General features: G+C 64.7%; 50 protein-coding genes (1 of these 50 running past the window's edge). 29 read left to right on the top strand and 21 right to left on the bottom strand.

The features are described 5' to 3' along the window. On the top strand, nt 1–416 hold the 3' portion of the coding sequence (gene nagZ, locus IG178_RS21050; protein WP_193214562.1) for a beta-N-acetylhexosaminidase. The gene continues 652 nt to the left of window position 1, outside the view; 416 of the gene's 1,068 nt are visible here — the last part of the coding sequence; its start codon lies beyond the left edge, outside the window; the stop codon is at nt 414–416. Here nagZ and IG178_RS21045 read toward each other — a convergent pair. The 3 genes from IG178_RS21045 to IG178_RS21035 all read right to left on the bottom strand — a co-directional run bounded on the left by IG178_RS21045 (nt 410) and on the right by IG178_RS21035 (nt 3,719). Beyond that, nucleotides 410–946, bottom strand: coding sequence for a hypothetical protein (locus tag IG178_RS21045; RefSeq protein ID WP_193214561.1), 537 nt, complete (start codon nt 944–946; stop codon nt 410–412). The genes nagZ and IG178_RS21045 overlap by 7 nt on opposite strands. A 95-nt stretch (nt 947–1,041) precedes the next feature. Beyond that, nucleotides 1,042–2,568, bottom strand: coding sequence for a bifunctional metallophosphatase/5'-nucleotidase (locus IG178_RS21040; protein WP_193214560.1), 1,527 nt, complete (start codon nt 2,566–2,568; stop codon nt 1,042–1,044). Between the two features lie 47 nt (nt 2,569–2,615). Continuing rightward, on the bottom strand, nt 2,616–3,719 hold the full coding sequence (locus IG178_RS21035; protein WP_193214559.1) for a metal-dependent hydrolase: 1,104 nt from the start codon (nt 3,717–3,719) through the stop codon (nt 2,616–2,618). A gap of 100 nt (nt 3,720–3,819) precedes the next feature. Here IG178_RS21035 and IG178_RS21030 point away from each other — a divergent pair, with 100 nt between their 5' ends. Together IG178_RS21030 and IG178_RS21025 are read left to right on the top strand one after the other, a co-directional pair. Further along, nucleotides 3,820–4,998 carry an adenosine deaminase gene (locus IG178_RS21030; protein WP_193214558.1) on the top strand — a complete coding sequence of 393 codons (1,179 nt, stop codon included), beginning with the start codon at nt 3,820–3,822 and terminating at the stop codon, nt 4,996–4,998. Continuing rightward, a complete protein-coding gene (locus tag IG178_RS21025; RefSeq protein ID WP_193214557.1) occupies nt 4,995–6,092 on the top strand; it encodes a pyridoxal-phosphate-dependent aminotransferase family protein in 1,098 nt (365 codons plus the stop codon). Before IG178_RS21030 ends, IG178_RS21025 begins: the two co-directional genes overlap by 4 nt. Nucleotides 6,093–6,155: 63 nt before the next feature. Here the strand turns inward: IG178_RS21025 and IG178_RS21020 are convergent, their stop codons facing one another. Both IG178_RS21020 and IG178_RS21015 read right to left on the bottom strand, forming a co-directional pair. Then, a complete protein-coding gene (locus tag IG178_RS21020; protein ID WP_193214556.1) occupies nt 6,156–8,975 on the bottom strand; it encodes a vWA domain-containing protein in 2,820 nt (939 codons plus the stop codon). A gap of 22 nt (nt 8,976–8,997) precedes the next feature. After that, nucleotides 8,998–9,492 carry an RNA polymerase sigma factor gene (locus IG178_RS21015; protein WP_193214555.1) on the bottom strand — a complete coding sequence of 165 codons (495 nt, stop codon included), beginning with the start codon at nt 9,490–9,492 and terminating at the stop codon, nt 8,998–9,000. 143 nt (nt 9,493–9,635) lie between these two features. Here IG178_RS21015 and IG178_RS21010 point away from each other — a divergent pair, with 143 nt between their 5' ends. After that, the gene (locus IG178_RS21010; protein WP_193214554.1) at nt 9,636–10,244 is read left to right on the top strand and encodes a polysaccharide biosynthesis/export family protein; all 609 of its coding nucleotides are present in this window, start codon (nt 9,636–9,638) and stop codon (nt 10,242–10,244) included. Between the two features lie 143 nt (nt 10,245–10,387). Further along, on the top strand, nt 10,388–11,566 hold the full coding sequence (locus tag IG178_RS21005; RefSeq protein WP_193214553.1) for a CHRD domain-containing protein: 1,179 nt from the start codon (nt 10,388–10,390) through the stop codon (nt 11,564–11,566). Nucleotides 11,567–11,665: 99 nt separating this feature from the next. Here IG178_RS21005 and IG178_RS21000 read toward each other — a convergent pair whose 3' ends face one another. Further along, nucleotides 11,666–12,352, bottom strand: a complete 687-nt coding sequence (locus IG178_RS21000; RefSeq protein ID WP_193214552.1) for a metal-dependent hydrolase — start codon at nt 12,350–12,352, stop codon at nt 11,666–11,668. 22 nt (nt 12,353–12,374) lie between these two features. Next, a complete protein-coding gene (locus IG178_RS20995) occupies nt 12,375–13,202 on the bottom strand; it encodes an FKBP-type peptidyl-prolyl cis-trans isomerase N-terminal domain-containing protein (RefSeq protein WP_193214551.1) in 828 nt (275 codons plus the stop codon). 135 nt (nt 13,203–13,337) lie between these two features. Here IG178_RS20995 and IG178_RS20990 point away from each other — a divergent pair, with 135 nt between their 5' ends. After that, nucleotides 13,338–14,198, top strand: coding sequence for a GH25 family lysozyme (locus IG178_RS20990; protein ID WP_193214550.1), 861 nt, complete (start codon nt 13,338–13,340; stop codon nt 14,196–14,198). Between the two features lie 7 nt (nt 14,199–14,205). Here IG178_RS20990 and IG178_RS20985 read toward each other — a convergent pair whose 3' ends face one another. The 7 genes from IG178_RS20985 to IG178_RS20955 all read right to left on the bottom strand — a co-directional run bounded on the left by IG178_RS20985 (nt 14,206) and on the right by IG178_RS20955 (nt 23,737). Then, the gene (locus tag IG178_RS20985) at nt 14,206–15,792 is read right to left on the bottom strand and encodes a GNAT family N-acetyltransferase (protein ID WP_193214549.1); all 1,587 of its coding nucleotides are present in this window, start codon (nt 15,790–15,792) and stop codon (nt 14,206–14,208) included. A gap of 293 nt (nt 15,793–16,085) precedes the next feature. Continuing rightward, nucleotides 16,086–17,825 carry a cation:proton antiporter gene (locus IG178_RS20980; protein ID WP_193214548.1) on the bottom strand — a complete coding sequence of 580 codons (1,740 nt, stop codon included), beginning with the start codon at nt 17,823–17,825 and terminating at the stop codon, nt 16,086–16,088. Between the two features lie 166 nt (nt 17,826–17,991). Beyond that, nucleotides 17,992–20,517, bottom strand: coding sequence for an ATP-dependent Clp protease ATP-binding subunit (locus tag IG178_RS20975; RefSeq protein WP_193214547.1), 2,526 nt, complete (start codon nt 20,515–20,517; stop codon nt 17,992–17,994). Then, on the bottom strand, nt 20,514–21,632 hold the full coding sequence (locus tag IG178_RS20970; protein WP_226895651.1) for a protein arginine kinase: 1,119 nt from the start codon (nt 21,630–21,632) through the stop codon (nt 20,514–20,516). The genes IG178_RS20975 and IG178_RS20970 overlap by 4 nt, the downstream gene beginning before the upstream one ends. 6 nt (nt 21,633–21,638) lie before the next feature. Then, the gene (locus IG178_RS26260; protein WP_193214546.1) at nt 21,639–22,115 is read right to left on the bottom strand and encodes a UvrB/UvrC motif-containing protein; all 477 of its coding nucleotides are present in this window, start codon (nt 22,113–22,115) and stop codon (nt 21,639–21,641) included. A gap of 100 nt (nt 22,116–22,215) precedes the next feature. Further along, nucleotides 22,216–23,085 carry a branched-chain-amino-acid transaminase gene (gene ilvE / locus IG178_RS20960; protein WP_193214545.1) on the bottom strand — a complete coding sequence of 290 codons (870 nt, stop codon included), beginning with the start codon at nt 23,083–23,085 and terminating at the stop codon, nt 22,216–22,218. 76 nt (nt 23,086–23,161) lie between these two features. Further along, nucleotides 23,162–23,737: a hypothetical protein gene (locus tag IG178_RS20955; protein WP_193214544.1), complete on the bottom strand. Its 576-nt coding sequence runs from the start codon at nt 23,735–23,737 to the stop codon at nt 23,162–23,164. 36 nt (nt 23,738–23,773) lie between these two features. Here IG178_RS20955 and IG178_RS20950 point away from each other — a divergent pair, with 36 nt between their 5' ends. Beyond that, nucleotides 23,774–24,334 carry a 5-formyltetrahydrofolate cyclo-ligase gene (locus tag IG178_RS20950; protein ID WP_193214543.1) on the top strand — a complete coding sequence of 187 codons (561 nt, stop codon included), beginning with the start codon at nt 23,774–23,776 and terminating at the stop codon, nt 24,332–24,334. A 100-nt stretch (nt 24,335–24,434) separates the two neighbouring features. Beyond that, nucleotides 24,435–24,734, top strand: a complete 300-nt coding sequence (locus tag IG178_RS20945; protein ID WP_193214542.1) for a hypothetical protein — start codon at nt 24,435–24,437, stop codon at nt 24,732–24,734. Nucleotides 24,735–24,744: 10 nt separating this feature from the next. Here IG178_RS20945 and IG178_RS20940 read toward each other — a convergent pair whose 3' ends face one another. Beyond that, complete coding sequence (locus IG178_RS20940; RefSeq protein WP_193214541.1) at nt 24,745–25,131, bottom strand: Co(2+)/Mg(2+) efflux protein ApaG; 387 nt, start codon at nt 25,129–25,131, stop codon at nt 24,745–24,747. 202 nt (nt 25,132–25,333) lie between these two features. Here IG178_RS20940 and IG178_RS20935 point away from each other — a divergent pair, with 202 nt between their 5' ends. From IG178_RS20935 to IG178_RS20900, 8 genes are all read left to right on the top strand, one after another. Continuing rightward, complete coding sequence (locus IG178_RS20935) at nt 25,334–25,975, top strand: MCP four helix bundle domain-containing protein (RefSeq protein ID WP_193214540.1); 642 nt, start codon at nt 25,334–25,336, stop codon at nt 25,973–25,975. Between the two features lie 51 nt (nt 25,976–26,026). Beyond that, a complete protein-coding gene (locus tag IG178_RS20930; RefSeq protein WP_226895649.1) occupies nt 26,027–27,016 on the top strand; it encodes a polysaccharide deacetylase family protein in 990 nt (329 codons plus the stop codon). Between the two features lie 60 nt (nt 27,017–27,076). Continuing rightward, entirely contained in the window at nt 27,077–28,258 is a 1,182-nt protein-coding gene (gene tyrS, locus IG178_RS20925) for a tyrosine--tRNA ligase (protein WP_193214539.1), read from the top strand. A 3-nt stretch (nt 28,259–28,261) separates the two neighbouring features. Continuing rightward, nucleotides 28,262–28,510: a glutaredoxin family protein gene (locus tag IG178_RS20920; protein WP_193214538.1), complete on the top strand. Its 249-nt coding sequence runs from the start codon at nt 28,262–28,264 to the stop codon at nt 28,508–28,510. Nucleotides 28,511–28,830: 320 nt separating this feature from the next. Further along, nucleotides 28,831–30,813, top strand: coding sequence for an FAD-dependent oxidoreductase (locus IG178_RS20915; protein ID WP_193214537.1), 1,983 nt, complete (start codon nt 28,831–28,833; stop codon nt 30,811–30,813). Nucleotides 30,814–30,823: 10 nt separating this feature from the next. Then, complete coding sequence (locus IG178_RS20910; RefSeq protein WP_193214536.1) at nt 30,824–32,239, top strand: cytochrome c3 family protein; 1,416 nt, start codon at nt 30,824–30,826, stop codon at nt 32,237–32,239. Further along, the gene (locus IG178_RS20905; RefSeq protein ID WP_193214535.1) at nt 32,236–32,850 is read left to right on the top strand and encodes a Tll0287-like domain-containing protein; all 615 of its coding nucleotides are present in this window, start codon (nt 32,236–32,238) and stop codon (nt 32,848–32,850) included. Before IG178_RS20910 ends, IG178_RS20905 begins: the two co-directional genes overlap by 4 nt. A gap of 17 nt (nt 32,851–32,867) precedes the next feature. Continuing rightward, a complete protein-coding gene (locus IG178_RS20900) occupies nt 32,868–33,287 on the top strand; it encodes a globin family protein (protein WP_193214534.1) in 420 nt (139 codons plus the stop codon). 42 nt (nt 33,288–33,329) lie between these two features. On the opposite strand, the gene IG178_RS20895 is transcribed toward IG178_RS20900, so the two are convergent. Continuing rightward, on the bottom strand, nt 33,330–33,866 hold the full coding sequence (locus IG178_RS20895; RefSeq protein ID WP_193214533.1) for a hypothetical protein: 537 nt from the start codon (nt 33,864–33,866) through the stop codon (nt 33,330–33,332). Between the two features lie 147 nt (nt 33,867–34,013). Continuing rightward, nucleotides 34,014–34,364, bottom strand: coding sequence for a hypothetical protein (locus IG178_RS20890; RefSeq protein WP_193214532.1), 351 nt, complete (start codon nt 34,362–34,364; stop codon nt 34,014–34,016). Between the two features lie 336 nt (nt 34,365–34,700). On the opposite strand from IG178_RS20890, the gene IG178_RS20885 reads away from it, so the two are divergent. The 3 genes from IG178_RS20885 to IG178_RS20875 are packed head-to-tail and all read left to right on the top strand — an operon-like array spanning nt 34,701 to nt 36,602. Further along, nucleotides 34,701–35,594 (top strand): hypothetical protein, encoded by an 894-nt coding sequence (locus IG178_RS20885; RefSeq protein ID WP_193214531.1) that lies wholly within the window; start codon nt 34,701–34,703, stop codon nt 35,592–35,594. 52 nt (nt 35,595–35,646) lie between these two features. Next, nucleotides 35,647–36,207: an RNA polymerase sigma factor gene (locus tag IG178_RS20880; protein WP_193214530.1), complete on the top strand. Its 561-nt coding sequence runs from the start codon at nt 35,647–35,649 to the stop codon at nt 36,205–36,207. Then, nucleotides 36,204–36,602 (top strand): hypothetical protein, encoded by a 399-nt coding sequence (locus IG178_RS20875; RefSeq protein WP_193214529.1) that lies wholly within the window; start codon nt 36,204–36,206, stop codon nt 36,600–36,602. The genes IG178_RS20880 and IG178_RS20875 overlap by 4 nt, the downstream gene beginning before the upstream one ends. 565 nt (nt 36,603–37,167) lie before the next feature. Here the strand turns inward: IG178_RS20875 and IG178_RS20870 are convergent. Further along, nucleotides 37,168–38,817, bottom strand: a complete 1,650-nt coding sequence (locus IG178_RS20870) for a ShlB/FhaC/HecB family hemolysin secretion/activation protein (protein WP_193214528.1) — start codon at nt 38,815–38,817, stop codon at nt 37,168–37,170. Between the two features lie 278 nt (nt 38,818–39,095). On the opposite strand from IG178_RS20870, the gene IG178_RS20865 reads away from it, so the two are divergent. Continuing rightward, a complete protein-coding gene (locus IG178_RS20865; RefSeq protein WP_193214527.1) occupies nt 39,096–40,484 on the top strand; it encodes a S8 family serine peptidase in 1,389 nt (462 codons plus the stop codon). Between the two features lie 65 nt (nt 40,485–40,549). Next, complete coding sequence (locus IG178_RS20860; RefSeq protein WP_226895648.1) at nt 40,550–43,279, top strand: CHAT domain-containing protein; 2,730 nt, start codon at nt 40,550–40,552, stop codon at nt 43,277–43,279. Here IG178_RS20860 and IG178_RS20855 read toward each other — a convergent pair. Next, nucleotides 43,276–44,493: a hypothetical protein gene (locus tag IG178_RS20855; RefSeq protein WP_193214525.1), complete on the bottom strand. Its 1,218-nt coding sequence runs from the start codon at nt 44,491–44,493 to the stop codon at nt 43,276–43,278. The two genes, IG178_RS20860 and IG178_RS20855, sit on opposite strands and share 4 nt — an antisense overlap. 3 nt (nt 44,494–44,496) lie before the next feature. Here IG178_RS20855 and IG178_RS20850 point away from each other — a divergent pair, with 3 nt between their 5' ends. From IG178_RS20850 to IG178_RS20840, 3 genes are read left to right on the top strand one after another with little or no spacing between them, the layout of a single operon-like run. Then, nucleotides 44,497–45,417, top strand: a complete 921-nt coding sequence (locus tag IG178_RS20850; protein WP_193214524.1) for an RNA polymerase sigma factor — start codon at nt 44,497–44,499, stop codon at nt 45,415–45,417. Between the two features lie 39 nt (nt 45,418–45,456). Further along, a complete protein-coding gene (locus IG178_RS20845; protein ID WP_193214523.1) occupies nt 45,457–46,050 on the top strand; it encodes a hypothetical protein in 594 nt (197 codons plus the stop codon). Nucleotides 46,051–46,099: 49 nt separating this feature from the next. Next, nucleotides 46,100–47,029 carry a DUF2167 domain-containing protein gene (locus IG178_RS20840; protein ID WP_193214522.1) on the top strand — a complete coding sequence of 310 codons (930 nt, stop codon included), beginning with the start codon at nt 46,100–46,102 and terminating at the stop codon, nt 47,027–47,029. Between the two features lie 6 nt (nt 47,030–47,035). On the opposite strand, the gene IG178_RS20835 is transcribed toward IG178_RS20840, so the two are convergent. Beyond that, entirely contained in the window at nt 47,036–47,752 is a 717-nt protein-coding gene (locus tag IG178_RS20835; RefSeq protein ID WP_193214521.1) for a protein-L-isoaspartate(D-aspartate) O-methyltransferase, read from the bottom strand. 81 nt (nt 47,753–47,833) lie between these two features. On the opposite strand from IG178_RS20835, the gene IG178_RS20830 reads away from it, so the two are divergent. Continuing rightward, nucleotides 47,834–48,691, top strand: coding sequence for a carbon-nitrogen hydrolase (locus IG178_RS20830; RefSeq protein ID WP_193214520.1), 858 nt, complete (start codon nt 47,834–47,836; stop codon nt 48,689–48,691). A 215-nt stretch (nt 48,692–48,906) separates the two neighbouring features. Here IG178_RS20830 and IG178_RS20825 read toward each other — a convergent pair whose 3' ends face one another. Beyond that, nucleotides 48,907–49,164 (bottom strand): hypothetical protein, encoded by a 258-nt coding sequence (locus IG178_RS20825; protein WP_193214519.1) that lies wholly within the window; start codon nt 49,162–49,164, stop codon nt 48,907–48,909. Nucleotides 49,165–49,250: 86 nt separating this feature from the next. Here IG178_RS20825 and IG178_RS20820 point away from each other — a divergent pair, with 86 nt between their 5' ends. From IG178_RS20820 to IG178_RS20805, 4 genes are all read left to right on the top strand, one after another. After that, on the top strand, nt 49,251–50,690 hold the full coding sequence (locus IG178_RS20820) for a sulfatase (RefSeq protein ID WP_193214518.1): 1,440 nt from the start codon (nt 49,251–49,253) through the stop codon (nt 50,688–50,690). A 195-nt stretch (nt 50,691–50,885) separates the two neighbouring features. Next, on the top strand, nt 50,886–53,285 hold the full coding sequence (locus IG178_RS26255) for an L-type lectin family protein (RefSeq protein ID WP_193214517.1): 2,400 nt from the start codon (nt 50,886–50,888) through the stop codon (nt 53,283–53,285). Nucleotides 53,286–53,455: 170 nt separating this feature from the next. Continuing rightward, entirely contained in the window at nt 53,456–55,762 is a 2,307-nt protein-coding gene (locus IG178_RS20810; RefSeq protein ID WP_193214516.1) for an exo-beta-N-acetylmuramidase NamZ domain-containing protein, read from the top strand. A 162-nt stretch (nt 55,763–55,924) separates the two neighbouring features. Beyond that, on the top strand, nt 55,925–57,671 hold a 1,747-nt coding region (locus tag IG178_RS20805; protein ID WP_193214515.1), incomplete at its 3' end, for an autotransporter outer membrane beta-barrel domain-containing protein.

Here is a 57,671-nt window from a genome sequence, read left to right as displayed (position 1 = left end):
TCGACCCCGACCGGCCGGCCTCGCTGTCGAAGCGCATGGTCACCGGCTTCCTCCGCGACCAGCTCGGCTTCGACAAGCACCTCGTGCTCACCGATGACCTCGATATGGGCGCGATCGCCGACCGCTACCCGGACAACACCGACGTCGTCGCCGCCATCGAGGCCGGCAACGACCTCGCCATGATCTGCCACCGCACCGACCGCGCCGAAGCCGCCGCGATCGAACTCGGCAAGCTACCGGCGGGCGTGACGGTCGATGCGGAAAAGCGGATCGCGCGCTTCCGCAAGAAGCTCAACGCCCCGTTGAAATGGTCGGAGAGCCATTGGGAGAAGCTGTGCGGGGAGATTGCCGACCTGGCCGGGGAAGTTCCCGAAGCCGGCCCCGTATTGCCGAACTCCCCGGTGGCGGATTATTGATGAACCAACGAGGCACCGACGTCCCCACAACCACGACTCACCGGCTTTTGCATGCCGTCGATCAGCAATGCAAGCTCCACAGCGGCTTCCATCACCGCCTCGGGACCAAAAACAAGCAACTCATTGGTTCGGACCGCTGGCACCACCTGGAGCGGCATTTCGTTGCCCGCCACAATGGGCGTTTTGTCGTCCGGTCCAGTTTCCACAAACGCCTTTGTGACGACATCCGCGATATGAATCACGTCTCCGTGCCGAAGCTTTATCCACCTTGTCGGCGGTTGGCTGTATGGCACATCGATAGCCTCCTTGAGTGCCTGTAGCCTTGCACGGAAGTCCGCGGTTCCTCCTTCCATCACGATATCCCCGTCGACTTCCTTGAAGGTCACATTGAAATCAACATGTCCGGCGATCTGACGGAACGTCTTTAGAATTTCCGCGGTCCTGAGATACTCGCAATGAAGTGTGAACTCGCGTTCACTTGCCAGCGCAAGGCTTTGGAAACCAATCGTAGCAATGAATACGAGCGGCATACATTTCCCGAGATACGATTGCACCCGACTAGAACTCCCCACCCTCACCAATTCGTCACCAGATTCTTCGCCAATTCAGCAGAGTCGCCCGGTTATCAAATCTCCCCCCGGTCCAACAGGTAGTCGATGAACGCCTCGCGCGTCGCCACGTTGGTATCGGCGCGCTTGCTGTCGGGGCGCAGGAGGATCTCGTGCAGTTTCGGCAGGCTGCGGCCGCCCGACTGGCCGTCGTAGGTGTTGAAGGCGATCTTGAAGCGCCGGCTTTCGTCCACCGGCTGCCCATCGAGCAAAAAGCGATCAACCTCACCATCCTTGGACACCCGGACCTCGAACGGCCACAACGTCCGCGAACCGCCGTCCTCGGCGAGGATGACCCGCAGGTCCTGCGCGGTGAGCTCGGCAACAAGGAGGCCGTTTTCGTACGGCAGGATCTTCCAGCAGTCGGCCACGGTGAGTTCGCCGGGAGGAATGTCGTCGCGGCCGAAGGTGCCGTGAAAAACGCCATCGACCGGGGTACCGGATTTCGCGAGGGCCGCGGCGAAGGATTCACACAGGAGCTTGGAGACCTCGCTGTATTTCCCGCCGCCCTCGATCTTCGCCTTCACGGTGCAGACCTTGCGCTTCATCTGCGCGTCGGCCTTCGCAAGCTCCGGCTCGGCGATCTCGATGACCAGAGGATCGAACTCGAACCGCGAATCCATCAACACGGTGAAGGCGCGGCGGTCGATGAGCTTGCGGCTGTCGCGGTCGAAGGTCAGGTCGATGCGCCCGCAGTGGATGCCGTAATAGCTGGCTTGGCTGCACAGGACCCGGCCGTTCATGAACGACGGCTGGTCCTGATGGCTGTGCCCGGCCAGGTAGATGTCCACACCGTCCACCGACGCCAGCATCTCGCGCAGTGGATTGGCATAGTCGTCGGAGAAGCGCCAGCCCATGTGGCCGAGCACGACGACGGCATCCGGCTTCTCGGACTGGATCTCGGCGAGGCTCTTTTTCAAGGACTCGATCGGATCCGTCGCCGCGACGCCGCCGAGGGTCGCGGGCGCCAGCCAATATGGCAGGCCGGGCGTGATGAGGCCGATCATGCCGATGCGGAAGCCGCCGACCTCGCGGATGCTCCAGGGCCGGACCTTCCCCCACACCCCGCCGGCATCTACGGTCGGTTTGCCATCCACGGTCAGGTTGCCGGTGAGGACGTCGCATTTCGAATGCCCGATCGCGGCCTCGACGGTGTCGCGACCCCAGTCGAAGTCGTGGTTGCCGAGCACCCAGTGATCGTAGCCGAGGCGGTTGAAGAGCTCGATCATGAGCTGCCCCCCGGTCTGCAGGCTGGCCGGGGTCCCCTGATAGACGTCGCCGATGTCGACGAGGATCGAGTCGGGAAACTCCTTCCGCCAGCGGCGGATCTGGGTCGCGCAGCGGGCGAGCCCGCCGAGATCGCCGACGCCGTCGTAGTTCTCCGTCGGCATGACCCGTCCGTGCAGGTCAGTGGTGTGGAAAATCGAAACCGTCTTGCCCCGCCGCAGCGCCGCGGCGTCCGCCACCAGCGAGGAACCGAGGAGCATGCCGCCGGCGGCGAGGAATCGACGGCGCGAGACCGGCACGAAACAGGTGTCCTGCATGTCCGCCGACGTAGCGGTTTCCGCGCCGGGATCAATGGTGGATTTCCCTACTTGTGCTGTGGGAGATATTCCTGGAGCGCGAGGAAGGCGCCGATCATCCGCGGGTTGTCTTCCCAGGACCCGATCTCGCCCGACATCCGCCGGCCCATGCGGCGCAACGAATCGGCCGCACCGCGGGGTTCGATGCCATGCTGATGAAGCGGGTCCTTGTCGGTCGTCGGATTGTAGGTCCAGACAAAGGTCGGCCGGAGGGCCACGCCGCGGTCGTCCCATTGACGGCCCTCGCCGAAACGAAGGTCCGCCAGCCAGAGCCCGTCCGCCGACTCGCGGGCGATCCACCAGCCCTTGGAAAACCACTGGACGCTCTTCACCTCGCCGGCGTCGGCATACCGGGCAGCGATGTCTTCCCCCTTGGAAACCACCGTCCAGCGGATCGGCAGCTCGGCCGAGTCGAAGATCGAACGGTAGCCGATCCAGATCTCGCCGGGCCGGTCGACGAGGGCCCGCCAGAACAGGATGTTGAAGGGCGTGGGCGCTTCCATCCGGCGTTGATAGGAAACGCCGCGCCGCGCGAGGTCGGCGCCGATCGCCTGGCTGACCGAGTATTTCGCCCAGAAACTGAGCCCGACGTAGAAGCAGCTGATCCCGAGGCACCAGGCGGCGGACCGCAACCCCTTGCCCTTTTTCCATTCCTTCGGCTTCACGAAGAGACCGATGACGACAGCCACCAGCAACGGGATCGTGAACAGCGGATCGATGATGAACAGGTTGTCAAAGGACACCCGGTAGCCCGGGAACGGCGACAGGACGCCGGTGCCGTAAACCGTGAACACGTCGATGAGCACGTGGGTGCCCCAGGCGAGGGAAACGAACAGGGCGGCACGCTGCGGGGTGGCCTTCTCCTTCTTCCATCGCTTGGCGAGGGGCTTGGCCAGCAACCAGGTCAGCAAGGTGATCAGGATCAGCGAGTGCGAGAACCCGCGGTGAACGTGGAGCGTCCACGAGGTCGGGACAAACCAGGTCAGGACCGCATCGAGGTCGGGAAGCGTGCCGAACAGGGCACCCCAGCCGATGGCCCGGCGGCCGAGCTGGCGACCGAGCACCAGCTCGCCGACGACCGCTCCGAGTGCTGCTTGGGTGATCGAGTCCACGGCGGGAGCAACCGTCGCGGGGACGGAAATTCCAAGCGGGAAAGTTCAGCGATGCAAATTTTCCGCGCACGGGGGGCCGGGATCTGCTAGGTCGTGGGGGATGATCGAGCACCGCTATCCGGAGTTCTTTCCCAAGGCTCCGCTGCCGGTGGGAAAGGCCCTGGTGGCGGCCCTGGACTTCCGCCGCTTGCCGAAAGTCCTGCTCCACGAGCACCTCGACGGCGGCCTGCGCCCGGCGACCATCATCGAGCTGGCCGGGGACCAGGGTTACCGCGGCCTGCCGACCACCGACCCCGCGGAACTTGCCGCCTGGTTCCATCGCGGCGCCCAGCGCGGCAACCTACCGGAATACCTGGAGGGCTTTGCCCACACCATCGCCGTCATGCAAACGCGCGATGCCCTGGCGCGGGTCGCCCGCGAGTTCCTCGAGGACATGGCGGCGGACGGAGTGGTCTACGCCGAGGTCCGCTTCGCGCCGGTCTTCCACACCGGCGGCGGCCTGACCCAGGACGAGGTGGTCGAGGCGGTGATCGAGGGTCTCGAGGCGGGAAGCAAGGCCACCGGCGTCGAGTGGGGCCTGATCATCTGCGCGATGCGCGACCGCACCGACTCCCTGGAAGCCGCGGAGCTGGCGATCCGCCACCGCGACCGCGGCGTGGTCGGCTTCGATCTCGCCGGCGGTGAATTCGGCCACCCGCCGAAGAAGCATGTCGAGGCCTTCCAGGCGATCGAGCGCGCGAACTTCTACATCACCATCCACGCCGGCGAGGCATTCGGCCCGGAGTCGATCTGGCAGGCCCTGCAATGGTGCGGTGCCCACCGTCTGGGCCACGGGACGAGGCTGCGAAATGACATCGAGATCCGGCCCGACGGCTCGCTGAAGCTGGGATCCCTGGCCCAGTATATCCTCGACCGCCGGGTGCCGCTGGAGATGTGCTTGTCGAGCAACGTCCACACCGGTGCCTGCGCGAGCTTCGAGGAGCATCCCTTCGCCCTGTTCCAGCGGGCCGGCTTCCGGGTCTTCCTCAACACCGACGACCGCCTGATGAGCGACACCGAGATGTCGAAGGAGCTGGCGATCGCGGCGAGCACCTTCAACCTGAGCCTGGTCGAAATCGAGAAGATGACCATGGACGCGATGAAGAGCGCCTTCGCCCCGCACCAGATGCGCGTGAACTTGATCCAGCGGCTGCTGCTGCCATCCTACGCCATGCTTTTCGCGGAACTGACCGCCCAGGCCTTTGCCGCCCGACTCCCCCGCAACCCGCACCACCCATGATCATTCCCGAACGCATCCTGATGGGCCCCGGCCCGAGCACCGTCCCGTCCCGCATCCTGCGCGCCATGGCCGCGCCGACCCTGGGCCACCTCGATCCGCGCTACATCGAGATCATGGACTCGACCTGCGTGAAGCTGCGCAAGGTCTTCGAAACCGAAAACGCGCTGACTTTCCCCGTCTCGGCCACCGGCATGGCCGGGATGGAATGCGTCGTCACCAACCTGATGGAGCCGGGCGACGAGGCGATCGTCTGCGTCAACGGCGTCTTCGGCGGGCGGATGGTGGACGTGATGGAGCGCGCCGGCGTCACCGTGCACAAGGTCGAGGTGCCCTGGGGCGAGATCTTCCCCCTGGAAATGCTCGCCGAGGCGATCGACCGCCACCCGGATGCCAAGGCCATGGGAATCGTCCACGCCGAGACGTCCACCGGCGCCCTGCAGCCGCTGGAGCAGCTGGGTGAAATGCTCCACGAATCCGGGATGCTGTTCATTGTCGATGCCGTCACCTCGCTGGGCGGCCATCCTCTGAAGGTCGACGAGTGGGGCATCGACGCCATCTACTCCGGCACCCAGAAGTGCCTGTCCTGCCCGCCCGGACTGTCGCCGGTCTCCTTCTCCCCGCGTGCCGTCGAAGTCACCGAGCAACGCAAGACCAAGCCCCAGAGCTGGTATTTCGACATCTCGATGCTCAAGGACTACTACCGGGGCAGTGGCAAGCGCGCCTATCACCACACCGCGCCGGTCAACATGATCTACGCCCTCCACGAGGCGCTGACCATCGTGCTGGAGGAAGGTCTCGAAGCCCGCCACGCCCGCCACGCCCGGCTCCACCGCCGCCTGCGCGCCGGTCTCGAAAGCATGGGCATCCGCTACGTTCCGGAGCACTCCCTGCACACCTTGAACTGCATCCACATCCCCGAGGGGGCCGACGATGCCGCGGTGAGGGCGAAGCTGCTCGACGACTACTCGATCGAGATCGGCGCCGGCCTCGGCCCCTTCGCCGGCAAGGCCTGGCGGATCGGCCTGATGGGCCACTCCGCGACGCAGGCAAACGTCGACCTGGTGCTCGCGGCGCTGGTGGATTGCCTGGAATGATCCGCCTGAACCGGAACCGGCGGCCAATGGAGCAACCCAGCGTCCATCGCACCGCCCCCCCGACTACCGGGCGATCTCCTCGAGGTAGCCTTTCAATTGGAATCGCCCGCCGGGACCGCGGTGGATGATTTGGATCATCCGGTCGCCACCGACTCCGTTCCAGACCGATGAATATACCAGTCTCCATTGGCCTTCATGAAGTTCGGCTGCGGTCACCCGGGTCATGTTGTTCTGGCCCACGGGTGGATTGGCAATCACCTCCCGGGATCCCGATGGGATCAGATGGAGATCCTTCTCAAGCTCGAATCTCACCGAATCGGCGGCGAGATTGACGATCATGATCGAGCCGGGAGGAAACATTTGCACCGAATCATCGATTGCCATGGTCCGGTATGGCGGCTCGTCCTCTTTCCCTCCGCTTGGCAGGAAGACAAACGTGCAAGTGCGTGCATCCTTTGGAAGTTGCCCCGTTGCAAGGATGGAAGAAGGGTCGTTGATACTACTTGCGTCGGAACTAGAGGTGAAGACCACCGGGCCTCCGGCGAAGGGAAGGGCGCGATGCTGGAGGTTGAAGGCGGAACCGACCTGGAGCCGCGTCCCGGGCTTGCCCGCCACTTCCCCTGCACCGTGCGCGTAAACCTCAGGACCCGGGGTTTCGCCTGCCATCAAAACCACTCCACGGGCCAGGATCCCCTGCCCGATGGGCGACCGTTCCTCCGGCTCGGAGGAAACAGGGTGACGACCATTTCCGCTGCCGGGACCTGCGGACCCGCGGGAAGGATCGGAAGTCAGAACCGCATCGATTTCGCGAGGCTCCGGAGCGATCTTCTTCACGAGTTCCACAAAGCCAGTCCGCTGTTCCTCCGGATCTTCCGCGAGCGCGGGCCTCGCGATTTCAACCACCTTCGGCCATGGCAGATCCGCCATCCCGGGCATTTCCCTTAGCTTCATCCCGAACAGGGCGACGGCGGCGGCGAAGCGGAAGTCATTGCCCGCATCTTCCCACGCAACGGGCTCGCCCCGCACCGGGGTCTCGACCAGGGAACTCACCTCTCCTTCCGGGTGCTTGTAGCGGAGCTTCAAGGTGAACCAGTCGTCACTCGCCACAGTTTCCCTGCCCGCAGGTCTCTGATAGCGCAAGGCATCCACGGAACCCGTGTCGGGAGCCGGCAGCCCGACCGGCACGATCTCATAAAACGCGGTCACCGTGTGCCCGGCACCGATATCGCCCGCATCGACCTTGTCGTCGGCGAAGTCCTGGTCCCGCAAGATCCGGTTGGCGTAGCCGATCAAACGGTAGGCCTGCACCTTGCCCGGATTGAACTCGACCTGGATCTTCACGTCCTTCGCGATGGTCACCAGCGTGCCGGTCAGCTTCTGCTGGAAGACCCGGTTGGCTTCCCGGTCGCCGTCGATGTAGAAGTAGTTGCCGTTGCCGTCGTTGGTAATGGCTTCCATCATCGCGTCGTTGAGGTTGCCCGTGCCGAAGCCGAGGACGCTCAGGCTCACGCCCGATGCCGCCCCCTGTTTGACGAGTTTCACCAGGTCGCCCTGACCGGTGGTGCCGACATTGAAGTCGCCGTCGGTCGCCAGGATCACCCGGTTCACGCCTCCCGGCACGATGTGGGCGGAAGCCATTTGATAGGCCCGCTTGATGCCGGCACCGCCGTTGGTCGAACCGCCGGCTTCGAGCTTTCCGAGCGCCTGGACGGCTTTCGACAATCCCCGCTCGTCGAGGGCCGTGGGATCCAGCACAACTCCTTCGGATCCGGCATAGACGACCATCCCGAGGTGATCCCGCTCGTCGAGTTGATCGAGCAGAACACGCATCGAGCGCTTGAGCAGCGGCAGCTTGTCCGGCGACTGCATGGACCCGGACACATCGATCAGGAAGACGAGGTTCGAAGCCGGTCTCGACCTGGCATCGACCTCGCGCCCCTTGATCGCGACCCGCGCCAGCAGGTGCCGGGGCTTCCATGGGCAGGTGGCGAGATTCCCGTGAACCGCGAAGGGGCCGTCCCCTTCCGGTCCAGCGTAGTAGTAGTCGAAGTAGTTGATGCACTCCTCGATCCGGACGGCATCCGCCGGTATCGGGCGCCCGTCGAGAATCATCCGCCGGACGTTGGTGTAGGAGGCGCTGTCGACATCGATGGAAAACGTGGAAAGCGCATCACTCCACGGCGACTTCCACGGTTGATCGGTCAGACGACCGTAGTTTTCACGGGAGGGTCGCGGAGCTGCCGACAGGGCGAAATCCCCGGCCGGGGGAACGAACTCTCGTCTCGGCACCATGGCATCTGTGGCAAGAATTTGCTCTTCCAGGTTCCGGTAATTCTCCCCGTCCAAACCCGCGAGGCGATCCTTGTCGACGCGCATTGACGATGTTCCCCGCGCTGATCCAGCCGGGATTGGGATCCGCTGGCGGCGGATCTGCTCTTTGGCCGCCAGGCTGGAATAGCCCTCGCTCCCCGGGACGCCGGCAGGCGATGCTACAGCGGGTGCGGCGGGACCAACTTCGAAGGAGGCCATATCCCCGGCAGGTGCCATCACCGGATTCGCCGCGACCGGAGGAGATACCGAATCGTCCGGTACCGGGAACAGGTGACTCTCCGCGGTCACGTGCAGCTTGGCCGGAGAATTGTCCGGTCGCGGAGGGCGAGGCAAAACCAAGAACGTCAGTCCGACACTCGCAACCAGCACCGCCGCAGCCGCCTGGACAAGACCACCGATGTTGCGTCGCGCGGATCGTGAACTTGGCGAGATCGGGGCCGCTTCAAGTTTCGCGTCGATCTCACGCAGCAGCTCTTCATCGGCACTGTGACGGTTTTGTTCCCGCAACAGCGAATCGACCAACCGGTCGGAGGGATCTTCCTTGGGATTCATGCGCTTGGTTTGGTGAAAAGGTTCAGGCGTTCTTCGACAGGCAGAGCCGCAAGGCGTCACGGGCACGCTCAAGCCGCTTTCGGAGCGCCGCGGGATTGAGCCCCAGCCGCGGTGCCGCTTCTTCGCAGGTATGACCTTCGTCGTAGCAGGCGCGAAGCGCGTCGCTCATCGGCCCGGGCAACTTGTCGCGGCACTCGGCGAGGCGGGCAAAGACGGCCGAGTCACCGGCCTGATAGGGAGCGAGGGTGTCCTCGAGTCGCGAAAGCGATTCTTCGTCGAAAGGGATTTCCCTGGCGTGGAGCCGGCAATGCTCGCGCCACTTGTTGCGGACGATTCCCCGCATCCACGCGGCAAAGTCTCGCGTGACCTCGAACTTCCCGACGTTCTGCCAAGCGGCGACGAAGGAATCCTGGACAAGCTCCCGTGCCACCGTTTCCACCCCGCACAGGGCGCGGGCGTAGGACAGGAGGGTCAGGTGATGTTCGCGCACCAGCTCGGAGAATCGGGTCCTGTCCATCGGTCGGGGCGGGGAAATGGCGACGGCTTGCATGGCTTTCACTCTCCATTGCCCCGGCAGCGGGGGATTGTGACAAGAATCTTCGGACGGCGGAAGATTGGCTTGAGCCCGTTTACTTTTTCCCACAAAGTTAAATCCATCTCATGAATTCAAACGCCATCCCAAGAAGTCTCTTGCTCCTCGCGGCCTCCGCTTGCCCTCTGTTTGCCGGCCTTGAACCGGGCGACGGGATCCAGCTCACCCTCCGCGGCGTGGGCGCCTCCGAACAGGAAATCATCAACGGCAATTACCGGGTCGGGGAATCCGGCAAGGTCCGCCTGCCGCTACTGGACGACCTGGTCACCGCCAGGGGCTTGACGCCGGAGGAGTTCGCGCGGGCAGCGGAAAGCGCCTACCAGGCTGCTGGAATCTACACCAAGCCCGCAATCGACGTTGAAGCGATCAGCGGCAAGGAAATCGGCGACAAGGAAGCGATCGTCAGCGTCGGCGGCCAGGTCCGGCGGGCGGGTGAGGCAGAGTTCCGCAAAGGAATGACCGTGATCCAGGCGCTGGACGCCGCGGGCGGACGGACCGATTTCGGCAGTCGGAATCTGATCCTGATCCGCGGCGAGAAGCAGTACTGCCTCGATTTCGAAAAGCTACGCCACAAGAACATCCGGTTGCTACCCGACGACTCGCTGCAGGTGGAACAGAAGGGTCTCATCGACCGTTGGCACGGCAACGATGCGGCGGTCGCGCCGCTGCTGGATTGATCCTCAACCAGCCGGGCAAGGCTCGCACTGACATTGCAGAATGCCCGTACTGCCAACCCGTGAACTCACGGCTTGAACCGGGACCCTTTCTGCAGGAGGCTGTTCGCGCTTGTTCACAAGCATTCAAACTGTCCCTTACATCCATGAACAAACTGCTATACACCGTCGCCGGTATAGGCGTTCTCACCTTTCCGCTGCAGGCGGAGATCCTGAACTTCGACCTCTCGCCCGCTGGCACCAGCGCGGCCACGGGGTTGAGCCCCGCCAACGAGGTCCCCGCAGCCACGGGAACCGGAAGTGGAGGCGAAGCCCTCACCGGCATCACCTTCGACACGGATACCAACGAGCTGTCGGTCGCGCTGGCTTATGGCAGCCTCGGTGGATTCACCAATCTCACCGGTGATGCCACCGCCGCGCACCTCCACGGCCCGGCCGGTGCGGCGGCGACCGCCCCTCCGATTCACGACTTCTTCGCGACCGGCCAACACCTGTTCGCGCCCGCTCCGGGCGACGGCGGTGTGATCGTCGGCAAGATCCTCCTGACGCCACCGCAAGCAGCGGACCTCCTCGGCGGCCTCAACTACATCAACATCCATACCTCCGCGAATCCCGACGGCGAAATCCGTGGCCAGCTCGTCCACGTGACGAATTCCGCGCCCACGGTGTCCTGCCCCGAGTCGGTCACCCTGGAGTGCACCTCACACGACGGCGCCCCCGTCGAACTGGGCGTTGACGTCGAGGACGTCGATGGCGACGAACTCTATGTCGTTTACACCATCGACGGAGTGGATCAGCCGGAAATTGTCGTCCCCTCGGGAGGCGTGACCACTTCCACCACCGTGCCCTTTGTCGGCGAGCTCAGCCTGGGCGAGCACGTGGTTTCCGTCGCGGTTTCCGATGGCGTCGAAGTGGCTGAAGGATGTGAATTCACCGTCACCATCGTCGACACCGTCCCACCGATCATCACCAGCGTGACCCCGAACCCGGCGTCCCTGTGGCCGCCGAACCACAAGATGAAGACGGTGAAGGTGAAGGTCGAAGCCGAGGACATCTGCGGCGATGTGACCACCCGGATCGTCGAGGTGAGCTCCAACGAGGACGAGAACGCCACCGGCGACGGCAACACCGCGCCGGACTGGGAAATCATCTCGGATGAAAAGGTCAAGCTCCGCGCGGAGCGCTCCGGTAACGGCGACGGCCGCATCTACACCATCGTGGTCGAGGCCACCGACGAAGCCGGCAACACCGCCACCACCACGACCGAGGTCACCGTCCCCCACTCCAAGGCGAAGAAGGAGAAGAAGCCCAAGAAGGTCAAATGACCTGATCCGGGATTTCCCCGAAGCAATCAATCAACACGACGACGGGGCGGCCGGAATGGCCGCCCCGTTTTTCGTCCTGCGGGAACGTCCCCCGCGGGCTCAGAGCTCGATGGTTTCGCCGATGGCCGGCAGGAGCAGCTCGATGCCCCGCTTCGCGAACTCGGACTTGGCCTTCTCGCGGTCGATGACGATCGGCGGGAAGGTGTCGTAGTGGACCCCGACGACGCGCTTCACGCCGGCCCATTCGGCGGCGAGGGCGGCGTCAGTCGGCCCCATGGTGAAATTATCGCCGATGCAGAGCACGGCGAAGTCCAGCGAGTGGCGGTCGCCCAGCAGCTTCATGTCGCAGTGAAGCGCGGTGTCGCCGGAGACATAAAACGAGCAATCCGGAGCCTCGACCACGAAGCCCCCGGGATTCCCGCCATAGGTGCCGTCCGGCAAGACGGAGGAATGGACGGCATTGACGTATTTGACCCGGCCGAACGGGAAATCGAATCCGCCGCCGAGGTTCATGGGATGGGCTTTCTCAATGCCCTGCTGCTGGTACCAGCAGACGATCTCGAAATTCGAGACCAGGGTGGCGCCGGTCCGGCGCAGGATCGTCCCTGCATCCGCCACGTGGTCCTCGTGACCATGGGTGAGCAGGACGTAGTCGGCGGGAATGGCGTCCACCTCGACCGCCTTCGCCAGGCCGTTGGGCGTGACGAAGGGATCGAAAAGCAGCTGGGTTCCGCCGGCGACCTCGATGCCGATGCAGGCGTGTCCGTAGTAGGTCAGGCGGGGCATGGCGTCGGGGTCGTTTACGGGATTACTCGCCCTGGGGCATCGGGAAGGGCATGCCGCCGTGGGCCGGAGCCGGCGGGGCATCCTTGATTTCGAGCAACTCGAGTTCGAAGATCAGCACGCTGTTCGGAGCGATCTCGGCGCTGCGGCGCTGTTCGCCGTAAGCCATCTCGCTCGGGATGAAGAGCTTCCACTTGGCGCCGACCGGCATCGTGGTGAGAGCTTCCTTGAAGCCGTCGATCACCTGCAGGGTCATCGGCACCGGCTGGCCTTCCGGCGAGGCGTCGAACTCGGTGCCGTCGATCAGGGTGCCGCGGTAGTTCACCATGAACTGCTTGTCCGCCTCCCCTTCCTTGGGCGCTTCGTATTTCTTGTCGCCGCCCTTCTCGAGCACTTCGTATTGAAGGCCGCTCTCGGTGGTGATGACGCCTTCGCGCTTGCCGTTCTCGGCGAGGAACGCCTTGCCGGCTTCGAGGTTCTTGGCGGCGTTTTCCTTCTCGCGGGCCTGGAGCATTTCGCCCAGCGCGGCCATGGCGGCCTTGAGGCCTTCCTCCGGAACTTCCGGCTTCTCGCCCTTGAAGGCGTTGAGGAAGCCCTTCATGAAGGCTTCGGTGTCGATGTCTTCCGCGCTGATGCCGAACTGGCTGTAGTTCTGGGCGAACTCGCCGCCGGTGCGGAAACCGAGGCCGTAGGAGGAATCGGATTTCACCTTGGCCGGATCGATCGGGGCCGCCGGGGTTTCAGCGGGAGTGTCTGCTGCGGGCTTCTCCGCGGCGCCTTCGTTCTGGGCGGCCGCCGGAATCAGGGTGGCGAGGCCGAAAGCCAGGACGCCGGAAGTAAGATGCAATTTCATGTCGGCGCGGACGCTAGGGACGGAACCGGCACTTGTCGAGAGGACCTTGAGAGCGGTCCGGGGTGGTGACACGGATCCCCCGCGCCCCTTCTCTCGACAGCGGCGGGTGCTTCGTGTTCGGTATCATCCATGAAGATGTTCCCTCTTTTGATGGTCCCTCTGCTTCTCGCGTCCTGCGGTGGCGGAGGCTTCGGCGGCACCAGCGTGTCCTCCTCCCCCGCGGTGCTGAACGTGTCGGGCTGGGATCCGAAGGAACGGCAGGTTTCGGGCGAACGCTATTCCCAGCACGATGTCTCGGCACTGAAGCGCAACGGCGCCCGGGGCCTGATCGCCCGCTCCGCCAAGGGGCCGCTGCTCGACGACAAATTCGGCGACTTCCTCATCTCAACCGACCGCCAGGGGCTGCTGATGGGAGCCTACCACTTCGTGACGATGGACCAGGACCCCGCGGCCCAGGCGGATGCCTTCGTCGACCGCGTCCGCAGCACCGCCCGCAGCCGCGGCGTTTCGCAGCGCAAGATCCTGCTGGTCGGCGACTTCGACACCAAGTCCTCGCCCGACCGGCTGGTCCGCTTCATCCAGCGCGTCGAGCAGCGCACCGGGGTGACGCCGGTCACCTATCTGGAAAACAGCGACCGGCTCCGCGCCAGCCTCAGCGCGGCCAGCCCGAACCAGAAAAGCGTCATCCGCCGCTCGCCCTACTGGATCGCTCTCTACGGTCCCGGGGGCACCGAGCGGACGATGATGACCAGCGGCCCGCTGACCCCGGACCGCTTGATGGAGCAATACGGCATCTGGGATGATTGGGCACTTTGGCAGTACGGCGGCGTGGTCTGGCAAAACGGCCGCTCGACCCCGAAACACTACGACACCGGTTCCTGGCGCAGCCCGCGCTACTTCGGGAACATGGCGCACCCCATGGAGCGCAATGTTTTCAAAGGCAGCGACGGCGACCTCCAGTCCTTCTGGAACCGCCACGGGTGGGCCTGGTGGTAAGCGCCTGCTAGAGATGGCCCTCGTCCACGCCCGGGGCGATCAGCTCGTTCGAGAGCTTGTTGTGGAACTCGAACAAATCGGTGCGGCGATCCGTCACCGGCGTGACGCTGCCGCTGAGCCGCGATCGGTAGAGGTCTGAAATGTCGAGGTCCGTCACCAGCATCGTTTCCAGGTTCGCATCGGCCTCGGCCTGGATGCCGTCGCGGGCGAACTCGAAGTCGCTGGGCGTGAACACCGCGGCCCGGCCGTAGTGGATGTCCATCGCCGGAACATCCGGCAGGTTCCCGACCACTCCGGCGGTGGCAACGTAGATCTGGTTCTCGATCGCCCGCGCGGCGGAGCACAGGCTGACCCGCAGGTAGCCCTGGCGATTGTCGGTGCAATAGGGAACAAACAGCAACTCCACCCCGCGGTCGGCCAGATAGCGGGCTGCCTCCGGGAACTCGACGTCGTAGCAGATCAGCACGCCGATCTTGGCTTTTGGTGTCTGCAAGACGATCAACGAATCTCCCCCGGTGATGCCCCACCAGGTCTTCTCGGACGGGGTGATGTGCAGCTTCGGCTGGCTGACGTGGGTACCGTCCGGCTTGAAGATCATCGCCGTGTTCTCGAGGCGCCCGTCCGGTTGTGCCACCGGGTGGGATCCGGCGATCAAATAGAGCCCCTGCTCGCGGGCCAGGCTGCTCATCAGCTCGATGAACTGCGGCGTGTACTCGGCCAGCTTGCGGATGCCCTCCCGCGAACCGAGCGGCCGCAGGGCGCTGAGGAGCTGCACGGTCAGGAACTCGGGGAACAGCACGAATTCCGCACCATAGTCCTCGCCGGCGGTCTCGACGAAGTAACGCACCTGGCTGGCGAAGTCCTCGAAGTCCGTGACCTTGCGCATCTTGTACTGCACGCAGGCGACACGCACCTTGTTGCCGCCCTCTTCGCCCGACGCCTGGTGATCCGGATTGATCCATTCGATCAGGGCGGCGTGGTCGCGCGAACGGCGGTCCTGCAGGTAATTCGGCATGATGCCGCGCACCGCGAAGCCCTGGCTGATCTGGAATCCCAGCACCGGGTCCGGGATCTTGCCATCCTGGACTTGCCAGACGTATTCCTCCGGGGTCAGCCGGGCCGCATGCTCGGCGTAGTGCCATAGCCGGGCACCGGCGATGATACGGCGCAGGTTCAGCCGCCGGCACAGGTCGCGCCGGGCCGAGTAAAGCGCGGCGCCGATGCCCAACTTGCGGGCCCCCGGATCGACATAGACGTCCGCGCCGTAGAGCGTGTCGCCCTGGGGATCGTGATTGTAGAAAAACCCTGCATCCGTGATGCCGTCGTAGGTGTGCTTGCGCAGCGGATTCCTGCCGAGTGACACGATCAAGGACGAGGCCACGCCCAGCACCTTGCCATCCTTCTCCGCAAGCAACTGCCCCTCGGGGAACACCTGGAGGTGCGACCGGAGCTGCTCCTCGTTCCAAGGCCCGCCGGCATCGTTGGGCCGCGGGAAGCAGCGCTGGTGCAGGGCCAGCATGGCAGGGATGTCGGCGATCGAGGGATTCCGGACAATGACGGGACCCAGTTTGGTTTCGTGGTCTTTCGGCGGCACGCGGCAACAGAGACCAGAAATGCGCTGACCGAAAACAGAAAATCAAACAGCCTCCGTTTCAAAATACTCACGGCCGGCACGGGGGTAAACCCAAGAAACCCCGTGCCGGCCGCGTTCTGTATCAGTCACTACAAGCAGGCGGTAAAACCCAAGAAACCAGCTGCTCGCCATGACCTATGTCGGGTCCAAATTAAGCGGCGTGCGTGCCAAGTCATCCGGGCAAATGGGGAAATTTCGTCAAAAATGACTATCCCCTCGGCTTGATATGAACGGTACGATTCCAAACCGCCCGTTTACTTGCCGTCCACGATTGCAAGGAAGTCATCGTGCGACAAATCGGCCCGCTGATAGACGCCCATGGCGCTCTCGATCATCGCGATGGCACTCTCCCGCTCGTCGTGGATGACCTGAACATCCCGGGAACGCAGCAAATTGACTTCGCTTTGGAACTTGGCCCGCGCGAAGACCAGGATGCCGGGATTCTTTTCCCGGACCTGAGGCAGCGCCGCCAGCGTGATGCCGACGGCCGGGAAGGTGAATGCGACGAACCGGGCCCGTTCGATGCCGGCAAGGTCGAGCGCCTCGGGATGACCGGCATCGGCGAACAGCACCGGCTGGCCGGCGGCCTTGAGCTCGCGCACCGTGTCGGCGTTCAGCTCGAGCACCAGCGTGGGGATGTCGCAGCGGCGGAGCGCCTCGTTGAGGGCCCTTCCCACCGGCCCGTAGCCGCAGATGATGGCATGATCGCTGATCTCGCGGATGGCCTTGAGCGGCGCGAGCTCCGACGGCGGCCGCGGCTTGGTGACCATGACCCCTTTCGATTCCAGCCACCGTCCCAGCGGCCCCGCGCCCCGCATCAACGAAGGGACCAGGCCCATGGTGACCGCGGTGCAGGCCAGCAACAGCTGCTCGACCGCCGGATCGAAGGGCTGGAAGCCCCCTGCCTTCTTCAACAGCACCAGCGAGAACTCACCGGTGCTCGAGAGGCTGGCGGCGGCGAGCAGCGCGGGTTTCAACGGCAGCTTGAGAATGCGGGTCACCCCGAAAACCACGGCGCCTTTCACCATCAGGATGGCCAGCGAGCCGACCACCACGAAAAGCCATTCATCCAGCAAGGCGCCGACATCGATCATCAGACCGACCGAGACGAAGAAAATCGTCAGGAACAGATCCTTGAAGGGCAGGATGTCGGCGAGGATCCGGTGCGAATAGATCGACTCGCTCAGGACGAGACCGGCGGCAAAGGCTCCGAGCGACAGCCCGAGATCGAGCGCCTCGCCCGCCAGCGCCACCGCGGCGCAGGTGCCGATGATGGTGAGCGTGAAAAGCTCGCGGCTGCGGGTCCGCGCCACGGCATGGAGCAAGGCGGTGTTTCCGTAGCGCCCCAACAGCACGGCCGACCCCAGGAAGAACATTCCCTTGCAGAGGGCCCAGGCGATCTGACCGAGGGTCGATCCACTATTTTCCCCGTAGATCGCGGGCAGGATCAGGATGAAAAGGATGACCAGGATGTCCTGGAACAAGGCAACCCCGAGGGCCACGCGTGCGCCGGGGTTGTTCGGCTGGCCGATCTCCTGGAACGACTTCATCGCCACCGCCGTGGAGCTGAGCGCAATGGCCACGGAAAGCACGATGGTCTCGGGCCACGGGATCCCGAACAGGCGCGAACCCACCGCCGCGATCGCCGCGGTCACCCCGACCTGGACTCCGCCGCCGATGAGCGAGGTCCGCCAGAGGTGGCGCAACTCGTCGATCGAGAACTCCAGTCCCAAGGTGAACATCAGCAGGATCACCCCGAGCTCCCCGAGGTTCCCGATCATCGGATCATCCGGACCGATGCCGACCAGCCCGAGGAACCCGCTGTTGGCGATCAGCACCCCGCACAGGAAGTAGCCGACCAGCAGGCTCTGACGGAGTTTCACCAGAGCCAGCGAAACGAAGACGGCCAGGACCAGCACCATCGCCAGCATCCCGAAAAACGGGGTGACTCCGGAATCCCCGGCGGCAATCAGGAGTGAGTTGATCCACGACATCGTTCTTCAGCGGAGCATCCCCGAAGGACCACCGGCTGGAAAGCCATTCAGGTGAAATGTCTCGGGAATCGGCAACTTCCCCCGTCCCGGCCGGAGTCCCGCCGTCGCTAGCCCACGAAAAAGGGCGGCTCCCGGTCGGGAGCCGCCCTCGAAAGATGACGGGGAATCAAACCCCCGCCTCGTCGGGCTCGGCCGGACTGGTGATCGTTTCGAACACCAGTTCCTCCTTGCCCTCGGGGCACAGGACCTTGGCGGAATCGCCCGGCTTCACGTCGCCGCGCAGCAAGGCTTCCGCCAGCGGATCCTCGAGGTAACGTTCGACCGCACGGCGCATCGGCCGCGCCCCGTAGGCGGGATCGTAGCCCTTCTTGACCAACAGGTCGCGGGCGGACGAATCGAGCTGCAGCGTGATCTCCTTCTCGCGAAGGCGGACCAGCAACTTGTCGATCTCGAGGTCGACGATCTTGTCGAGGTCCTTCTTCTCCAGGAGGTGGAACACCACCAGGTCGTCGAGGCGGTTGAGGAACTCCGGTTTGAAGAAGCGCTTCGACTCCTCGAGGATCTTGTCCTTCATGCCCTCGAAGTCGGATTCGTCGGCGGACATCGCACCGAATCCGAGCGAGGTCTGGCGCTTGATGGTCGACGCCCCGACGTTGGAGGTGAGAATGATGATCGTATTGCGGAAGTCGATCTTGCGACCCAGCGAATCGGTCACCATGCCTTCCTCGAGGATCTGCAGGAGCAGGTTCATGACGTCCGGATGGGCCTTCTCGATCTCATCGAAGAGAACCACCGAATAGGGCCGGCGGCGGACCGCCTCGGAAAGCTGGCCGCCTTCCTCGTAGCCGACGTAGCCCGGAGGCGAGCCGATGAGCCGGCTCGAGGTGAACTTCTCCATGTACTCGGACATGTCGATCTGGATCAGCGCGTCCGGGTCCCCGAACATGAACTCGGCGAGGTTGCGGGCAAGGTAGGTCTTGCCGACGCCGGTGGGCCCGAGGAACAGGAACGAACCGATCGGCCGGCGCGGATCCTTGAGGTCGGCACGTGAGCGGCGCAGCGCCTTGGAGATCGCCTTCACCGCCTCGTCCTGGCCGATCACCCGGCCTTCGAGTTCGCCTTCCATTTTGAGGAGCTTCTCGGCCTCCTTCTCCTCCATGCGGCGGAGCGGGACGCCGGTCCACTTCGAGACCACGGCCATGATGTCCTCGTCGTTGACCTCGACGACGGTTTCCTCCGACTTCGAGCGCCAATCCTTGAGCGTCTCCTCAAGCGTCTTCTTGATGTTCTTCTCGGTATCGCGGAGCGCCGCGGCCTTCTCGAAGTCCTGCTCGCCGATCGCACCGATCTTCTCGCGGTTGACCTGTTCGATGTCGGCCTCGAGCTGCTTGATCTCGGGCGGGCGCGTCATCTGGCCGATGCGGGCACGGGCGCCAGCCTCGTCGAGCACGTCGATCGCCTTGTCAGGCAGGTAACGGCCGGTGAGGTAGCGCGAAGTCAGCTTCACGGAGGCCTCGACGGCTTCCGGCGTGAACTTGGCCTTGTGGTGGATCTCGTACTTCTCCTGGAGACCCTGCATGATCTTGATCGCGTCCTCGACCGAGGGTTCCTCGACCTTGACCTGCTGGAAACGGCGCTCCAGGGCGGCATCCTTCTCGATGTACTTGCGGTACTCGTTGAGCGTGGTTGCGCCGACCACCTGCAGTTCCGAGCGGGAAAGCGCGGGCTTGATGATGTTCGAGGCATCCATCGCCCCTTCGGCCGAACCCGCACCGACGATGGTGTGGAGTTCGTCGATGAACAGGATGACGTTCTTCACCTTGCGGATCTCGTCCATCACCGCCTTGATGCGCTCCTCGAACTGACCGCGGTACTTCGTGCCGGCGACCATCAACGCGAGGTCGAGGGTGATGACCTTCTTGTCGCGGAGGATTTCCGGAACGTTGCCCGAGGCGATCTCCTGGGCGAGTCCTTCGACGATCGCGGTCTTGCCGACCCCCGCCTCGCCGATCAGCACCGGGTTGTTCTTGGTGCGGCGGCAGAGGATCTGGATGACCCGCTCGATCTCCGACTCGCGCCCGATCACCGGATCGAGTTCGTGGTCGCGGGCAAGCTTGGTCAGGTCGCGACCGAAGGCACGCAGCGCCGGTGTCTTGGTCTTGCCTTCGGACTCCGGCTCATCGCCTTCGATTCCTTCGCCTTCGTCCTCGAAGGTGTCGTCGTCATCGTCGTCGTCATCGTCGTCCTCCGGCGTGAAATTGGGATCGATCTCTGCGAGGATCTCGTTGCGGGTGCGCTGGATGTCGACATCCATGCGGCGCAGGACCCGGGCGGCCACGCCTTCCCCTTCCCGCAACAAGCCGAGCAGGATGTGCTCCGTGCCGACGTAGCTGTGGTTGAGCGCCTTGGCCTCCTTGTTGGCGAGGGCCAGCACCTTCTTCACGCGGGGCGTGTAGGGAATGCTGCCGGAAATCTTTTGTCCGGTACCGGTGCCGACTTCCTTTTCGACTTCCATCCGGACGCTCTCGAGATCGAGACCCATGCGCTCGAGCACGTTCACCGCGACTCCCTGGCCCAGCTTGATCAGGCCGAGCAGGATGTGCTCGGTCCCCACGTAGCTGTGGTTGAAGCGGTCGGCCTCTTTCCGTGCGAGGGCCAGCACCTGTTGGGCTCTGGGGGTGAAATTGTTCATAGCATGTCGGGTTCTTGATCGGGTGAATCGTTTTTCCTAATAGAACGAATATCAGGTGGTTCGAGGCTTTGCAACCGGCCGCGGACAATTTCCGCCCGAATGGAGTCGCGCTCCTCCGGCGAGAGTTTCCTGCCGCTGTGTAGCTGGAGGTGTGCCGGTTGGATGTCCATTAGCAAGGCGTCGCAAGATTTTACGGTTCCTTCCGGAAGGAATCCGAGATCTCCCCCCAGCCTGAGCAAGGATAGATGGTTCAGCGCCTCCTTCGAGTCGATGATCCACGCATGCCGTAAAACCCCGTAAGCGCGGCCGATCTTGTCGCTGACCATCGCCGGGTCGTCTTCCAGCAGCTTGTCGCGGGCATTGCGCTCGTGGGTTGCCACCTGGGAAATCACCCGCTCGAGGCGGCGGAGGATCGTCTCCTCGCTCTCGCCCAGGGTCGACTGGTTGGAAATCTGGAACAGGTTGCCGAGCGACTCCGTGCCTTCCCCGTAGAGCCCGCGGACCGCGAGGCCGATCTTGTTGACCGCCTGCAGGACCTGGCCGATCTGGTCGCTCAACACCAGGGCCGGCAGGTGCAACATCGCCGAAGCCCTCATCCCGGTCCCGAGATTCGTCGGACAGGTCGTCAGATAGCCCAGCTCGTGATCGAAGGCGAGTTCGAGCTCGCCCTCCAACTCGGTGTCGATCGCCGCCAGCGTGTCGTAGGCCGCCCGCAATGCCATGCCGGGCCGGATCGACTGCATCCGCAGGTGATCCTCCTCGTTGAGCATCAGGGCAACCGATTGCCGGCGCTCGATCACCGCCGCGCTGCCCTCGCCGCGGGCCGCGTGCTCGCGGCTGATCAGGTGGCGCTCCACCATGACCTGCTTCTGCACCGAGGTGAGGTCGTCGAGTTCCTGGGAAAACGCGTCCTTCATGCACGGCAGCGCCTCGACGGCCGGCCGCATGATCTCCAGCGCACGGCGCCGCTGCTCCTTCTTCGCCCAGCCGGGAAACGGCTGGTCCTTGAGGTTGCGGGCGAGGCGGATCCGCGAGGTCAGCACGACCGCATTGTCCGCGCCCTCGCCGATCATCCAGTCGGCGGGGTTTCGGATGAGGGTGGAAAATCGCATCATGGCAGGTCAGGAGTTGCGGTTGGCGACGGCGAGCTCGATCTGGCGGATCTCATCGCGCAGACCGGCCGCTTCCTCGTAGTTCTCGGCAATGACCGCCTGATCCAGACGGCCGCGCAGCTCCTCGAGCCGCTGCGTCCGCTGGTGCAATTCCATCAGTCCCTCCGGGACCTTGCCGCAGTGGCGGTTGCCCTTGTGCATGCCGCGGATCATCTGCAGCGCCTCGTCCCGGAAAGTGGTGTAACAATCGGCACATCCGAAGCGGCGGACCCGCCGGAGATCGTCGAGCGTGAAGCCGCAGGTCGGGCAGGCACGGGCCGGTCCCGACGACAGCGGCACCGGCACCACCGGCTTGCCCGGCGACTTGCCGAGCAGCATCTCGGCAAGCGCGAATCCGGTTGGATCGGTCACCCCCTTTTCCTTGGCGCAGTCGTTGCAAAGGGCGATCTTCTTGATCTCCCCGCCCACCAGTTGGGTGAGGTGCACCTTTGCTTTTTTGCCACAAATGTCGCAGTCCATTGCCTCCTCAAACTAAGAGTGCCCGGCCACAATGCGAAAGGAAATCTCCCGCCCGGGCCGTCTTTTCTCAATCGATCGGGGTTCCGGTTGAAGCGGCAAGCTCCTTGAACGCGGCGATGAAGCGCTTGGTCTGCGGCCCCGGGGTTCCGTCCCCGATCGTCCGGCAGTCGAGGGAAACCACCGGGATGACCTCGGCCGCCGTGCCGGTGAGGAAGAACTCGTCGGCCACGAACAAATCGTAGCGGGTGAGCGACCGCTCCTCGATCTTCACCCCGAGCTTCGCGGCGAGTTCGAAGATCACCCGGCGGGTGATGCCGTCGAGCGCGCCGTCGCTGACCAGCGGGGTGTACATCACGCCGTCGCGCAGGATGAAGATGTTGTCCCCGGTGCATTCGGCGACATAGCCCTGCTCGTTGAGCATCACGGCCTCGAGCGCGCCCGCTTGGATCGCCTCGACCTTCGCCATCACGTTGTTGAGATAGTTGAGCGACTTGACCTGCGGCATCAGCGCGGCGGGAGCCGGGCGGCGGGTGGCGCAGGTGATCACCGACAGCCCGTTCTCGTAGTGCTCCGTCGGATAGAGGCTGATGGTGGAGGCGATGATGAACATGCTCGCCTTCTTGCAGAGATAGGGGTTCAAGCCGAGGCCACCGGACCCGCGGGTCACGACCAGGCGGATGTAGCCGTCGTTGATCTCGTTTGCCGCCACCGTCTCCACCACGTAGCGGCAGACTTCTTCCTGGGTCCACGGCATCGTGAGAACGATTGCCCGGGCGGACTCGAACAGCCGCTTGATGTGCTCCTCGAGGCGGAAGACCCGCCCGTTGTAAAAGCGGATGCCTTCAAACACGCCGTCGCCGTAGAGCAAGCCGTGATCGAACACGGAGATCTTCGCCGCGGATTCCTCCACCAATTCGCCGTCGAGCCAGATTTTCATGGGAAAAGTTGCCGGAGCCTAAGGGCGGTTTGCAGGCTGGCAAGCCCCTCCTGTGACCATCGGCAAAGCCGCGCGGTCACGGCGTTTCCGCGGGGGCCGCGGTCGCCGGCACATCGGTCAGTTCCTTCCAATCCACCAGCCCCTGATCCAGCCGCAACAGCTCGCTCGCGTAGACCGCGTCGTCGTTCTTGGGATCGATTTCCGCCGCCAGCTCGGTGAAAACCCGGGCCGCCAGCTGGTTCTCGGATCCGCCCTGCTGCTTCAGCACCTGGCCGCGGGTGAACAACAGCCCGGCCAGCACCTCGGGCCGGTAATCGCCCGGGACCGCCTCCGGCAGGACCCCGCGCGACAGTTGGAAGTTCAGCACCAGCGCCTTGCGGTTGCGCGGGGAAAGGTGCAAGGCCAGGGCAACCAGACGACGGGCCTCGCCCAACGAGGCGACGCTCGCCTTGGCCGCCGCCACCCGGTTCGACGCGTAAGCCGCCAGGCCGTTGGCGTATTCCTCGCGCTCGCGCTCGAGCATGCCGAGCTTGTCGGTAAAGGCGCCTGCACCGGTGTGCGGCGGCTTCCACTCGAACTTCGCCGCCTCCTGTCCCACGCCACAAACGGGAAGACACAGGCTCAGGACGATGGCTTGCCAGCAGCGGATCACGGCCGCTAGGTTTCCGCCCCAGCCAAGCCATTGCAAGTGACAAGTCCCGCCGATCCGAAAGCCGCGCTGCGCCGTCACCTGCGCCTCCTGCGGCCGGCCATGGACGCACAGGTCGCCCAAGCGACCGCGATCCGCCGCGAGCTCCGGACCTGGTTGCCCGGACTCCCGTTCCGGATCATCGCCAGCTTTGCCGCCCTGCCCGGGGAACCGGCGCTGTTGCCCCTGACTGCCGACCTTCCGGACCGCCGCTGGGTGTTTCCCCGCGTGGAGGGCGACCGGATGACCTTTCACTTCGCTGACGCCTCCGCCCTCGTCCCGGGAAGCTTTGGTATCCCGGAGCCAGCGGCCGAGGCGCCGACCTGTCCGGTCGAAGACATCGAGCTGTTCCTCTGTCCCGGCATGGGCTTCACCACTGCCGGCCATCGGATCGGCCGGGGCAAAGGCTACTATGATCGCGCCCTCGCCCGCTCGAACCCGCAGGCCACGCGGGTCGGCGTCTGCTTCGGGGAGCAAATCGTCGCCGACATCCCCACCGACCCCCACGACCTGCCGATGCATTTCCTCGCCCACCCCGCGGGTATTTTGGAGTGTCGCTGACTTGGAGAAGCATCCGTATTTCAGCAAAATCTCACGACCTCCTCACGGAGACCACACGAAGTCCGGTGATCGATCCCGCTCGACACCCGTTCATTTCCCGATGGTCGCCGTCCTACTGAAAACCGCCTCCGGCCTGCTCCTCGTCCTGTTTCTTGGATCTCTCGCGATGAGCACGTTCCTCGTCGGCATTTTCCGGGGCAACTATCACCCCGGAAACGCCGTCCACCTCCTGATCATCGTTCTCGGCGTACTGGCTCCGTGCTCCTGGTTGCTCGCATCGTGGAGATGCCACGCCCACCCCGTTCTCCGGACGCTGGGATGGACCCTCGTCCCGGTCCTCGTCCAATGGGCCTTCCTCGCCGGTTACAGCCTGCCCGGCGCGCGGGGGCTCATTCACTAACCGACTCCGCTCAAGCCCAGTCCGGCACTTCCAGCCGGAACTCGGGAATCCGCGCGAAGACCCAGTCGCCGTCGGCCGTCTCGCCGAAAAACGCCCCTTCCGCGACCCCGTCGCCGCGGGTCACGTGGTAGCTGTTGTAGGAAAAGTTCTCCCCGGGCGCGATCTCCGGGCTCTGGCCGACCACCCCGTCGCCCTCGACCACCGTCACCTCGCCGTCATCCTCGCGAACGATCCACTTGCGACCGCGGATGGTCACCTTCTCCGCCGATTCGTTCTTGATCGAAATGAAGTACACGAAGGGGTGCGGCCGCTCGTCGGGAGCGTCCAGACTGGGCATGTAGATCACGTCGTCCACCCGGACGCTCAGCCCGTCGAGTTTCCGCAGCATCGGGGTCATTCCTGCGACTCTTGCACCCGCGTCACGCCGATGCCAAGCGCCAAGGCGAGTTTTTCACCCGCTCAAGCCGGCTACCACGATTGTCTCGCGGCACCGCCCCGGGCCTGTTAGTCGTCCGCATGGTGGTGCCATCCGGCCCGGGCCGGGCCACCTGTTCTTTCCACAACCCTCCAGCTCCTTCACCGCCATGCATTCAGGGCCCATGAAGAAACTATCGCTCGCCGCGGTCGCGCTGCTCCTGCTGCTGATCGTTACCAGTCCCGTCACCATGATCTGGCTGATCAAACAGGAAGCCTCCGGCATCATGTCCGACTCCCTGCAAGGTCTCACGACCAGCAGCCTGGCCACCATGCACGTGTCCGAGGGCTTCCTCGACACCGCGCTGGCCGTCAACAGCGGCAACGTCAAGGCCGACGAGCTGCTCGCCCAGCTCGAGGAAACCACGCGCCAGGCGGACGAACAGTACCAAGGCCACCGCGAAACCCTGCGGACCGACGCCGAACGGCGGTCGTTCGACCGCGTGGCCGAATGCCGCAACGCCTACCGCTCGTCGCGCAAGCAGGTCATCGAACTGCTCGGCGCCGGCAAGAAAACGGAGGCGGACGCCTTCTTCGAAAGCGATTGCGTGGTGAAGTTCCAAACCTACGCCGAGGCGCTCGGCGACCTGGTCGAGCACAACGCGATCGATGCCCGGGCCCGCGGCGCCGAGATCATCCGGCTCTGCTACATCCTGCTCGGCGTCCAGCTGCTGCTGCTCGCCTTCTTCTTCGTCTACGGCTTCTTCGTCCCGTTGACCGCCATCCTCGAACGCCTCACCCGCCGGCCGGTCGTTTTCCGCACCTGATTTCGAAACCGCAGCCCGTCCGCCCCACCCGGTTCCGGACCCAGCGCCGAGATGAACGACATCGTGGATTACCCTGAACCCGGCGACGGCCGTGTCCTCGACACGACGGCCGGCCGGGGGATGAGCGTGCTCAACGCGATGTACTACGCCTTCAAACCCTTCCTGCCCCAGGCGGTCCGCTACACGATGCGCCGGCTGCGGGCGAACTACAAACTCCAGAACGCCACCGACTGGCCGATCATGCCATCCGCCGCCACCCCGCCGCCATGGTGGCCCGGTTGGCCCGAGGGCCGGAAGTTCGCCGTCGTTCTCACCCACGATGTCGAAGGTCCGGTCGGCTTCGAGCGCTGCCTGCAGCTCGCCGAACTGGAGGCGAAGCACGGTTTCCGGTCGTCCTTCAACCTGATCCCGGAAGGAGGCTACCGGGTGACACCCGAAACCCGCGACGCCCTGACCGGCATGGGCTTCGAAGTCGGCGTCCACGACCTTCGCCACGACGGCTCGCTCTACCGGTCGAAGAAATCCTTCGACGACTGTGCCATTGGCATCAACGGCTACCTGCGCGACTGGAAGGCCGTCGGCTTCCGCGCCGGATTCATGTTCCACAACCTCGAGTGGCTCAAATCGCTCGAGATCGAATACGACGCCTCGACCTTCGACACCGACCCCTTCGAGCCGCAACCGGACGGTGCCGGCACGATCTTTCCGTTCCGGGTCGAGGACGGAACTTCCGGCAGGAGCTACATCGAGCTCCCCTACACCCTCCCCCAGGACGCCACCCTGTTCCTCGTGCTGCGGGAGAAAACCAACGACATCTGGAAGCGCAAGGCCGACTGGCTGGCCGCTCAAGGCGGGATGGTACTCCTCAATGTCCATCCCGACTACCTCGCCTTCGACGGCCGCAAGCCCTCGATCAGCGAGTTCGACGCCGCGCTCTACGAGGACTTCCTGGTCCACCTCAAGACCCGCTACGAGGGCCAGTACTGGAATCCCCTGCCGCGGGAAATGAGCCGCTACATCGCCGGACTGCCGACCGGGTGAATCGTCCCGGCCGCGCTTCAGCCTTGCCTCTTGGCGCCATCTGCTTTCCCGTCCTCGGCCGTGACCCCAGAAGCCCAGCTCCAGCAACTGACCGCCGGCACCGCCAAGGTGCTCTCGGAAAAGGAACTGCTCGAAAAGCTCCAGCTCGGCCGCCCGCTGCGGATCAAGCTCGGCGTCGACCCCACCGCGCCCGACATCCACCTCGGACACACCGTCGCCCTGGAGAAGCTCCGCCAGTTCCAGCTGCTCGGCCACCAGGCGGTGCTGTTGATCGGTGACTTCACCGCCACCATCGGCGACCCCTCCGGCCGCTCGGTCACCCGCCCTCCGCTGACCCGCGACGAGGTCCTCGCCAACGCCGCCACCTACACCGAGCAGGCCTTCAAGATCCTCGACCGCGAGAAGACCGAGATCGTCTACAACGGCGACTGGTTCCGCAAGATGAGCTACGAGGACATCCTCCGCCTCAACGCCCGCGTCACGCTCCAGCAAATGCTCCAGCGCGAGGACTTCCGCACCCGCATCGAGGCCGGCCAGGAAGTCCGCCTCCATGAGCTCCAGTACCCGGTCATGCAGGGCTGGGACTCGGTGGAAATCCGCGCCGACGTCGAGATCGGCGGCACCGACCAGCTTTTCAACATCCTCGTCGGCCGCGACCTCCAGAAGGAGGAAGGCCAGCCGCAGCAGGTGGTCATGGTCGTGCCCCTGCTCGAGGGACTCGACGGCGTGAAGAAGATGTCGAAGTCCTACGGCAACTACGTCGGCGTCAACGACGCCCCGCAGGAAATGTTCGGCAAGCTGATGAGCGTCTCCGACGACCTGATGGCGCGCTACTACCAGCTGCTGCTCGGGGAGACGCTCGACCCCGCGCTGCACCCGATGGAGGCCAAAAAGTCCCTCGCCGAGAAGATCACCGCCCGCTACCACGACGCGGAGGCCGGTGCGGCCGCGCGCACCGACTGGGACACCCGCTTTTCCAAGAAGGACCTCGCCGCCGCCGACTTGCCGGAACTGTCCGTCGCCGGCCTGCCGGGCGACCTGACCGTTCTCACCCTCGCGGCCCACGGATTCTCGAGCGCCTTCGGCCTGGAGAAATCCAACGGCGAGTTGCGCAAGCAGTTCATCACCTCCGGCTCGGTGCAACTCAACGGCGAGAAGCTCACCGATCCCGCCGCCGCCGTCTCCCCGCAGGCGGGTGATGTCCTCAAGCTCTCCAAGAAACACGCCGTCCGCTTCATCTGAGCCATGTCCGACCTGCCCGTCCTCTACATCAAGCCCGGCTGCCCGTGGTGCGATGACGTCGTCGATTTCCTCGCCCGGAAGAAGGTTCCCGTGAAGATCATGGTCGTCTCCGGCAACCGTGAGGCGATGCAGGAAATGGTCGATCTCTCTGGCCAGTCGAAGGCCCCCACCATGGATTGGCACGGCGAGGTCCTCGCTGACTTCGGAGTCGAGGAACTGGTGCCCTTCCTGGAAGAGCGCAATGTGATCTGAGGCGGTTTCAGACGGCGGACGACGGAACCTGCGCGCCAGCCCGTGGTGACGTTTCACCACGGCCATGGCATTCGCCCCGACCGACCACGGGGTTGGTCCTGCGCTTTGCCGATTGCAGCTGAAGTGTCCCGAAACTCCTCCGGATGCGCCGCGCTCATCGGACTCTTTCCCTTGGATTCCCACCCCTCATCTGGAGGTCGATTTCGGCCCGATTCGACCACTTTGAATGAAACCCCGGCATCCGCGGGCGGGATCATTCTCATGCCCTTCATGGTCCGGCGCGAGGCCGCGGGCGTGTCCGCTGCTAGATGGGTGGGTCAATGCCCCGCCTCTCGCGAAAGCCCGGAAGCGCGTCGCCGAAGCACCTTGTCGTCGCCGGAAACGGCATCGCCTCGCTGCGCTTCTGCGAGGAGGCAATTGCTTGCGGGCTGACCCGTAAGTTCAAGATCACCATCCTCGGCGGCGAGAAGCTTCCCGCCTACGACCGGGTACGACTCTCCCAGTATGTCAAGGCGCGGTCCGCCGACCCGCTGCTCTTCCATTCCGAAAGCTGGTACCGGGACAACGGCATCGCCCTTTTCACCGGCGATCCCGTCGCCGCGATCTATCCGGAGGCCCACAAGATCGTCACCGGAAGCGGGCGGGAACACTTCTACGACGAGCTGGTGCTGGCCACCGGTTCCTCGGCCTTCGTTCCGCCGATTCCCGGCACGGATCTTCCCGGGGTCTTTGTCTACCGGACCGTCGACGACCTCGACGCCATCATCCGTTTCGCCTCGGGGAAGAAGAGCGCCGCCGTGATCGGAGGGGGATTGCTCGGACTGGAGGCCGCCCAGGCCCTCGACGAGCTCGGACTGGAAACCACGATCCTCGAAAGATCCGCGTTTCCCATGCCGCGGCAACTCAACGCGGCGGCTGGGAAGCTGGTCTCGGAAAAGATCCGCAAGCTCGGACTCGAGCTCCGCACCGGCTTCTCGACCCGCGAGATCAGCCGGGCCGGCGGACAGCTCCGGATGACCGGTCAAAACGGCGTCGAACTCACCACCGACCTGATCGTCATCTCCACCGGCATCTTGCCGAACTCTGCCATCGCCGCCGAAGCCGGCCTCGCCTGCGGCGTCCGCGGCGGGGTGATCGTCGACGACCAGCTCCGCACCTCGGATCCCCACATCCACGCGGTCGGCGAGTGCGCGCTCCACCGGGGTGAAATCTACGGCCTCGCCGCGCCCGCCACGGCCATGGCCCGCCACGTGGCGCGCTCGCTCGCGGGCAAAAAGCCACGCCCGTTCGAAAAGCCGGATCTCTCGACCCGGCTCAAAATGCTCGGCATCGATGTCGTCACCATCGGCGATCCGCTCGACCGCGGGACCACCCTCGAATTCACTACCGATGACAGCTACCGCCTGATCACCCTCGATGCCAAGCAGCGCCCGGTCGGAGCCCTCGGCATCGGCGACTGGCCCGAGTCGTCCCTCATCCACGGCTGGCACCTGGAAGGCCGGGCGATGCGGCAAAAGGAGATCGAGGGCTTCACCAACACCGGTACCATCGATGTTGCCGCGGCATCGGCCAGCGCCGTCTCCTGGCCTGCGGAACGCCTCGTCTGCAACTGCATGCGGGTCACCAAGGGCAATCTCTGCCACGCCATGGCGGCCGGGGCCGCGTGCCCCGCGGACCTCGCCGCGGCCACCGGTGCCTCCACCGTCTGCGGCTCCTGCCTGCCACTCCTCGAGGAACTCTGCGGGGCCCCCGTCTCCGCCCGCCGGAGCCTCTCCCCGACCCTGCTGATCGTTGCGGCGGTGGCCGCCCTGATCGCGATCGCCGCCGTCTTCCTGGTCCGGATCCCGACCGCCACCAGCGTCGAATCCTTTACCTACCGGCTCGACCGCTTCTGGTCGGACACCCAGCCGAAACAGATCACCGGCTACTCGCTGCTGGGAGTCTCGTTGCTCGGCCTCGCGATCTCGCTGCGCAAGCGGATCCCCCGCTTCCGCTTCGGCACCTTCGCCCGGTGGCGGCTCTTCCACGCGGCCTTCGGCCTGGTCTCGCTCGGGGTGCTCTTCGCCCACACCGGCTTCCGCTTCGGTTCCAACCTCAACGCCTCGCTGATGGGAGTCTTCGTCGGCCTCAATCTGCTGGGTGCCCTCGCCGGAATCGCCGCCGGCCTGGAATCCCGCGGCGGCCCCCGCTCGGCGACCTTCGCCCGCCGCGTCCGCCCCGGCCTGACCGTCGCCCACTACATCCTCTTCTGGCCCCTTCCCGTGCTGCTCGGGTTCCACATCGCCTCGGCCTACCTCTACTAGAACTGACGTAATGCCGATCCGATTCAACCGCCAGTTCCAAGTCATCGCCTGGCTGCTGCTCAGCGGCGGGCTCGCCGCATGGTGGGCCCACATCTTCTTCCAGGCGGAAGACAAGACCGCGCTGTTGCCCGGCAGGACCTCGAGCGGGCACTACCAGATCGAACTCCAGTGCAGCGCCTGCCACGACACCAAGCCCGACGGTATGCTGGTCTCCGCGGTCTCCAACAGCGCCTGCCTCAAGTGCCACGACCAGGATCTCGAGGAAGCCGACGATTCCCACCCTCCCATCAAGTTCAAGAAGCCGGAGAACCGCCCCTTCCTCGCGAAAATCGACGCCCAGCGCTGCGTCACCTGCCACACCGAGCACAAACCCGACGCAACCGGACCGATGGGCGTCACGGTTCCGGCCGACTACTGCACCTACTGCCACCAATCGACCGTCGAGGAACGTGAGACCCACAAGGGACTCGGCTTCGAAACCTGCGCCACCTCGGGCTGCCACAACTTCCACGACAACCGCGCCCTCTACGAACGCCATCTCGCCCTCCACTCGCTGGAACCGCCGCATCTTCCCGATGCCCATGTTCCCACCCTCGACAGCCTGAGGCGCTACATCGATTCCCACGCGGAGACCAAGCCCCTGGCCCCGGAGGATGCCGATGCGCCTGCGGGCGTTGAACTACCCGCCGGGCATCTCGGAAACTGGTCGGCCGACGCCCACGCCCTCGCCGGCGTGAATTGCTCCGACTGCCACCAGCCCGCAGGCACCGGATGGCAGGACAAGGTCGCCATGCAGACCTGCGCGGGATGCCACGCCGACGAAGAAGCCGGCTTCCTCCGCGGCAAACACGGCATGCGCCTTGCCGCCGGCCTTCCCGCCATGAACCCGTCGATGGCGCGCCAACCGATGCGGGCGGAGGCCGCCCACCGGACGCTGGATTGCACCTCCTGCCACGGCGCCCACGACTTCGACACCCGCCATGCCGCGCACTCGGCCTGCCTCCAGTGTCACGACGATCCCCACACCCGGGCCTACGGGAACTCCACCCACTTCGCCGCCTGGCAGCTTGAAGTCGAAGGCAAGGCCCCGGCCGGCAGCGGGGTGTCCTGCGCGACCTGCCACTTGCCACGGGTCGAGGACGGCCAGGGAGGCCATCGGGTCGAGCACAACCAGAACGCCAACCTGACGCCCAACGAAAAGATGCTGCGCCCCGTCTGCCAGCAATGCCACGGCCTGCCGTTCGCCATCGATGCCCTGTTCGACCGCAGCCTCATCCAGGGGAACTTCACCGGACTCCCCGCCGTCCACAACGAGAGCACCGATTGGTCCCGCCAGCGGGCCATCGACCGCAAGGATCCCGAGTTCCTCGAACTCCTCCGCAAATCTTCCGCTTCTCCCGACAACAAAGAAAACACCGACCCATGAAGAAAACAACATACCTCGCCCTCAGCGGCATCGTCGCCACCGCCGGCCTGCTCGTCCCGTCATGCAGCAAGCCGGAAGCCACCGCCACCTCGACCCCGGGCGGATTCAGCCCGGAGCAGGTCGCGGATACGGTCTACACCGTACTTGCCGCCGACCGGAAGGTCTACGCCAAGCAGATCGTCAACCGCCTCGTCAACGAGGAGAAGGTCATCAAGGCCCACGAGAACTACATGGACGAAAAGACCCTGCCCCTGCCCGCCCAGGTGTTCCGGATGGGCGCCGAGGAAGTCGACACGGTCGACAACAAGACCGTCGATTTCTCCTATTCCCTCCAATCCTTGTGGCCGCTGAACAAGGAGAACGCGAAGAAGCAGACCGACAAGGTCAAGGAGGGCCTGAAGTTCCTCGTCGACAACCCGACCGAGAAGAAGTGGACCGGTGAAGAGGAAATCGCCGGCCAGAAATACTTCATCGGCGTCTACCCCGACAAGGCCGTCGCGCCCGCCTGCTTCCTCTGCCACAACAACCATCCCGACAAGGAGGACAGCTTCCCCGAGTTCAAGCTCGAGGACGTGATGGGCGGCGTCGTCATCCGCATCCCCGTGCAATAACACCCGCCACCCGAGTCATGACCGAAGACCAAAAGACACTCGTCCAGGAAAGCTGGGAACTCGTCGTGCCGATCTCAGACGCCGCCGCGGAGCTCTTCTACGCCCGCTTGTTCGAACTGGATCCCGACCTGAAGCCCCTGTTCGCCAACGCCGACATGAAGGAGCAGGGCAAGAAGCTGATGATGATGATCACCACCGCCGTGCGCGGCCTCGGCGACCTCGGCCAGCTGGTCGGAGCCATCCAGGCGATGGGCAAGCGGCACGTCGGCTATGGCGTGAAGGCCGAACACTATGACACGGTCGGTTCAGCGCTCCTCGACACGCTCGAGAAGGGCCTTGGCGAGGCCTGGACGCCGGCCCACAAGGACGCCTGGGCATTGACCTACACCACCCTTGCGACAGTGATGAAAGACGCGTCGTACGGTTCCGCCTCGTGATCCACGCTCGACCCCGGGCCTGGGACCGTCCATCGGGGCGGCTCAGCGCCCGCGGTCGATGGCGAACGCCGTCATCACTCCGGCGAGGATCGCGAGTCCGCTGAAGAGCGGCGCCCCGAAAAGGAACGGGGAGGCTCCCGCCCCCGCGGTCATGAAGGCGCAGAAGGAACCCGCGGCATAGACCAGCAAGGGCATGCCGATTCCCCAGAAAATCGCGTTGCGGCCGGATACCAGAGAGCCGGACAAGGTCACCAACGAGGCCATCACAATGGAGCCTCCGGCAATCCGCAGCCCCTGAGCCAGCCATCCCGACTCGTCGGCGGCAAACCAAAGCCCCCCGGCACCACCGAATGCCAGCGACGCGACGACCACGATGATCGTCGCAACGAGACCATCCTTGCTGCCCGTCCAGAGCCCCGGCCTCTCGCTGGAGGCCCGGTGCCGCCGGCGGTTCTCCAATTTCCTGGAGTTGTCCGCGAACTCGTTGTGCAGACCGAGGAAATCGGTCTTCAGGAACCGCGAGGATTCCTCCGGCGAGGGACCGGGGAGTTCAGTGCGCAGGGGGAGGTTCGTGATCATCCCCGTTCCAATCGCAAGAAGAAGTGGCGATTTTCAAAAAAGCTGAAATATCCGAAAAATCGGATACTTCGTTTTTTCCGACCCTCAATCGGCGGGCATCATTTTCCGGCTCGGGCTGCGTCCCCTGCCGGAACTCCGGGGAGCAGCTCAGGCGTCCTCGCTGCGGGCAAGAGGTCCGTCGACGAGGAAGGCCGCCAAGACTCCAGCTGCAATCGACACGCCGAGGAAGACTGGCGACCCGATGAGCAGGCCGCGGACACCTTCGAAGCCGGAAACGAGTCCGATGAAGATGCCGCCGAAATACACCACCACCGGCATGCCCATGCCCCAACGGATCGGGTTCCTGTTGAATAGCAAGGATCCGAGAACCGCAACGCTCGCTCCCATCACCGCGGAACCCGCGGACAACTGGAGACCCCGGGCCAACCACCCGCCGGAGGTCAGTCCGGACGTATACCAGGTTCCCGCCGCGCCGCCGAACACCAGCACGGCCGACACGAGAAAAAGCGAAAGTGTCCACCGGCAGTCGCGGCCAAGCGACTTCGGCTGTTCCAGAACAGCCGCGGTCTCATTTTTGGAAAGTTCAGATCCCCCGATCACGCCGATTACCACACCCGATCGGTGCCCGGACGACAAGCTTAAATCTTCCTAATTTTTTAGAATGCGGATACTTCCCTACATCTTTCCAAAAAGACTGCGCCGCGATTTGTGACGACCACGCCAGACCGATGGCACGGCGAACCGTCGATTCGCGGAGTATTCGAACGCAATCCGCGATGTTTCGGCTCGAGGTAACCTTTCCGGCCACCGGCTGCGTACTCGGGGGAGATCACCATGAAAAACGCAATCCTCGCCTGCCTCGCGGCAGTCCTTCCTTCCCTCCACGCCGGCGAACTGGTGCCGAACCAGGTTCCTACGGAGGCCAAGTGGCAAGTCCACCTCGATCTCGATGCCTTCAGGGCCAGCGAGACCGGCAAAGCGGTTCTCGGCCACATCGAATCCCAACACGGCGCGGGCTTGCGGGCCTTCAAGCGCATGTTTTCGGTACATCCCCTGACCGACCTGCGGGGGATTACCCTCTACGGCGATGGCAAGCCGGACCACGCGGTGGCACTCATCGACGGGGAATTCAACCGTGAGCATCTCCTCGACATCGTCCGCGCCGGCGAGAATCACTCCACCACCCAACACGCCGGGATTCCGGTGGAGAACTGGAGTGACAAGGGCGTGTTCCAGCACGCGGCATTTCCGGGCGAGCAACTCCTCGTCTTCAGCCGGCAGGAAGAACTTTTGGAGCTTGCCCTCGACACAATCCGCCAGCCTTCCACCTCGCAACCCGATCCATTTTTCGACCCGGCCGGCGGGCGCCTGCTGTTTTCCGCCAAGGCGCGGATTTCCGGGATCGAATTGCCGGACGATGCCGCCCGGCTCCTCCGGATGGCCGATACCCTGCGTCTTGCCGCGACGGAGCGGGATGGAAGGTTCGCCCTGCAACTCGGGGTCGAAGCGGTCGACGGGGACAGTGCGGATCGCTTGCGCCGGATTCTCGATGGCGTTGTCGCCTTCGGCCAGGCCTGCGAGCCCAAGCTCAGCGGACTCGACCTTCAGGCCGAACTCAACACGACCGGCGAAAGCTTCAATGCCGCGATCAGCTTGCCGGTCAGCGAATGGATCACCCTGATGCAAAGGGTCGTGACAGAAGTTGAGGCGGCAAAGCAGGCCCAATGACCCGTCGGTTCCGCGTTCCCTTCCTGCGGATAAACGCGCATCATCTCTTCCCTTGAGCACCTCCGATCACGCCGACGACCGCTTGCTCGCCCACCAGGCACGGGCGGGATCGGTGACGGCGTTTGGAGCCTTGGTCGGCCGCTACCACGCGCGGGTGTACGGCTTTCTCCTGACCTTGACCCGCCATCGCCAGGACGCCGAGGACCTGACCCAGGAGACCTTCCTGAGAGCCTGGGACAAGATCCATCATCTCAATCCCGACCTCCCGCTGCTGCCGTGGCTGTTCACCATTGCCCGGAGACAATCGATCGCCGCGTTGAGAAAACGGCGCCCGGTGCCCGAGGAACTCCCTTACCCTGCCCCCCCCGAACCCCGGAACTCCGCGCTCTGGTTGTGGGATCTTGCCAGACTTGAACTGTCCCCGGACGCCTTCAGCGCCCTGTGGCTCCATTACCGCGAAGAGCTGCCCCTGAAAGAAGTCGCCCGCATCCTCTCGAAACGCGAAGGAGCGGTGAAGGTCATGCTTCACCGCGCCCGGAAATCCCTGGCCGAATGCCTCCGTCAAAGCAGCCCGGGACACGAACCCACTCAACTCCACCCATCGCATCCATGAAGCCCGGCCATCTCCCTCAAGACGTCGAGGAGCTGCTGCGCTCCCGCAAGCCCGATCCCCGGCCGTCCCCCGGGTTGGAGAGGAAGATCATCGAAGCACTGGAACACCGCGGCCTCCGCTCGAGGTTCCGCATTCGCGCCTGGCACATCTTGCCCCCCGCGATCGCCGCTTCGATCCTCCTCGTCTGGCCGGAACGCCATCCATCCCACGGCAAGCCATCGCAACAAGCGCAGATGGCGCCGGGATCGGAGGTCACATCCACAACTCCACCCGAATCCACCGCCGACAGCCTGAATCCGCTGGAACGCGAGTCCAAGGCACTGCAACGCGATGCCCGCCGCACCGGGCGCTTCCTCATCGACTGCTTGCCTTCCTTCAGCATGACCACCCGGTGAAGCGGACCGGATCGCGGATGACGAATGGCCGGGACCGCACCAGATCCCCCCGGACCATCGGTCCCGGCCATTTTGAACCGGAAAAATGTCAAAGGCGCCGGATTCAGCGCGCCGGAGTCCCCCGACTCCGGCGACACTTGAATACTACAATCCGACAACCAAGAAAATCGACGGGGCGAACGCTCCAACCGGCCCCCCGACCGGTTGAGCTCGCTCCCGTTGCACCGGCCCCTGACAGACGGCCCCACGGCCGGACCGCAAGCCCGGCGCAGTGGATCCCGTTCCCCCCGTCAATCGGACCGGTTTGGGAAAATTGGTCGGCACCGGGGCGCTTTCGCCACCCAACGGTGCCACGACGAACTTCGTTCCTCCCTGCTTCCCGTCCGTCCCGAAAGCACCCCCCGGAACATTCGGTCCGGTCGGGAGAATCATGGAGTGGCAGAAGCTCGTCATTATTGAGCCAATCGCAATCGACCAAACCCGATTTCCAAAAAAACCGAAAAGTTTTTAAATTTGGATCATTCGCTTCCTCAGACCCTAAACATATCCAAGGTTATCCAGCTTGTCAGAAAGTAAAACTGACCCCGAGGTGGCTGCGATTTTCCTCTTCATCAAGCCGCCAGCCATGGTCGAACCGGAGATCGGCGCGTCCGGCGAGCTTCATCCGCAGTCCCAGCCCGGCTCCGGACAAGGAGGACGACGGGCCACCGCGGTCATCGAGGGCCGCGTAGTCGAAAAACGTCAACACCCGGAAGGACGCCGCCTCGCCCGCCTCGATCAGCGGCGAATAGAGCTCGAGCGAACCTTGCCAACCATTGTCCGCGAAGTATTCACGCTCTCCCGCGCCGCGAACCGTCTGGTAGCCTCCGGCCGCAAACTGCTCGGCCGGCAGCAGCCGGGAGTCCGCGACCTGAATCTCCCCCCGGACGCGGACCTGCCAGTCCCCCGCCGGACGCCACCACCCCGACCCGTTCATCCTCCCGATGACGTAGGAAGCGTCCACCGTAGGATCGTAGGCCTTGAACGCCGCATCGGTATTGTTGCCCCCCAGTCCACCCGGAGAGACCACCAGGCTGGACTCCATCGAAGCGCCGCCCCGCGCCCACCTCCGCGACAGCTCGTGGCTGAGCTTTCCGTGGAACAACACCACCTCTCCAGGCGCCACGCTGTCGCCGCCGAAGAGCAGGAACTGGTCGGTTCCCTTCAACTCGAACCCCGCCCCCATGGCCTGGCGCCAGCGGCCGATCGCCGGCAGCGGAACTTTCTGCATGGCCGTCAAAGCCCACGATGAACCCTCGCTCTCCACCGGCATCCCGCTGCTGGCGTAGCGGGATGCCACCTCGGCGTAGGCCGCATCAACCTGCAGCACCTGATGCAGGGCGTGAAACGGCACCTCCCATCGCAGCGCATTGGCAAACAACGAGGAGGCGGGCATCCCGACCACGCTCTGCCAGGCCAACAGATGCTCACCCGGCGTGACCCCGGCCACCCCGAGCAGCAAGCGATCCCTCCCCAGCAGGTCCGGGCCGCTGTTTTCATAGCCCAGCGTCACCCGCCACGGCCGCCCTTCTTCAAAGGCAATCAGGAGGTCCGCGGTGGCCGGCTCCAAACCGGGCGACACGAACAATCTCGGATGCCGGAAAGGCGTGCGCCCGTACCAAGCCATCTGCTCGTCGATGTCCGACCGTCTCACCACCGCACCGCGCCTCAGCAGCAAGCCTTTCTGCACCGCCGTGGGATTGCCATGCTTCGGCCGCGAAACACCGACTTCGCCATACCGTCCGATCTCGACCTGGATCCGGAGCACCCCGCCGCTCAAGTCCTGCTCGGGCACCTCGAGCGATACGATCGGGAAGCCTTCGACATCGTAGTGGATCAGGATTTCGTCCGCGAGGGCCGCCAAGCCGCCGCCCGTCAAAGGCCGTCCCAGCCACGGCCCCAGCCGCGCCGCCAAGGTCCGCGGCGAGGGCACATCCAGCCCATCGGTCGCCGCAACCCCCTCCCCAATGCCAGTCTCAGCCCCGCCATCCCGGGTGGTCAGGACGACGCGCTCCAGGCGACGAGCCAGTTCATCCCCTTCGTCCGCGCTCCCTTCACCGGCACTCACCGCAGGCAGGGACTCCACCTCGGGCGCCTCCGGCACGCGCGCCTCCACCCCGGGCAGCGACTGGCTGCGGGCACTCGCGATCAAACCGATGACGATCAGCAGGCGCATCAGGGCGGAGAAATTTCCACGAAGCACGAGCTCCGGAGCCTGAAGGCTCGGGAAAGCCGGATAGTTAGCAATTCCTACCTATCAAGGCAAAGATAAACAGTTAGCCGTTTCTCTAAAAACTAAATGGTCCGATTTGCCTTATTTTTAAAAACTCCAGCTTCAAAGGCCTCGGAAATATAAGGGTTTTTCGACTTCCAACCAAGATATGCAAAAGATGACAAAAACTCGACAATCCCCCATTTCGTTAGATAGGTTTCCGGCAGATTTCACGTCGCCCCGTGTCCACGTCCGCCTCACGATTCCGGTCCGGTCTCACCGGCCTGCTGCTTTCCGCGCCCTTGCTGGTGCCGGGATCCGGCGGCGAGTGCCCGGGCCACGATTATCCTTCGCGCGGCGATTCCGCCCAGGGCCGGGAAATCGTGATGGTTCCCAATGGCGCGGTCACTGACGCCGGGTGGGCGCTGGCCCGCCTGAACGACGGCGCGAATCTCAACAACCAGTCGTTCACTTACCCCGAAACCAGCAATCCGGTGCGACTCTTCCTCATTGATTCGGGAATCGCCGCGGCCGACACTTGGTTTTCGCGTAATCCCAACCTGGTGATCGAGCACAGCGAGCTGGTGCGGGCCAGCGGCGACCCGACCTACTCCAATGCCGTGGAACACGGCTCACGCATGCTGTCCTTGATCGCGGGCCCAGAGACCGGAGCCGCCCTGGGAACGCCGGTGCATCTGGTCAGCCTCAATATTTACCCCGGCGACGAGGGCAGTACAACCACCTCGGGGCGCATGATCGACGCCATCGACCGCGTCATCGAATACCAGGCCCTCCACGAGGACATGCCGGGTGTCATTTGCCTCGCCAGCGGTTCGTCGACGCCCGGCAAGAACAGCGCCCAGCTTGAAAGCATCATCTCCGAGGCCCGGGACGCTGGCATCACCGTGATCGTCTGTGCGGGCAACCAAGGCGGGGATGCCGCGGAATACGTTCCGTCGGCCTACGGCGTTCAAGACGGGGTGATCTGCGTGGGTGCCAGCGACGCCGACAACCAGCACCTTGCCAACACGAACCAAGGACCCGCAGTCGATCTCTACGCGCCCGGCCAACAAGTCCGGACCCTCAACCTGCCCACGCCTGAAAGCGGCAGCTATTACCTGATGAACGGCACCAGCCCGGCCACCGCACTGGCCACCGCCGCCGCCATCATCGAGCTCTCGAAAAACCCCGGCCTGAGCCCCCAGGAGGTGGAGAACGCCCTGACCGCGGACGCGTTCACGGTGTCCCAGAATGCCTTGATCCAAGTCCACCCCGACCCCGAGGTGGACTCTGACGGGGATGGCTGCATCGATCTCCTCGAAACCTTTTTCGGGACCAACCCTGCCGACCCCGCCGCCACGCCCGAGCCCCTGGTGCTGTCGCGAACCGGCAACCAGCTGAGATTGGAGTTTGAAATGGCTGCGGACCTGTTTGTTCCCGGCACCCCGTTCACCCTCTCCAACGGATCGACGTGGAAGATCCGTTGTTCCGAGAACCTCCAGGACTGGACCGAGGCGGATGGCAGTCTGTCCACCGGTGCCGCCAGCGGCGCAAAGCTCCCGGTGACCTTCACCCTGCCGGCTTCCGCGAAGTCGTGCTTCCTGCAGGTCGAGGTCAGCCCGGCACCCTGAGGCTCCTCACCTTCGGGCGATCCGGATCGGAGGCGCAGTTCCGCGCGCTTGCTTCAAGGGAGAGATTGTCGGATGTTACCGAAAGATTGATCGTCAATTCATTCCGCATCCAGCCCGCACTCCGGTGCCTGGCCGTCTCGTTGGGCTTGTTGACCTTCGGAACGGCGCCGGCACCCGCGGGCGCTCTCGATGCAGCCCTTGAGGCGAATGACTTCGCGGAGGCCGAGGTCCTGCTGGAGCAGCTCGTCGCGGATTGGGAGAAGGAAACGGAGTCCAGCCACGATCCCGATGACTTCGTACAACTTGGTCTGACCCTGCAAGCTCTCGGCACCGTCGAACGGCAATTGGGAAAACCCGAGGAGGCGGTCAGCCACTTGGATCGGGCCAATGAGCAGCTCTCCGGAGCGGATGGCTTGATCCGGGCCGACGCCATCGAAGCCCTGGCCCTCACCCTTCAGGATCTCGGGAATTTGGACGAGTCCGAGCAAAAGCTCAGGGAGATCCTGGTTCTCCGGAGTGCCGACGCCCCGGGAGGACCTGCGACGCGCCAAACACTGGATCATCTGGCGCTCAACCTCCTTGCCCAGGGAAGATATCCGGAGGCGGGTGATCTGTTGCTGAATAACCTCCGCGAAACTCCGGACGACGAGCCACAAGTTCTCGCCCGCCGCCTGGAACATTACGGCCGCTACCTCCACACCCTGGGCAGCTACTCCCGCGCCATCGACACCTTCCAGCAGGCTCTCGACCTTCGCTTCGACGACCCCGAGCTGCGGCTTGCCATCGCCAGCGATGCCGCACTTTCCAAGCTGCGCCTGGGCAAGATCAGCGAAGCCCGGCTCGAACTGGAGGAGGCCGTCAATGAGGCACAGCGACTCTACCAGGACAGCTCCCGCCCCTTCCTCGCCGCCCCCCATTTGATCAATCTGGGCGCCCTCGACCTGTCGCAAGGGCTGCCGCAACAAGCAGCCGCCTCCTTCGCCACCGCCTTGGAAATCCTCCGAGCTTGTTTCCCGCCGGACCATCCTTCCCTGATCGTCCCCCTCAACAATCTCGGCTGCGCGGAACAAGCCGCCGGCAACTACGCCGAGGCGGAACAGCACCTCCGCCAGGCCTCCGAACTCCAAGCGAAGCACCTGCCGCGGCTCCACCTGCGAGTCGCGGAGACCGCCCGGAATCTCGCCCGCAATGGCCTGCTTGCAGGCAAGCCCGCGGCGGGAGACGAGATCAAGCGCGCCACCGCCCTCGGGGTCGAATTGCTCGGCGAACTCATCCACCACGGCACGGAACGGGAACGACTGAACTTCCTGCAACGGCTCGACTTGGTCTCGCTGCCTTGCGCCACCGGGGACCCATCTTTGATCGCCGACACCCTGATCGCGAGCAAGGCCCGCCTGCTCGACACCATGCTCGACCCGGATTCCGGGACCAGCGATGCCTGCCCGGACTGGAAGCAGATCCAAGCGTCACTTCACCTCGGATCCGCATTCATTGATACCTGCCGCTACGCCGGCGGCGACAGCGATGCATTCGACCGCTACGGCGCGATCCTGCTTTTGCCGGAAGGTCCACCCCGATGGATCCCCCTCGGATCCGAGGAAGACCTGCAACGATGGTTGGAAGCATTCCGCGGGCGCCTTGCCTGGCGGGCGGCCGCCCTCTCGGGCCAAAACCAGCGCCCCCCAACCCTCAAACTCCGGACCATCCTCCGCTCGCTCGACCGCGAATTCTGGCAACCGATCGCCGACCAGCTTCCCGCAGGCACGCAGGACATCGCCTACTCCCCCGATGGAGCCCTGCATTTCCTGCCCTTGGCATCGCTTTTGGACGAATCCCAGCAGCTGTTGTGCGCCCGGTACCGCCAGGTCACCACGGTCTCCAGCGCCCGCGATCTTCTCCGGCCTCCCGCATCGCGGTCCTTGAACGACAGCCCGTGGACGATCCTCGGCGTCTCCAACTTTCCCAAGCGGCCCGGCCCGGCCGGCAACGATCCCCTCCTTTCGTTGCTCGCTGGTCTCGCCCCCATGCCCGGTACCCGCGATGAAAGCCGGATCTTGTCGGACCTCGCGCCACCTGGTTCGCGTCGTCTCCTCGATCAAGAAGCCACCGAAGCGGCCTTGCATCAGCTCCCCGTCACGCCCGGGGTGCTGCACCTCGGCTGCCACGCGTTCTTTCTCCCGGCCAACGCCACCCCGGCAGGTGCCGTCGACTTCGACGAGCACGCCAACCTGCTCTATTCCGGTGGCCTGCTGCTGTATCAAGCCGCCCGGCGCGGCCCCGATGCCCCCCTCACCAATCCGGACGACGACCTGCTGTTTCCTTCCGAAGTGGCCGATCTACCTCTGGAAGGGACCCGCCTCGTCACCTTGTCATCCTGTGAGTCCGGCGCAGGAACCGCCGTCTCCGGGGAAGGCCTGCTAGGCCTACGGCGCGGCTTCGCCTTGGCCGGGGCGAGAGAGATCGTCGTCGCACTCTGGCCGGTTTCAGATCGCACGACCGCGGCGTTCATGGAGCGCTTCTACCGACTCGCCCTCGCCTCGGATCGCCCGGCCCAGGCCCTCTGGCAATGCCAGTGCGAGCACCTGACCGCAGCCGCCGGCGACGATGAATTCGAGGCGGCGGTGCTGCGTTTCGGGCCTTTCATGCTCAGCCAGAACACGCCCCTCGCCGCAAGCCGATCCACCATCGAGCCATCACTGTCCGCCGCATCGGGCTGGTGGAGATTTCTCCTCCCGGTTCCCTTGTTAGCCTTCGCCATTGCGAGACTCAGGAGCCGGAAACGCGTCGCGGTTTAGCGCTTGGCCTGCTGACTGCCACCGCGCATGCCGAAGAACGACGAACGCCGCAGCATCGGTTTGCCACTGCTCGCCACCTGGCGATCCGAGGTTCGCTTGCGATCGCGGCCAGTGTCAGCACTCGCGGACATCGAGACATTGTTCACCATCGTTCGCGACCGGCTCGCGGACGATCCGTCGGGACGCTTGAGCGCGGGGATTTTTAGAGCTGAAGTCGTCACCGCCGTCGCGGTGTCCATCTCGCCCGTTCCTACGTCGTCGATTCCCATCGGGTCGTAGTCACCCTCCATCGAAGACACCCCAACCAGCAAACCGGCTCCCTCCCTCACGATCTGGCCATTGTCGCCCACCTCGAGAAAGATCCGGTTGCGGTTCGATCCGGTGTCAAGTTCACCACCAATCTTGATCTCCTGCCCGGCGGCAATCTCTATGCGGCTAGCGCCCATTTCCCCTTGATGAAGAACGAAGCCGCTGCCGCTTTTCTCCGTCAACCGGCGGCCTTTCCCCGTCGACGTCACATTCACCTGCCGCCCTCCCGCGACGCGGATCGCGTCCGCCGCCTGAATCTTTCCGGTTCCATTCACACGAACCGCTTGCCCCGCCAGGAGCACACTGCCGTCCGTGGCTTCCACGGTTCCGGAAACACTCAGCGCGGCCCCCGATATGGAATTCATCTGGAAATCCCCTGAGAGAAACTCGACGGGATTCACATCCATGGTGGCAATCGTGACATTCGCCGCGGTCACGCTCCCGGTCCCAGTCACACGGATCGGCGCACTCGGGGAAAAGAAGGCCACATTGCCATTCGACGTCACGGATCCCGAGATCCAGTTCGTCGACGTGCCACCCAGCATATTGACGACGCTTTCGCCGCCAACGAAGTCGAAGACCAGCTCGCTGCCGGACGTCAGGTTGAACTGCCCCCAATCGAGCACCGTGTCGCCGGTGATCGTGAAGGTGGTCCGGACACCGGTTGAGGTGACTTCGTCGGACCAGGTCGCGGTGCCCGGTGTCGAGAGCACGGGAACCCCGGCGGCTTGGCCGTGGACAGGCAGGATCGATAATGCCGGGAAAATCCCGACAAGGGGGAGAAGGCTGGTTTTCATGTCGATGCGTTCGGTGGGACTGTACGACCGCTCGTTCATTTTGAAATTAAAGGACTCCAAGATGCTTGCAAAGCATTCTTTTTTAGGATTTTCTAATGTCCGCTTCATCTGATGTCCCCCACAATCCCCCACAAGCATCTGGAAAAATGCTGGGAGGCCTGCTGGCACCGCGCCCGCCGGCCGGTGGAAGGCGTACTCGTGCCGGAGCAGCAAGCGTCCGAAATCGCGGAACGGGTGATGCGCAACCTGGCCCTGGACTTTGAGGCCCTGCCGCCCGAGGCCGAGTTTGCCGCCCGGGTGATCCAGGAAACTGCCAGCGTCACCCGTGAACTGGTCGCAGAAAAGCGGCGCCGCGAGGCCAACCCCCAGATCCACCACGATCCCGAGGACCGCCGCTACCAGCAGAACCTCGATCTCGATCGCCTCCAAAGCATTCATCCGGAAAGCGGTTTCAACGATCCGGAATGGAACCGCCTCCCCCAGATCCTCCGCCCCTTGGCGCTCTCGACCTTGACCCGCAAGGGCATCAAGGGCGCCGATGCCGAGGATGTCTTCAGCGACACCCTGGTGGAACTGGTGCGCGAACGGGAAAGCAGCCACTCGGCCCCGATTCTCGATCCGACGGTGTTCGAAGAGCTGATCCCGCTGCACGCGAGGATCGTCCAATACCGCGCCATCGACTGGTACCGCCGACGCGGCGCGCTCAAGAACCAACCGAACGCCGGCGAGAGCCTGGACGCCCTGTCCGACGACCCCGACCACCCGCTGCAGTTCGAGGACTCAGCCGGCGGGGCGATCCGCTTCGAAACAATCTACCAGGAGTGCCGGGAAGCCCTCACCGCCACCGAGTGGCAGCTGATCTACACGCTCTACGTGTCCCAGTCCGCCACCATCCAGGACTTGATCCAGAACGACCGCTTCTGCGACCAACTCGGCATCAAACCGGGAGCCTCGCTCTCCACCCGTCGCCGGGCGATCGGAGAAATGGTTGAGGAGGCTCTGGAGAAGATTAGGGAAAATTTAGTATTTTGAAAATCTGACTACCCGGACCGCGATTGGAACCTTGAAATCATGGATCTCGAACTTCCAGAACGCCTCCATGGCACCCGCGACCTCCTGACGCGGAGCCTGGTCACCCACCCCCATGAGAAGGCGCCCGCGATGCCCGCGGATCTCGCCGCGGACTTGATGGCCCGCTTCCAGCCGCAGCAAGCAGAGAAGCAAGCGAGCCCGTCGCCGACCTGGTTCCAGCGAGCTTGCAACTTCCTTGCCACCCCCGCCTTCGGAGCGGTCGCCGCGGCCGTGGTGGTGATCGGGATCGCGATGCCGATGCTTTCCGGCCCCGGGTCGAAGACAGCTGAAACTTTCCGCGGCGGCGACACTGCCTACACCGCCGCCTCGGCGGTTCGAATCGTGCTCGTCGGGGAAAACAGCGGACAGCGCACGGCGCTCGAAGCTTCGGGCGACTTCGAGTCGTCATCCTTCGTCGACAGCTCGTCCGTCTCTGCCATCGAAGATGTGCCGGGGCCGAAAGTTATCATTGATTTCCCGGCCGGAATGATCCGTGGCTTAAGCGACAAGGGAACCCTGATGTATCAAACCGCAATCCCTGAAGATGCGGTGGACCTCGCCCCCGCGGTTGCCGACGTGGTTTCCCGGCTCTGAGTTCGCGAATGATCTTGCAGGCGGGAGTCGCTTCCACCCACGTTCCCGCATGTTTTCCAAATCATTCGTATCCCTGTTCCTTGCCGCTGGCCTCGCCGCCGCGCAGGACGCCCCCGAGGCAACGCAAATGAGCGAAGCCGACATGGAAGCGGCTTATCACGCCCATGTCGAAAAGATCCTCGCCGGCATCGAATACAAGGAGGGGAGCGCTGAGCTACCCGGCGGGATCGCCCGGCTGGAGTTGCCGGATGGTTATCGCTTCGTTGATGCGTCGGGCGCGAAAAAGATCGTCGTCGATCTCTGGGGCAACCCGCCCGGCAGCGCGAGTGACGTTCTCGGGATGGTGGTGCCCGCCGGCGAGGAAGTCGCCGAGCCGGACTCCTGGGCGATCGTCCTTTCGTTCGAGGAAGACGGCTACGTGTCGGACGAGGATGCCGACGAAATCGACTACAATGAACTCCTCGAGCAGTTGAAGGAAGGCAGCCGTGAGTCCAACAAACAGCGCGAGGCAGAAGGATACGGCACCATGGAGCTGACCGGTTGGGCGGTCGCTCCTCACTATGACAAGTCGACCAAGGTCCTGTATTGGGCCAAGCGTTTCGACGTCGGCGACGATGAGGACGCCCTCAACTACGATGTCCGAGTACTTGGCCGGCGGGGTGTACTTTCGCTCAACGGGATTGCCGGCATGGACCGGGTCGGCGACATCGAGGCCGCGACGCCCGCCATTGTCTCGATGGTGAACTTCAACGAAGGTCACCGCTATGCCGACTTCAATCCCGACACCGACAAAAAGGCCGACTATTCCCTCGCTGGACTCGTCCTTGGCGGAGCCGTCGCCGCGAAACTCGCCGCCAAGGCCGGAATCTTGGCCAAACTCGGCGCATTCCTCCTGGCCGGAAAGAAGTTCGTGGCAATTGCGCTCATCGGCCTCGCCGCCCTGGGGAAAAAGCTCTTCTCCCGCAGGAGCGAAGCCTGACAGACGCTATTCCTGCGCCTCGCCCGTCATCGGGACGAAGCGGACGGGCAGTGACTCGGTCCTTGTCAGGTGACCGTTCTTCTTGCGCAGCAGCACCAGTTGCTGCGCCTTTCCTTCCGGACCGACCGGAATGATCATCCGCCCGCCATCTGCCAGCTGGTCGACCAGCGGGCGGGGCACGTCGTCCGGTGCGCAGGTGACGATCACGGCATCGAAGGGTGCTTCCTCGCGCCATCCCTGGAAGCCGTCACCGATCCTAGTTTTGACATTGTCATAACCGAGCCTTTTCAAGACCTCCGCGGCATTCCTCCCGAGCGGCTCCACGATCTCGATCGTATAAACCTGCTTCGCCAACTCACCCAACACGGCTGCCTGGAACCCCGAGCCGGTCCCGATTTCCAAGACCTTCTCATCCCCTTCGAGGGCCAGGGCCTCGGTCATGAAAGCGACGATGTAGGGCTGGGAAATAGTCTGGCCGTGACCGATTGGCAGCGGCCGGTCGTCGTAGGCATGTCCCTGCACTTCCGCCGGGACGAACTCATGCCGCGGCACCTTGCGCATCGCGGCCAGCACCCGTGGATCCTTCACTCCCCGGCGTTCAATCTGTTCCGCCACCATCATTTCCCTCCTTTGTGATGTTTCCCCGCGCATCCCCTCCCCGTTCGTCCCCGAACAGGCCAACAGCCCGCAGATCGCGAGCCAGCTGACGGGCAGGCCACGCATGCTGGCAACATACCCCCGCTTCCGCATACCGCCACCGCTTCCTCACTTGCCCCCCGTCGCCGCCTGCCTTTTCCTAAACGCATGCCGCGCCTCGCCCTGCTCCAATCCCGCGGCTTCGCCACCAAGGCCGAAGCCCTCGATCAACACGAAGCCCTGATCCGCGAGGCCGCCGCAGGCGGTGCCAACATCGTCGTCACCCAGGAACTCTTCCTGACCCCCTACTTCTGCAACATCGAGGATCCGGCCCTGTTCGACCTCGCCGACCCGCTGCCGGGCCCGATCACCGACCGCCTCGGCCAGATCGCCAAGGAATGCGGTGTCGTTCTGATTTCGTCGCTCTTCGAGCACCGCGGTGCCGGCCTCTACCACAACACCGCCGCCATCCACGACGCCGACGGCTTCCTGTTAGGCCTCTACCGCAAGAGCCACATCCCCCAGGATCCCGCCTTTGAGGAGAAGTTCTACTTCACCCCCGGCGATACCGGCTGGCCCGTCTGGAACACCAGGTTCGGCAAGCTGGGCGTCCTGATCTGCTGGGACCAATGGTACCCGGAAGCGGCGCGCCTGATGGCCCTCGGCGGCGCCCAGGTACTCATCTACCCCACCGCCATCGGCTGGCTGCCGGAGGAGAAACCGGCACTCGGCGACGCCCAGCATTGCGCCTGGGAAACCGTCCAGCGCGGCCATGCCGTTGCCAACGGCTGCTACCTCGCCGCCGTCAACCGCACCGGCACCGAGGGCGACACCGAATTCTGGGGACGCTCCTTCGTCGCCAACCCCTACGGCGAACTCGTCGCCAAGGCGTCCACCGACAAGGAAGAGATCCTCTATCACGACCTTGACTTCGGCGCCGTCGAGGATTTCCGCCGCATCTGGCCCTTCTTCCGCGACCGCCGGATCGACGCCTATGACGACCTGACCAAGCGCTGGCGGTCGTGAAGGCCGCACCATCGGATCGCTATCCGTCCAACATCAGGTAGCCAGAGATCACCTTGAAGGGTTGCCCGGCGGAATCCTCGACTTCGCCGGATCGCACTGCCTGCGGACGAGGACCTTGCCCTCTCCCAGACCAACCTGGGGAAAGAGCCTTGGCAACGCTCACGACCACTTCGGCTATCCATCACAACGCCTGATAGACACTTCCAAACGATACGTCAGGCGAGGATCCAGAGGATCGCCTTGATCACCGCGGCGACGATCCCGAAGCCCCCCGCCACCACCCCGAAGACACTGATCACCCCGCCGCGCTTGCGAGGGGCGAGCGAGAGGACAATGCCGAGGATGCCGAACAGGATGGCAGCGACGGCCAGGATCAGCCCGAAGAAGGCACCACTGGTGAAACTCCAGACGGCGGCGATCACCGCGATGATGGAAGGCACGCTGAACTTGGCGGAGGATGAGGAATCGGCCATCTCGCACCCTACCCGGCTTGCCGCGGGCGTCAAAGGAGGACGGCCTGCAATTTCCCGCCGGCCGCCGACGTTCCCACCGGTTCACGATGATTCGCGCCCTGATCCTTTCCCTCGCCCTCCCGCTGGCCGCGGTGGCGGCTCCCGATGTGTTGCTCATCGCGGTGGATGATCTCAACGACTGGGTCGGCTGCCTCGAGGGCCACCCCGATGTCAAAACCCCGAACATCGACGCGCTCGCCTCCCGCGGAGTGCTCTTCACCAACGCCCACTGCCAGGCGCCGCTCTGCAATCCCTCCCGCACCAGCCTGCTGAGCGGCCTGCGGCCCGGGCGGACGGGCATCTACGGGCTCGCCCCCTTCATCCGCACCGTGCCGGAGTTCGCGGACATCGAGCTATTGCCGGGATACTTCCGCAAGCACGGCTACGCGACCGGGATCGGCGGGAAGGTCTTCCACACCTACCCCGACCCGCGCTTCCGCCCGCGGGATTTCGATGCATGGGGCCCGGCATGCACCTTCGGGCCGCTGCCGCCGGAGAAATTCGTCCAGACGCCGTCGCCGCTGCGCCTGGTCGACTGGGGCGTCTTTCCGGCGCGCGACGAGGAGCAGAACGACCACGCCATCGCCGATTGGGCGATCTCCCGGCTGAAGGAGAAATCCGTCCGCCCGCGCCTGGTCGCGGTCGGCTTCGGCAAACCCCACGTGCCCTGTTTTGCCAGCCAGCAGTGGTTCGATCTCTACCCGGCCGACTCGATCCGGCTCCCCGAAGTCCCGCCGGATGACCTGGACGACGTCCCGCCTTTCGCCCGCTACCTCCACTGGGACTTGCCGGAACCCCGGCTCCAATGGCTGCGCGAGAGCGGCGAGTGGAAGGCGCTGGTCCGCGCCTACCTCGCGTGCGTCAGCTACGTCGACTCGGAGATCGGCCGGGTATTGAAAGCGCTCGATGAAAGCGGAGCCGCCGACAACACGATCGTGGTGCTCTTCTCCGACCACGGCTGGCACCTCGGGGAAAAGGGCATCAGTGGCAAGAACAGCCTGTGGGAACGCAGCACCCGGGTGCCGCTGGTGATCGCCGGTCCCGGCATCCGTCCCGGCCGCTGCGGCGAAGCGGTGGAGCTACTCGACCTCTACCCCACCCTGGCGGAACTGGCAGGCCTCCCCTTGCCCACCGGATTGGACGGCGTCAGCCTGCGCCCCCAGTTGAAGGATCCGTCGGCGCCTCGCGAACGCCCCGCCATCACCACGGCCAACCAGGGCAACCACAGCGTCCGCGACCGTCATTGGCGCTACATCCGCTACGCCGACGGTTCCGAGGAACTCTACGACCACCGGCAGGATCCCCACGAGTGGACGAATCTCGCCGCCGATCCGGCCCACGCCGCCGACAAGGCCCGGCTGTCCGCCTGGCTCCCGGACCACGATGCCCCGCCCGCACCGGGAAGTGCCCAGCGCATCCTCACCCGGGATCACGACGGTCGCTGGATATGGGAAGGGAAGCCGACCGAAGGCAGCGGCAGCCGGTGACGGATCGCGCCCTCTTGCGCCGGGTGGTTTAGTGCCGGTTTTGGAATTTCCTGCAAAATCGGCTCACGATCCGGCCCCGGAACCACCGGGAAATCGATGGGACCGTTTCCCCTTGAGCCCCAGTGAGTGGCATCTCGGTTGCTCGGAGGGAGGGCGAAAAAAACGCCCACCATGGATCAAACAACCCCTCGCCTTGTGTCCCGGGCCCTGCGTCTGGGAGCCGCTGCCCTCCTGTTGCTCGGGACGGCGCCAACCGCCCTCGCCGCCAGCCATACCTACCAGTATTTCCGGTTCAATCCGGTGAAGCTGCGCGCCAACCAGTACAACGAGATGCAGATGACGGAATTCCGCCTGCGTCTCGGGGAGACCGACGTCACCTCGTCCGCCACCGTCACCGCCCCCACCACTAGTTCCCCCGCCAACGAGGCCCCGGCCTACGTCAAGGACGGCAACATCAACACCAAGTGGTTCAGTTTCGCCCGCTCGCCGCTGGTCTTCTCCTTCCCGGCCCCGGTCGAGGTCGACAACTATTCCTACGCCACCGGCGGCGACGCCGACGGACGCGACACCTTGAGCTGGACCCTGGAAGGCAGCAACGACAGCGCCACCGGTCCCTGGACCAAGATTGATGTCATCAACGACTACCCCGTCACCATCGACCGCAAGGCTTGGATCGGCGACTTCACCATCCCCGCCGAACTGCCGCCGGAGATCACCTTCTTCACCTCGGTCGCCTCGGTGGTCCTCAACGACCACTTCACGGAATTCGATTGGGGCGTGATCGGCACCACGGACTTCACCCTGGAGCCCGAACCCGGCGACGTATCGGGGGAAACTTACGCCATCGACATCACCCCGCCCGCGAACAAGGACACACCCTTCACCCTCACCGCGACCAACAGCGCCGCGAGCGTTTCGAAGACGCTCAACATTCGCGCGGTCGCGGGCGGGGAGGTGACATACCGCTATGTCCGCTTCACCCCGATCCAGGTGCGGCTGGCGACGGCGAACCCGATCCAGATCGCTGACTTCACCTTCTATCAAACCGGCAACGACGAGGATCCGGAGAACGACGTCGAGATCCTCGCCGACGCCGTCAAGATGCAGGGCGGCCTCTACACCGAAACCGCCAACGAGGGCCCGAACAAGCTGAAGGACAACTCCCCGGCCACCAAATGGTACAACGGCACCAAGGTCCCGGTGATCTTCGACCTCGGCAGCGAGCAAACCTTCGACAACTACGCCATCACCACCGGCAACGACTTCCCGGACCGCGATCCGGTCCGCTGGCTGCTCGAGGGCAGCCACGACGAGCTCACCTGGACCCGCATCGACGACATCTCGACCTTCGACTACAGCATGCCGCTGTCCCGGAACGTCCCGGCCAACATCCCGCTGCCCGGCGGCTCGCTGCCACCCCTCGCCACGATGACCGCGGACTCCGTCAAGGTCTTCCTGGGCGAACCCCTCACCTTGAGCTGGACGACGACCGACGCGGCGACGGTGACGATCGATCCGCTGCCCGGAGCGGTTGCCGCCAACGGCAGCCAGGTCGTCTACCCCACGGAAAGCGCGCTCTACACCCTCACCGCGACCTCCCCCGCCGGCTTCGAAACAGTCCGCACCTTCGACGTCACCGTGGTCGACACTCCGGTCACGGACATCGCCTACGACGATTTCGACGCGGAAAACGGCGAGCTGAGCCTCGTGGGATTCGCCACCATCCTCAACGATTCCGCGAACATCCCGCTCCCCGCCGACGCCGACCGGCTGCGTCTCACCCCCGACGTTCCGGGCCGCAGCGGTGCCGCCTGGTTCGGCAAGCGGATGCCGGTCTCCACGGGATTCGACACAACCTTCGGATTCCAGATGACCAAGCCCGTCAATGAGCGCGGGGCCGACGGTCTCGCCTTCATCGTCCACGACAGTCCGCTCGGCAACGGCGTCCTGCCGGACGGTGAAAACGGTCTCCCGGACCGCTCGCTCACGGTGGCGATCGACGCCTACCAGAATACCGGACAACCGAGCAACGCCACCCTCCGGGTCAGTACCGGCACGACGGTTCAAGGTCCCGTGATCAACCTCGCGACCACTCCGGGCATCACCATCAACACCACCTCGACCCCCAACGGCCTGACCACCGACTTCTTGGGTGCTCCCCACACGGTCCGGGTGGCCTATGTGCCCGGCAGCCTCGATGTCTGGTTCGACGGCGTCCAGGTGATCAGCAACCTCAACATCGACCTGTCGCTAGCCGGTGCCGTGAACCCGGAAGGCATGGCATTCGTCGGATTCGCGGCACGCACGGGCGGCTTCTCGCAGAACAATGACGTCACCCGCTGGCACCTGACCACCGGGGCGCCGCAGCCTCCCTTGGAAATCAGCAGCTACAGCTTCGACGTCGGAACCGGCCAAGGCACCCTGACCTGGTCGTCGGAACCCGGCAAAAGCTACCGCATCACCCGCTCGGTCGACCTGATCTCGTTCCCCTTCCTCGTGCAGGAGGGCATACCCTCCGCCGGCACCGAGACCTCCTACGGCTTCAGCTTCCCCGCGGCACCGGCCTCGTTCTTCCGCGTCGAGGAAGAACCCTGATCCCTTCCAGCGCCCGGAATCATGGTCGCGCCCCCGTTCGCCTCGTTGCGGACGGGGGCGCTTGCGTTTCCGGGCCAAGATGGACCGCAAACACTCCCGCCGCGTGCATCGCCGCTGGCACCCGGGTGGCCGAAGCGTTAGAGGCAAGGGGTCGCCGCCCGCTTGAACCCATGATCCACCGACTCCTCGCCTTGCTTCTCGCCACACTCCTCACCGTGCCGGCGTCGGCGACCGCCATTTTCAAAGCGGAAGGGCTCGCGGCGATCGACGACGCCATCCTCCAGGCGGTGACCGACGCCAGGACGCCCGGTGGCGTGTTCCTGATGGAGCGCAACGGGACGACCTACCTCAAAGCCTACGGCGACCGCGCGATCCTGCCCGCCCGGGAACCCATGACCGAGGATACCATCTTCGACGCCGCCTCACTGACCAAGGTGATCGCCACCACCCCGGCCGTGATGAAGCTGGCCGAAGCCGGCAAGCTCGACGTGGAACAACCGCTGAGCCGCTACCTGCCGGAGTTCAAGGGTCACGGCAAGGAAGCCATCACCGTCCGCCAGCTCCTCACCCACAGTTCCGGCCTGCGCGCGGGGCTCCCCTTGAACGGCGTCTGGCAAGGCAAGGACGGCGCGCTGGCCACCGCCTGCGCCGAACCGCTGCCCGCCGCGCCGGGCACCAGCTACCGCTACAGCGACATCAACTTCATCCTGCTCGGCCTGCTGGTCGAACGGGTCGCCGGCGAAGCGCTGGATGTCTTCTGCCAGCGCGAGATTTACAAGCCGCTGGCCATGGACGACACCGGCTTCCGCGACCTGTCGGGACGCAACGCGGCAAGGATCGCGCCGACCACCCTGAACCCCGATGGCAGTGACTTGCGCGGCATCGTCCACGACCCGACCGCCCGCCGCATGGGTGGCGTGGCCGGCCATGCCGGCCTCTTTCTCACCGCCCGCGACCTGGGACGGTTCGCCCGGATGATGCTGGGGGGCGGCGAACTCGACGGCTCGAGGGTATTCAAGCAGGACACCATCGCGGCCATGACTTCCGTCCAGTCACCGCCCGGCCTGCCTTTGCGCGGATTCGGTTGGGACATCGACTCGCCCTTCGCAGGTCCCCGCGGGGCGATCTTTCCGGTCGGCAGCTACGGCCACACCGGCTGGACCGGCACGCGGCTGTGGATCGATCCGCAATCTCAGACGTCCGTGATCTTCCTTTCCAACCGCAATCATCCCGATGAAGGGGGCAATGTGATCGGGCTCCAGCGGGAACTCGGCACGCTGGCGGCGCTGGCGATCGACGGCTTCACCTTCGCCACCGCCCCGCCCTCCGCAAGGAAGCCGGCCACCGGTCCCGTGCTGAACGGCATCGACGTCCTGAAGCGCGACGGCTTCCGCCAGCTCCGCGGCCGCAGGGTCGGCCTGATCACCAATCACAGCGGCATCGACCGCGAGCGGAACGCCACCATCGACCTGCTGAAGGACGCACCCGGCGTGACCCTGGTCGCCCTGTTCTCCCCGGAACACGGCATCCGCGGCGACCAGGACCACGCGGAAATCGGCGACTCCGTCGACCGGTCCAGCGGGCTCCCGGTCCACAGCCTCTACGGTGAGCGCCGTACCCCGAACGCGGATCAGCTAGCCGGGATCGACACCCTGGTCTTCGACATCCAGGACATCGGCTGCCGCTTCTACACCTACATCGCCACGTTGACCAACTGCCTGGAGGCGGCGGGCAAGGCGAAACTCCGCTTCGTCGTGCTCGACCGGGTCAACCCGATCGGTCCGCGGGTCGAGGGTCCCGTCCTGACCGGCAAGCGCAGCTTCGTCGCGCCGCACGAGATTCCCGTCAGGCACGGCATGACCGTCGGCGAACTCGCACGGCTGATCAACGCCGAGCGGAAGTTCGGCACCGATCTCGGGGTGATCCGCTGCGAGGGCGGTTCCCCGCTCCAGTGGTTCGATGCGACCGGCTTGCCGTGGCGCGACCCCTCGCCGAACATGCGCGGCCCGACCGCCGCCACGCTCTACCCGGGGGTCGGGCTGCTGGAATTCTGCAAGGTCAGCGTCGGCCGAGGCACCGGCACTCCCTTCGAGCTACTGGGAGCCCCGTACATCGACGACCTCAAGTTTGCGGCGGAAATGAACCGCGCCGGCCTCCCCGGCGTGCGCTTCGTCCCGGTCCGCTTCACCCCGGATGCCAGTGTCTTCGCCGGCCAGGAGTGCCGGGGTGTCAGGATCCTTCTCACCGACCGCGATTCCTTCAGCGCCGCGGATCTCGGGGCGACCCTTGCCGCCACCCTGCAGCGCCTCCATGGCAAGCAGTTGGAACTTGGCAACATGTCCAGATTGCTCGGCGACGGGGACACTCTCGAAGCGATCCGTTCCAGGGCACCGCTCGAGCGGATCCGCACGGTCCGCGACCGGGGTCTGAACGACTTCTCGCGGCGCCGCGGAACATATCTTTTATATCCGCGCTAGGCATTCGCCCTCCCCCTCGCACCTGAAGGAGCGACCGGATCGTCATGATTGGCCCCATTTTCTGGGCATACAGACAATGATTTTCCTCGACGCGGAAAATCTGTAGGACAACTTTAGCAGACCGGGTAACCCAAATTCGACCCGAACCCTAATATCAAACCCATGACATCCCATCGCCTCCAGCAGCAGTTGCTGGCGCTGACGCTTCCCGTCGGCTGCCTCCTCACTCCGATCGTCGCCAACGGCCAATCCACCTGGGTCGGCACCACCAGCACCGATTGGGGCACCGCCACCAACTGGGTCCCCGGCATCCCGGCGGAAAACGCGGACATCGCCATCGCCGACGCCACCGGCAGCACCAACAACCTGGTGCTCGACACGTCCCACGCCATCGGCACCTACACCTTCGGCAGCACCGGCACCCGCACCGGCGGCTTCACCGTCCAGACCACCACCAACCATATCCTCACCCTCAACACCGGGATCGTCGCCAACGGCGCCTTCACTGCGGTCGGGCCGACGATGCGCGGCAACTTCACCGTCTCGGCCGACCAGACCTGGGACGTCGCCGGTGCCTCCGGCGTCTTTTCCGACGACCGCGGCCTGGCGGTCCGCGGCTCGGTCGACGTCGCCGCCAACGTGCCCAGCGGCAACCTCGTCCTCAACGGCAACGTCACCAAGATCGATACCGGCGCCGTCATGCTGCTGGGGCTCAACGTCACCGGCAGCGGCAACCTCGTGATCGACCAGGGAGCCCTGAAACTCAACGCCGGGGGCAGCCAGCCGCTGGTCCTCGGCGGCACCGGCAACATCACGGTGAACAACAGCGCCAGCCTCTACATGGCGAAGAACTCCGGCACCTTCGACGTCACGCGCCCGATCGTGATGACCGGCACCTCGGCGATGTCGATCGGCAACGGATCGAACACCACGATCGCCTCTAACATGGCGTGGAACGGCAGCACCCACAGCTTGAGCGTTGCCAGCACCTACACCTTTTCCGGCGCCTGGACCGGGGCTGCCACCGTCAACAAGTCCGGCGGCAGCGAGCTCACCCTGACCGGCAACAACTCGGGCTTCACCGGCACCCTCAATCTCACGGCGGGCCGGGTTACCTTCGGCAGCAACTTCCCCGGCGCCGTCAATCTCCAGGCCACCGGCCAGATCGGCGGCGAGGCGGTGCTGAGCGGCAGCGTCGCCCTCAACGGGGGTGCCATCTACGCCGACCCGACCACGCCCGGCGCGCTGACGGTCAGCGGACCGCTCACCCTCACCGGCACCAACACGGTGAATCTCCTCTCCACCCCCGCGGTCGGCAGTTCGACCAAGGTGCTGAGCTACTCCGGTGCCATCACCGGCGGGATCGGCAACCTGGCCGCCGCGGCCGGCTTCCGAAACGCCGTCTTCAGCGAGCCGGTGAGCGGCGAAATCGAGCTGGCCACCGGCAATGCCAGCCGCACCTGGAATGGTGGAGCCAATTGGGACATCGGAATTTCCGCCAACTGGCTGGAAGGCGACAACCTCTTCTATCAGGCCGATGCCGTCAGCTTCGGCGACACCGGATTCGGATCCGTCGCGCTCACCGGCAACCTCGCGCCGTCCTCGATCACGATCAACAACTCCCTCGGCAACGACTACCTGTTCACCGCCGCCGGAGGCAACCTGATCAGCGGCTCGACCGGCATCACCAAGTCAGGCGAAGGCAGCGTCACCTTGCAAGGTGTCAACACCTTCACCGGCAACATCGCGGTCAACGCAGGAACCTTCAAACCCGGTGGCAATCAGGCCCTGGGCGGGAACGGCAAGACCATCACCGTCGCCGCCGGTGCCGTGTTCGACACCAACGGCTCGATGAACGCCAACCGAGACTATGACGCCGTCATCACCGGCGATGGCTCCGGCGACGGCG

It is taken from the genome of Neoluteolibacter marinus (assembly GCF_014904755.1).
Lineage (GTDB): Bacteria > Verrucomicrobiota > Verrucomicrobiia > Verrucomicrobiales > Akkermansiaceae > Haloferula > Haloferula marina.
This window is presented reverse-complemented; position numbering and strand designations above follow the sequence as displayed.

Coding starts and splice junctions, on each gene's coding strand:
- IG178_RS21045 (WP_193214561.1), bottom strand. CDS start 946: ATGCCGCTCGTATTCATTGCTACGATTGGTTTCCAAAGCCTTGCGCTG.
- IG178_RS20930 (WP_226895649.1), top strand. CDS start 26,027: ATGAACGACATCGTGGATTACCCTGAACCCGGCGACGGCCGTGTCCTC.
- IG178_RS21040 (WP_193214560.1), bottom strand. CDS start 2,568: ATGCAGGACACCTGTTTCGTGCCGGTCTCGCGCCGTCGATTCCTCGCC.
- IG178_RS20830 (WP_193214520.1), top strand. CDS start 47,834: ATGCCGCGCCTCGCCCTGCTCCAATCCCGCGGCTTCGCCACCAAGGCC.
- IG178_RS20820 (WP_193214518.1), top strand. CDS start 49,251: ATGATTCGCGCCCTGATCCTTTCCCTCGCCCTCCCGCTGGCCGCGGTG.
- IG178_RS20905 (WP_193214535.1), top strand. CDS start 32,236: ATGAAGAAAACAACATACCTCGCCCTCAGCGGCATCGTCGCCACCGCC.
- IG178_RS21015 (WP_193214555.1), bottom strand. CDS start 9,492: ATGGACAGGACCCGATTCTCCGAGCTGGTGCGCGAACATCACCTGACC.
- IG178_RS20945 (WP_193214542.1), top strand. CDS start 24,435: ATGGTCGCCGTCCTACTGAAAACCGCCTCCGGCCTGCTCCTCGTCCTG.
- IG178_RS20840 (WP_193214522.1), top strand. CDS start 46,100: ATGTTTTCCAAATCATTCGTATCCCTGTTCCTTGCCGCTGGCCTCGCC.
- ilvE (WP_193214545.1), bottom strand. CDS start 23,085: ATGAAAATCTGGCTCGACGGCGAATTGGTGGAGGAATCCGCGGCGAAG.
- IG178_RS20975 (WP_193214547.1), bottom strand. CDS start 20,517: ATGAACAATTTCACCCCCAGAGCCCAACAGGTGCTGGCCCTCGCACGG.
- IG178_RS20895 (WP_193214533.1), bottom strand. CDS start 33,866: ATGATCACGAACCTCCCCCTGCGCACTGAACTCCCCGGTCCCTCGCCG.
- IG178_RS20870 (WP_193214528.1), bottom strand. CDS start 38,817: ATGCGCCTGCTGATCGTCATCGGTTTGATCGCGAGTGCCCGCAGCCAG.
- IG178_RS20810 (WP_193214516.1), top strand. CDS start 53,456: ATGATCCACCGACTCCTCGCCTTGCTTCTCGCCACACTCCTCACCGTG.
- IG178_RS20935 (WP_193214540.1), top strand. CDS start 25,334: ATGAAGAAACTATCGCTCGCCGCGGTCGCGCTGCTCCTGCTGCTGATC.
- IG178_RS20855 (WP_193214525.1), bottom strand. CDS start 44,493: ATGAAGCGGACATTAGAAAATCCTAAAAAAGAATGCTTTGCAAGCATC.
- IG178_RS21020 (WP_193214556.1), bottom strand. CDS start 8,975: ATGAATCCCAAGGAAGATCCCTCCGACCGGTTGGTCGATTCGCTGTTG.
- IG178_RS20835 (WP_193214521.1), bottom strand. CDS start 47,752: ATGCGTGGCCTGCCCGTCAGCTGGCTCGCGATCTGCGGGCTGTTGGCC.
- IG178_RS20920 (WP_193214538.1), top strand. CDS start 28,262: ATGTCCGACCTGCCCGTCCTCTACATCAAGCCCGGCTGCCCGTGGTGC.
- IG178_RS20875 (WP_193214529.1), top strand. CDS start 36,204: ATGAAGCCCGGCCATCTCCCTCAAGACGTCGAGGAGCTGCTGCGCTCC.
- IG178_RS20940 (WP_193214541.1), bottom strand. CDS start 25,131: ATGACCCCGATGCTGCGGAAACTCGACGGGCTGAGCGTCCGGGTGGAC.
- IG178_RS20915 (WP_193214537.1), top strand. CDS start 28,831: ATGCCCCGCCTCTCGCGAAAGCCCGGAAGCGCGTCGCCGAAGCACCTT.
- IG178_RS20885 (WP_193214531.1), top strand. CDS start 34,701: ATGAAAAACGCAATCCTCGCCTGCCTCGCGGCAGTCCTTCCTTCCCTC.
- IG178_RS20845 (WP_193214523.1), top strand. CDS start 45,457: ATGGATCTCGAACTTCCAGAACGCCTCCATGGCACCCGCGACCTCCTG.
- IG178_RS20970 (WP_226895651.1), bottom strand. CDS start 21,632: ATGATGCGATTTTCCACCCTCATCCGAAACCCCGCCGACTGGATGATC.
- IG178_RS20900 (WP_193214534.1), top strand. CDS start 32,868: ATGACCGAAGACCAAAAGACACTCGTCCAGGAAAGCTGGGAACTCGTC.
- IG178_RS21005 (WP_193214553.1), top strand. CDS start 10,388: ATGAACAAACTGCTATACACCGTCGCCGGTATAGGCGTTCTCACCTTT.
- IG178_RS21000 (WP_193214552.1), bottom strand. CDS start 12,352: ATGCCCCGCCTGACCTACTACGGACACGCCTGCATCGGCATCGAGGTC.
- IG178_RS20995 (WP_193214551.1), bottom strand. CDS start 13,202: ATGAAATTGCATCTTACTTCCGGCGTCCTGGCTTTCGGCCTCGCCACC.
- IG178_RS21010 (WP_193214554.1), top strand. CDS start 9,636: ATGAATTCAAACGCCATCCCAAGAAGTCTCTTGCTCCTCGCGGCCTCC.
- IG178_RS21025 (WP_193214557.1), top strand. CDS start 4,995: ATGATCATTCCCGAACGCATCCTGATGGGCCCCGGCCCGAGCACCGTC.
- IG178_RS20910 (WP_193214536.1), top strand. CDS start 30,824: ATGCCGATCCGATTCAACCGCCAGTTCCAAGTCATCGCCTGGCTGCTG.
- IG178_RS20825 (WP_193214519.1), bottom strand. CDS start 49,164: ATGGCCGATTCCTCATCCTCCGCCAAGTTCAGCGTGCCTTCCATCATC.
- IG178_RS20850 (WP_193214524.1), top strand. CDS start 44,497: ATGTCCCCCACAATCCCCCACAAGCATCTGGAAAAATGCTGGGAGGCC.
- IG178_RS20990 (WP_193214550.1), top strand. CDS start 13,338: ATGTTCCCTCTTTTGATGGTCCCTCTGCTTCTCGCGTCCTGCGGTGGC.
- IG178_RS21030 (WP_193214558.1), top strand. CDS start 3,820: ATGATCGAGCACCGCTATCCGGAGTTCTTTCCCAAGGCTCCGCTGCCG.
- IG178_RS20980 (WP_193214548.1), bottom strand. CDS start 17,825: ATGTCGTGGATCAACTCACTCCTGATTGCCGCCGGGGATTCCGGAGTC.